Raw genomic sequence first — 57,671 nt, 5'->3', positions numbered from 1 at the left:
GAATTCGCCAATCGTACGCGGCAGCATAGCAGGGTCCAGTTCTTTAATTTCCAGCTTTTTGTTGTTTTCTACGATGTCTTTAACCGTTCCTTTGATGCCCACGCCGTCTTTCAGCTTGATCAACCCGTTTTTCTCCATTAGCGCAAGCGCACGGCCTGCATTGGAGGGATCGTTTGGAATGGCAACGGATGCGCCGTCTTTCAATTCAGCAGCGGATTTCACTTTTTGGGAATAAGCGCCGAATGGCTCGATATGAACGCCTGTCACTTTCACAAGATTTTCGTTCTTATCTGTATTGAATTGATCCAGGTAGGGCTGATGCTGGAAGAAGTTAGCGTCAAGCTGCTTCTCAAATACTTGCACGTTCGGCTGAACGTAGTCGTTAAACTCAACAACCTCAAGGTTAACGCCTTGTGTTTTTAATTGGGATTTAATCGCATTTAAAATTTCAGCGTGCGGCACGGAGGATGCGCCGACTTTCAAGGTTACTTCTTTAGCCGTTGGCGCAGCTGTTGCCGCAGGTGCAGTGCTCGCGGTTGGTGCCGGATTTTCAGCCGGCTTTTGTCCGCAGGCTGCCAAAGCAACCATAAGGAACAACGCAAGCAGGGAAACAGTAAGTTTTTTCATGATGTTTTCTCTCCTAGTTCTCTGTCTATTTTTTATTAAAACGTGTGACGAGCCGATCTCCAATGGTTTGCAGAAATTGGACGAGAACGACTAGAATCACGACGGTTACAATCATAATATCGGTGCGGAATCTCATGTATCCGTAACGCAGCGAGAGATCGCCGAGCCCGCCGCCGCCGACGACGCCAGACATGGCAGAGTAGGACAACAGGGCGACAGCCGTTACGGTGACGGCTGAGATAAGACCCGGGCGCGCTTCCGGCAGCAGGACGCGCCAGACGATTTGCCACGGTGTCGCGCCCATTGATTGCGCAGCTTCAATGACGCCGCTCTCGATCTCGCGGAGCGCGGATTCGACGAGCCGCGCGAGAAATGGGGCGGCGGCGATGACCAATGGCGGGATCGCGCCTTTTACGCCAATTGTAGTATGCACGAGCGCTTTCGTGATCGGGAACACGGAAATCATCAGGATGACGAAAGGCACGGAACGCAGAATATTGACGACCAGCGAGAGCACCCCGTATAACGGGAGATTTTGCAGCAACTGGCCTCTGGACGTCAAGAACAGAATGATACCTAAGGCCACTCCGATAACAACAGTGAACAAGAGCGACCAGCCCAGCATGACAAGCGTGTCTACAGTGGCTTTGCCGATTTCAACCCAATTGATATCCCAAGTCATGCTCATGGGACGAGCACCTCCACGTCGATTCCTTCCTGTTTCAACTTCGAAATAACTGCATCTATTTCTTGCTGTTCACCGCCAGTTAATTCAACAAGAAGTTGTCCGTAAGGGACATGCTTCATGGACGAGATCGTGCCCTGCAAAATGGCAAAGGAAACAGAGGTTGATTTTACCGTCTCGAATAGTATCGGTTCATAGGTTTTCGCGCCAATGTATGTAATGCGAAGCAATGTACCCCTTGTTGATGTTTGCAAAAGTGTATCTTCATTCTCGCCGCCTCCCCGGAAATCAGAGACTTGTCCGACGAAATCCTTTGTCACCGCATGTTGCGGCTTCAAAAACACATCAAGCACCTTTCCGGTCTCGACGATAAGTCCATTCTCCATAACGGCAACCCGATCGCAAATGGCGCGGATGACCTGCATCTCGTGCGTAATTAACAAAATGGTGATGCCAAGCTTCTTATTAATGTCGAGAAGCAGCGCAAGAATCGAATTCGTCGTCTGAGGATCGAGTGCGGAAGTCGCCTCGTCACAGAGCAGGATGTCGGGACGATTGGCGAGCGCTCTCGCGATGCCGACCCGCTGCTTTTGGCCGCCAGAGAGCTGGTTCGGATATTTATGCGCATGATCTTGCAGCCCGACCAATTCGAGCAATTCTTGAATTCGTGCGCTTATGTCGGTTTTAGACATCCCGGCTAGTTTGAGAGGGAAGGCAATATTGTCCGCCACAGTTGCGGAGGCGAGCAGGTTGAAATGCTGAAAAATCATCCCGATTTTGCGACGCTTCGTTTGAAGCTGCCTGGCGTCAAGAAGCGTCATCTCCTCGCCATCGATGAGAATCGTACCGGATGAGGGTCTCTCCAGCATGTTCACACAGCGCAGCAGCGTGCTTTTTCCAGCGCCAGAGTGCCCGATAATGCCGTAAATTTCGCCGCGATCGATATGTAAATGGATTTGTTGAATAGCCGGTATGCGTCCGGGCACGTCTTCATACACTTTTTGTAAATTTTCTATATGAATCAGGATGATCGACTCCAATCCTTGACAGTTCACGACGATTTTATATTTTGACCAACGGTAGATTATTTTATAAGAAAATGCAAATGATTTCAATCGCTAATATATGGAAATTGCGGAGAGGGCTAAACGTTGACGTAAGGGAAGATAGCCTATACACTAAATTTAAACGTTTCAATTCAATGGAGAAGCAGCTGCCTTTATCAAGTCGAAAGCCGCTGTTTTTTTCGCATAGGGAGATGATGAAGCTGTCAAACGCACATCAGAGAAAACTAGAAATCATTAGTAAAATTGCGGCCCAAGCATATGAGCAGCCACTGCTAGGCTCAGGTTTGATGTTCCTGCAAGATATTCGAGACAATTTCTACTACGCTTCTTATTTGTTTGAGGCGTCACAGCATCCTGCCATCCTGTTTCCATATGACAGAGCGGCAGCGAAGGCCAAAGCCGAACATATACTCCAGGAAGTGCTTAACCTGCAGGACCAAGAGCCTGTAAGTCCGACCTACGGACATTGGCCGCTCCAACTTCGCCCCACACCACAGGAAGCGCCAATGAACACCTTACCTGTCGAACTCATGGGCAGCTTAATGGTTTTTTTTTATCAATGCAATAAGGAAAATCTTGGCGAGACTTTAAGCAAATCCTTCGAAAACGCGATATTACATATTTATCGAAGTCATTTTTATCGTAAACCGCTTGAGCATTTCAATCACCATGAAGCCAAATATACAGCTGCCAAGCTTATTTTGGGTCAGTTTTACGAGGATAAGGCATTGTTAAAAGACGGGCTTGAAAGCTTGCAGGGGACACTTGATCGGGTCACGGCCATAGGAATGTCGGAATACGGCGCTTTGCCTTGGTTTTGGCACTGGGTTCAGGCTTTTACTTGCGCTTGGGAGCTGATGGAAAATTCCGAAATTAAGGCAGTTTTGGGACAAATGCTTGATTATTTGTGGGGGGTTCGCTCCACGTACTACCTCAAGGGGACTTGGGTAGGTCCGCATTCCCGGGGGTGGCCGCATGACATTCCGCAGGACAAAAATGTGTTGCTCGATTATGTGCAATACGGTGACTTCACGCTGCCTGACGAGATGCCGCGAACAGAATATGCGGGGCTTTTATTTTATGAGGCGCCCTCATCCTTCAAAGCGATTGCGCTTGAGCGGTCGATTCCAGCAGAGGTGAAGCGAATTGTCTCAAGACCGGCTGCGTTGGCCAAGTATGGGGGAGAACTTCTTCACAGTTATGTGCATATCACGGAAAATTACGCGATTGGCGGCATGTGGGAGCGCCAACTGGAGTTCGACAATGAACAGCACCGGTGGGATGTAACCCTTCCTCTTGATGCCGTCGAAGGCGTTAATCGGGCTTTCTTTTTCCATCCCGGAGAGCGGTACGCAGATGGCGATTCGCGCCATCAGAGCGAATATGAACACGTGCTCCTTCATCAAAATGTGGTCGCTGCGCTGTATCAGATTCCGGCCGAACAGCCGGATGAAATCGTTGGCTGCTTGCCCCCGGGCGAATGGATTGAAGATCAGGGGGCACTCTTCGGCCATTGCGGGAAGGCATTTATCGCCGTGTACGTTAATCGGCCCTATCAGCGGGAGGTGTTAAGCGATCGCTCGGTCGTTAAGAGCCGAGGGCGAACGAATGCAGTCGTCGTGGAATGTATCGATGCGGCTAGCGCCTTAGTGAAAGGAATTACTGATTTAAGGCAATTTGCTGCCAGGATGACTAGGAAGCGTCCTGCATTTGACCAGTCCAGCGCGGGAAATTATGAGCTTACCTATTTCACTTTGCAAGATGAAGTGTTGGCGTTAGCGATAGATGAAAAGTTAAACATAGATAGATTTGTGAACGGCAAAGCTGTGGATTTTCATGACTATACAGTGAATGAATCACAGTGAAGGGGTTATGTGTGTGACGAGCTCGTTGAGCGGGGAGATTCCGCACGCATCGTGTGGTACGAGTATTTGTCAGGAGAGATCCGGAAGTGCCACCGCGGTTCGGAGTATTGAAGTGCCGCCTCGATCTGCGAGAGATCGTCTTTTTGTAGGGGAGAGCGGAACGTGGGTACGTTATGAGGCGGTATTTTCGGTTGTAGGGACGTTTCGCGGAACTACCGTGCCTTATGAGCAGTAAATGCTGGGTTTTCGGTAGAGTTTCGCTCATTTAACGCAGCCTAGTTCCGCTTCAGGGGGAGAAAAGGGACGTTACCGTGGAATAAGGCATCGTAGTTCCGTGGATATCTCTGTGCATGAGGAAATAGCGGCCCGGCAGTACTTCCTCGGGCGCGCGTTGTACGCCGCCGCATGGCGGCTGTCAGCGAAGCTTGCTGAGACGAAATCGGCGAAATGTAGCCGGAATCTTGCTCTTACAGGGGTGATCATGTCATGGATAGGAATAACGGATGAAAGACCGGTTAGGGAAAAGAGAAGTGGAAGGCAGCACAAAAGTAGAACAGAGGGTGTGGGGTGGAGAAGCGTTAACGCCCGTATTTGAAATCGTCTTATTACCGCTAAGTAAATTCAATAAAAAGACGATTTCAAGAAACGGTCGGAACCCCATTCTTAAGTCCACTCCCTATGCGCAAAAGGAAGTGGGTTTCTCATTGATTTCGTGCAGACAAGTCAAGATCTTCACGCTGAATTGTCCGCTATTGAATGTCCTGCACTGATCCAGCGCAGCAGCAATGATGCCGCTGTCCCAGCAGCGCATGCGCATTACGCTCATCAGCATATTCCTAACGCGAAGCTTGCGATGCTGGACGCATGGGGGCATTTGATTTGGTTAGGTAAGGGTTCAACAGCCCTGCATCATCAATTGCTTGGATTTCTCAAGCAATCGCGTTAACTGGTGCTTTTTTTTCGATAAACGCGCTCCGGCCGCCCGACGACACCGTATGATAAATCGGCGTAAACGTCGCCGGAGCTAACAAGATGCTCCAAATAACGGCGGCCTGTCGAGCGGCTGACGCCGATCAGCTTGGCGATTTGGTCGGCAGTCAAGCCCTCCGCAGCGCCAGAAATGGCTTGGACGATTTTCACAAGCGTCAGCTTGTCGATGCCTTTAGGCAGGAAAGAGGTGTCGGACGCCGATTCTTTCTTGGAATGGCCTGACATAAGGCGATCCACATCGCTCTGATTGATCGTCCCGCTCTCATTCAGGCGGTGCAGCTCACGATGGAAATCGAGATAGCGGAGCAGCGTTTCCTGCAGCCGATTAAAGATGAGCGGCTTCATGATGTAATCAAAGGCGCCGCTGCGAACAGCTTCGCGTATGGCGTCGACCTCTTTGGCCGCGGTAATCATAATCACGTCGGTATCCCGGTAATGTTGGCGAATGTAGGACAGCAGGTCTAATCCGTTCCCATTCGGCAAATAGACATCAAGCAGCACAAGGCCGGGCATCAAAATTTCCAGCTGTTCTTTCGCTTGCATGTCATCTGTCGCGATGCCGACAACGTGGAAGCCTTCGACCTTCTCGATGAAGCGCCGATTGATTTCAGCGATTTTCACGTCATCCTCGACGATGAGTACTTCAATGGCCGGTTGTTGTAGCTTGTCGCTCATGAGATGATCTCCTTTCCGCCGGTTTCTTCGGGATTGCGACCGTAAAAATCGTGCCGCCGCCCGGATTTTTGTGGAATGTCACGTATCCGCTCAATTTGAGGGCGGCGTGTTCGACAAGCGCGAGTCCAATGCCGCGGTGCTCGCCCTCTTTGGTGGAAAACCCTTTAACAAAAACGGTGTTTGCCGTTTCCTCCGGTATGCCAATGCCGCGATCCTCGCACTCGATAATCAAATCCTCGCCGAGATCGGTCAGGAACAAGGTGACTTGAGGCGTTCGGTTGTCCCCGCTGGCAAGCACGGCTTCCATCGCATTGTCAACCAGATTGCCGATGATGGTGACGAGCAGATTACGATCGATGTCCGCCGGAATATCGCTGAACGAGCTTTCGTGATCAATCTCGAACGACAGCTTTAATTCTTGCGCGCGATTGAACTTGCCGATGAGCAGCCCGCCGATCATCGGGTCGGGAATCTCCTTCATAATGAACTGAACCCAGTTCTGGTGAACATTCGCTTCTTTCGTAATGAGCTCGACGGCTTCCTGGTACGATTCCAACTGAATAAGACCCGAAATCACATACAATTTATTGGAAAATTCATGCGTTTGGGCGCGCAGCGCTTCAGCGAATCGCTTCACTTGCGATAGTTCCTCGGCCAGCCGATACAGGTCCGATTTACTGCGAAAGCTGGACACGGCCCCAGTCACACCTGTTTTCCGATTGACGATGGGAACACGGCTTACGATGACCTCGTGATCGCCAATGAGCATTTCATGATCGAATTCAGCTATTCCCGTGCGCACAACCTCATACAAGCGTGTATTCGGAACGACATCTTCGATTTGCCTGCCCGTAATTTTCGCTGAGACGGGCAGCTGCAGCAGCTGCAGGGCATAGCGGTTGGCCATCGTGATGATGCCATCCCGATTGACCGCAATGATGCCTTCGCGAATGGATTCAAGGATAGCTTTCTTTTCTGTATACAGTTCGCCGATTTCCTTGGGCTCCAGCCCATGTATGGAACGCCGAACATTTTGGGCGATAAGAACGGAGCCAAGCAGGCCAACAGCGAGAACGATTAGCGATATCACTTCGATTCTGGATTGGTACGGAGAGGTGATGGTTTTGATGTCATCTGTAAGAAAGCCGATTGACACAATGCCGATGACACCGCCGTCGTCCCCGAAAACCGGCGCTTTGCCGCGCAGGGAAGGTCCCAACGATCCGGTGGCTTTGGAAATAATGGAATTGCCCTCCAGAACAGGGCCGTTGTCGCCGCCAACCATCTCTTTACCGATTCGTTCAAGCAGCGGGTGAGAGTAGCGAATTCCTTCCCGATTGCCAACAACGATATATTCGGCATCTATTTTCTCCCGAATGCTTTCAGCGATAGGCTGGATAATAGCTGATGGATCCGGTGTAAGGAAAGCATGGCGAATTTCAGGCATACTGGCGATGGTTTCGGCGACTTTAAGGGCTCTTGTTCCAATCTGATCCTCCAGCGTTGAGGTCACAATGTAGTAGAAAGTGCCGCCTAAACTGACAATAACGAAAATAAGCAAGGAGCAAATAATCAGGATGAGTTTCGTTTGCAGCCGCATGATCCGAGCGTTCCCCCCGTTTTTTCTAGTATTGTATCATAAAGCGTTATCATTTTGACTGAAACCGGCTGCCTGGCGCCGTGAACAATATGAACAAAATGCCCAAAACGAAGTTATTACAATTAATTTTGTTAAACTTCCCTAAACTTTATGCAGGTGATATTCTGAAAGCGCTTCAAAGAAAGCGCGTTCAAGCGATGATCAAACCAAACACATGGAGGGGTTTCATTTGATAAAACAATTATTATCAGCATCTTGGAAAGTAACTTCGATCTCGATTTTGGCCGTCAGTTTAGCGGCTTGCGGCAACAATACAGCTAAGCCGGCAGCAACAAGCGCAAGCACCGATAAAGGCAAAGAAACGGCGGCGTCGGCGTCCAAATATCCGGAGAAAGCCCTCTCCATCATCGCTCCATCCGGCGCAGGAGGAGGTTGGGATATGACAGCACGTACCATTGCCAAAGTACTCACGGAGTCAAAGGCAATCGACAAGCCTGTTACCGTTGAAAACAAACCAGGCGGAGGCGGCGCGGTGTTCCTTGCGGAATATGCCACCAAAGATGTGAAGGACAATTACAAACTGTTTGTCAGCTCGCCGCCGATTTTGATTAACCATTTGAAAAAAGAAGGAAACACGCCATATGGCTACAACGACACAACGCCGCTTGCTCAATTGACCAAAGATTATGGCGCTGTCGCAGTCGCTGCGAATTCGAAGTATAAAGATCTGAAATCCCTTCTTGAGGATATGAAAGCTGACCCTACCAAACTGACAGTTGCGGGCGGATCGGCACCAGGCTCGATGGATCACCTTGTTTCCATTCTTCCCGCCTTCAAATACGGCATTGATCCGAAAAAAGTGAAGTATGTGTCCTACGATGGCGGCGGTGAAGCTGTTACAGCGCTGCTCGGCGGAAATGCGGACGTACTGGGTACGGACGCGTCCTCTTTGGACCAATATGTGAAGGCAGGAAAAATTCGCATACTGGCGGTAGCAGCTCCGGCACGTCTCGGCGGAAGCCTGAAAGACGTTCCGACAATGAAAGAGCAGGGCGTTGATGCAGAATTCCTGATCTGGCGCGGTTTCTTCGGACCTAAGAACATGAGCCCTGATGCGAAGAAATATTGGGAAGACACGATCAAGAAAATGGTTGATTCCGATACTTGGAAAAAAGAAATGCAAGCCAACAATTGGGAAACGGATTATAAGAAAGCGGATGATTTCAACGCTTTCCTGGGCCAACAAGAAACACAATTAAAAGATATGCTGACAGCACTCGGCATGCAGAAATAAACACCAAATAGGGCAAGGGAGAGGGCACATCTTCTCCCTAACGCTTTTCGGGTAGGAGGCAGAGAGATGAATACTACGTTTGACCGCTATGCAGGCATCGCCTTTTTTGCCATTGGAATTGCGTTTGTTGTCGGCTCCAGAAGCATATCGACAAGCGCATACGGCAGTAATGTCGGTGCGAATATTTTTCCGATGATCCTGGGATCGTTCTTGGCTTTGATGAGCATTCGCCTGATCTATGATTCTTTCCGCAAAAAGCAAACAGAAAAAAGCAAAGAAAAATTGGATTATAAAAGATTTGGCATCATTTTCATATCGGCTGTTCTGTATGCGTATTTCCTTGAAGATATCGGATTCGTCATCTCCACGTTTCTCTTCTTGATGATCGGGTTCCAAACGATGGAAAGAGGCAGGGTATGGGTTTCCTTGCTCATTGCGGCAGGATTTTCTTATGGGGTTTATTATCTGTATGTCAACTTGCTGGATGGTTCGCTTCCCGGGTTCCCAGCTTGGCTAGGGGGGGCATGAAATGAGTACACTTGAATATGTTTTTCACGGTTTAGGCACGGCTATGCAGTGGCACAATGTTGTGTTTGTTTTCTTGGGTGTGTTAATCGGTACCGTTGTCGGCGTACTGCCGGGGATCGGTCCAATGAGCGGCGTGGCATTGCTGATCCCTATCACAGCAACGATGACGGCGGGCTTAGGTCCTGAGGAAGCAGCTACGAGCTCCATCATTTTGCTTGCCGGGGTTTATTACGGTGCTATGTATGGCGGTTCCACGACTTCGATTCTGCTGAACACGCCGGGTGAATCGTCATCCGTTGTCACGACGCTGGATGGTTATCAGATGGCGAAGCAAGGCAGAGCAGGCGCGGCGCTTGCGATCTCAGCAATTGGTTCCTTTGCGGCTGGCATTATTTCATTAATAGGCCTTATTTTCTTGGCACGCCCATTATCGGCTGTTGCTATCAAATTCGGCCCTGCTGAATATTTCTCCCTCATGGTGCTCGGTCTGCTCGCCATTAGCGGTCTTGCCGGCAAATCTATGGTGAAAGCGTTAATTATGACCGCTTTCGGTCTATTGCTAGCAACAATCGGTATCGATAACGTATCCGGCGTGGAACGCTTTACGTTTAACATTCCCGAATTGTATCAAGGATTGGAGTTCTTGACGGTAGCCGTCGGTACATTTGCCGTCGGAGAAGTATTCAAGACGATTCTTCAGCGCGAAGGCAATGACGGCGAATTGGCCAAAATCAATCGCATCTTGCCCACCAAGCAAGATTTGAAAGACAGCGCGGCTCCGATTGCCCGCGGTTCTGTGCTTGGATTTTTCATCGGACTCCTGCCGGGTGCAGGCGCGATTCTGGCATCCTTTTTTGCCTATATCGTAGAGAAAAAAATTAGCAAAAATCCCGAAAAATTCGGGAAAGGAGCCATCGAGGGTGTAGCTTCCCCTGAATCCGCCAACAATGCTGCCTCTGGCGGTGCGATGATTCCGCTTTTGACGCTTGGCATTCCGTCATCCGGTACGACCGCGATCTTGATGGGCGCTTTTATCATGTACAATGTGCAGCCGGGTCCCCTTCTTTTCCAAGATCACCCTCAGCTCGCTTGGGGCGTTATCGCCAGTATGTTTGTGGGCAACTTAATGCTGCTCATTCTGAATATGCCGCTCGTTAAAGTGTTCGCAAAAGTGATTGAAACACCAACAAAATATTTGATCCCACTCATTATCGTGTTTTCAGTATTCGGTGTATACGCTGTGCAGTACTCGACCTTCGACCTCCTGCTCATTATGGGATGCGGCCTAGTCGGCTACTTCTTGTCGAAGAATGATTATCCGCTTGCACCGCTCGTGCTTGGTCTTATTCTCGGTCCGATGATGGAAAATAACATGCGCAGAGCGCTTACGATTTCGAATGGCGATTTCATGATCTTCTTGCAAAAACCAGTCTCTCTTGCTTTCCTCATAATCGGCTTCCTCTGGCTAACGATTCCGCTTATTTTGAAAATGAGAGGCAAAAACGTCCTCGTGAACGAAGAAGGCTAAGTTTTCTGCCTAACCAAACCCCTGTTAGCATGGGCCTGGCTTGATCACGATCAGCCGATGTCCGTCTTAATCAGGGGTTTCCTTTACTGGAGTTGACTCGTGATGAACGTTTTGTTGTTAATCCTGTTGAATGTGATTGTCCCTGTCTTTCTATTAATAGGCGCAGGGGTGCTCATGCACCGCGTCTTTCAATTGGATATGAATACGCTATCGAAGCTGAATGCGTTTTTCTTGCTTCCAGCGGTCAGCTTTACGAATATTTACGAGAGCAACATAGATGCGGGCATGCTGCTGAACATTTTAGGTTTTCTAGTTCTACAAAGCGTCACGCTCATTGTTCTTAGCAAATTAACAGCGAAACTGGCCAGGTTCGATAAAGGATTATCATCTAGTTTCTCCAATAGTGTCGTGCTGAGCAATTCGGGCAATTTCGGGCTTCCTGTTTCTCAGCTCGTCTTTCAGAACAACCCGGTCGGATTGTCGGTAGGCGTGGTTGTGACCATTTACCATAATCTCCTTACGAATACATTTGGATTAATTAACGCGGTTTCCGCTCAAAGCCATGGTCAGAAGCTGTTCAAAGAGTTGGCGAAGAATCCAATGATTTACGCATTTCTTCTCGGGCTGCTTATGCATACGCTGGCTATCCCCATCCCAGCTTTTGTATGGAATCCTCTACAACATGTAGCAAGTGCATTCTTGGCCATTGCGCTCGTTACGTTGGGCGCACAAAGCGCTCATCTGCAATTCAAGCGAATCAGTGCGGCGCTTGTATGCAGCTTGCTGGGAAGGCTTGTTATTTCCCCGGCAATTGCCCTGGCTCTCATCTTTATCCTTAAGCTGGAGGGCACAACGGCACAGGCTTTGCTTATCGCGAGTGCGTTTCCTACTTCAAGAAACAGCGCCGTCTTCGCTTTGGAATACGGCAATCATCCCGAGTATGCGGCACAAGTGGTGCTGCTCTCCACACTGCTCAGCAGTGTTACGGTCGCTATGGTTGTGTATGCGGCGAAACTACTATTTTAATTGCGCGGAGGTTACCTGACAATGAAACATTCAATTGGTGGAAAAAGTATTATTTTGCGTTTGGAACTGCAAACGGAGCTCATTCATTTCGGGCAGTTGATTACCGTCATTACGGAAAATGGCGGTGATGTGATCGCGATCGATGTGATTCAAACGGCAGCGGATTGGACCGTACGCGACATTACCGTAGCAGCGTCGGAGCAGGTTCAATTGGAAGCCGTCATTCAGTCGATCAAGGAGTTGCAGGGTGTTCGTCTTGTCCATGTATCAGACCGGACGTTCCTGCTTCATCTCGGCGGCAAGATTGAAATGAAGCCGAAATCGCCGATTCAAAACAGGGATGATTTATCTCGCGTATATACGCCTGATGTGGCCAGGGTCTGCATGGCCATTCATGAGAAGCCGGATAATGCGTATAAACTAACGATTAAGCGTAATACAGTCGCCGTTGTATCTGATGGAACCGCTGTTCTCGGGCTGGGGAACATCGGTCCGTATGCAGCGATGCCTGTCATGGAAGGCAAAGCCATGCTGTTTAAACAGTTTGCGGATGTGGATGCATTCCCGATTTGCCTGGATACCCAAAGCACGGATGAAATTGTCGCCACCATTAAGCATTTGGCTCCCGGTTTCGGCGGGATCAACTTAGAGGATATTTCCTCGCCGCGCTGCTTCGAAATAGAGGAGCGCCTGCGCGCCGAGCTCGATATCCCTGTGTTCCACGATGACCAGCACGGTACAGCCGTCGTCCTTTACGCGGGATTGATCAATGCGCTGAAAGTAGTCGGCAAGCGGATCGATGAAGCCAAAGTCGTTGTATGCGGAATCGGCGCAGCGGGTATTGCTTGCTCGAATATTTTGCTCGCGGCAGGCGTCAAGGAGCTGATTGGCGTAGATCGTGATGGAGCACTGGTTGACAGCGTCGTTTACAGCAACCCGATATGGAATGGCTACGCGCAGCGAACGAATCCGAACCGTCGTAAGGGCTCCCTTCACGACGTTATCGAAGGAGCGGATGTGTTCATCGGTTTGTCCGCTGGCGGCGTACTGAAGCGAGCCGATGTGGAGCGAATGGCTGCAAAGCCGATCGTGTTCGTCATGGCGAATCCGACGCCGGAAATTCACCCGGATGAAATCGAAGATATCGCGGGTGTCATCGCGACGGGCAGGTCGGATTTTCCTAATCAGATCAATAATGTGTTATGCTTTCCTGGTATATTCCGGGCAGCCCTCGATTGCCAAGCCGCCACCGTCAATGAGGAAATGAAGCTTGCTGCTTCCAAGGCTATCGCTTCCGTGGTTGCTCCGCAAGAGTTGAACAAGCTGTACATTATTCCAAGCGTATTTAATCAGGAAGTTGTTAGACGCATCAGGGAAGCCGTTATTCATGCTGCTATTGAAACCGGCGTAGCCAGACGAATTCCGCGAGAATTCAGATCGTCAGAGGGAGCGAGCCTGCGTGTGCGCGAGGAGAGCAATTAGAAAGGGAGATCATGAATTCACATGAGCGTTGAATGGCTTTTATTAGGTTTATTAAAAATTATTATCATTAATATTGTGTTGAGTGGAGACAATGCCGTCGTTATTGCCTTAGCTTGCCGCAATTTGCCTGCCCAGCAACAGAAAAAAGCGATCTTTTTCGGCAGCTTTGGAGCCATTGCACTGCGCGTTGTGTTGACCTTTGCAGCGGTATGGATGCTTCAAATTCCTTTCGTACAAGTCATTGGCGGCATCCTGTTGATTTGGATCGCCTTGAAGCTGATGAAAAACGAGGAAGCGGAAGAGAACCTGCCTTCCAGCCAGCATCTCGGTGCAGCAATTAAAACCATCCTTATCGCCGATTTGGTGATGAGCTTGGACAACGTGCTCGCGGTTGCGGGAGCGGCAAATGGCAATTTCCTGCTGATTGCATTAGGACTAGCGATCAGTATTCCTTTGATTATCTGGGGCAGCCAACTGCTGATGGTGTTGATGAACCGTTTCCCGATCATCGTTGTGCTCGGCGTGGCTTTGCTCGGTTACACGTCTGGAGAAATGATCATGAGCGATGGCGCGATTGCTTCCCGCATGGAGTCGCTTCACCCTGCGCTGCATGTTGTACTGCCCATTCTGCTTGCGGTGGCTGTAATTGTCACAGGCAAGCTCCTGCAAAAGAAACAGAAAGTAGAGCCTGTACAAACGGATTTAGCGGGACGATAATATACCAATTGGAGGGATTGGAATGGGCGGATTGGAAACGAAAGCAATTGTGGAAATTAATCAGGCAGCCAATCAATTCAAATCTAGTATCGTTATCAAAGTTGGTGCTCGATTTATCGATGTGAAGAGCATACTTGGTCTTAGCATTACACTATTCAGCAATCAAGAATATCAGCTCGAAATTCACGGCCCAGACGAAGCTGAAGCGAGATCAGCGTTGATTGCCTTGTTCGAGAAGCATGGATTGCCGCTCAGCTAACTAAAAAACAGGTGGACCACCCTTAGCACTTAGTAGGGTGGTCCATTTTTTTTCACAGAATGTATAAATCTTTTACAGAACTAAAGCGTTAGGGATATCCATTCTAATACGCCAGAAAGCATATGTCGTCAGTTTTTTTTGTGTGTGACGAGCTCGCAGAGCCGAGAGATTCCGCACGCATCGTTTGTAGTTCGAGCATTGACAGGATGGGCGTAGAAGATCCGGAAGTGACATAGCTGTTTTGCCCCAGCGGATTGGATCACCCCATACCGCCTCGATTTGCGCTAGATTGTCTTTCTGCAAGGGTGAGCGGAACGTATGTTCGTTAAGAGGCGGCATTTTCGGTTGTAGGGACATTTCGCGGAACTACTGTGCGTTATGAGCAGGAAATGCTGGGTTTTAGGCACAGTTTCGATCATTTAGCGCACCCTAGTTCCGCTTCAGGGGGAGAAAGGGGACGTTTCCGCGGAATAAGGCATCGTAGTTCCGTCGATATCGCTGTGAATGGGGAATTGGCGATCCGTCGTATCTCCTCGGTTTTCTTGCGAAGCCTGCGGAGGCGAAATGTCCCCAGAATCTTACTCTTTCAGGGGTGTTCGTGGACAGGAATACCGGATGGAAGACAGGCTAGTCAAGAGAAAGTGGAAGGCAGCACAAAGTAGAATAGAAGAGGGAATGGGTATGGGGTGGAGAAGCGTTAGCGCCCGTATTTGAAATCGTCTTATTACCACTAAGTAAATTCAATGAAAAGACGATTTCAAGAAACGGTCGGAACCCCATTCCCAATTCCCTCCCATTGCTCAACCGTATGGGTTTAGACAAGCACCTGAGGCACAGCCTCAGGTTTTTCATACTCTGCCGTTATTTAACTTTAAAATGAACGACCGCGCTGTACAGCATTTTTCCCGCGTTCGGGTCGAAAACAACATGATGTTGAATGGCGAACACACTCAGCAAGAGCGCTTTGTTATTATCTATTTGTTCGTCGATTTTTTTCTCTAGCGACTTCAGGTCGTATGCTTGAAAAAACTCGATTTTATCTTCCATTCGATCCAATTTGAATTCCATGCTTCCGTTCTCCTATGTTTAAGATTAGAGTGACTTTACTATTACAGTATAACGCAATAACCAACAATAGGCATATATGCGGTGTGAGGGGCTGTATATCCCTTCAATTTTTCGTATAATGAGGTGGAAGGAGTTTTCGGAAGCTATGAGCAGTGCAGTTGCTGTGATTGCAGACACCAAGCATAGGAAGTGATGAAGCTTTGAAGTCTACACGGTTATTGATTGATTTTTTCAAAGAAAAATGGCCGATGTACGTACTTGCCGCACTGACCATCTCAACAGGGAATATTATCCAGTCGTATTACCCCAAGCTTCTCGGATTGTTTACGGATCAGTTGCAAAAAGGGGGATTAAGCGAAGCCTTAATTATCGATTATAGTTTGAAGCTTCTCATGATTGGCGTTTCGTTTGGCGTACTGGTCGCCATCGGACAATATATCATTATGCGGTGCGGCAGGCGGTTTGAGTACATATCGCGAAATCGGTTGTTTGACCATTTTACACATTTAAGCGCTGCCTTTTACGGGAAACATGGGGTAGGTAAGCTACTCAGTTACGTCATGAATGATGTAACGGCCATTCGAGAGTCCATTTCTATGGGAATTAACCAGATATTGAACTCTACGATTCTGATTGGCGCCGTCGTTGTCACAATGCTGTTCAGCTCTATTCCGCTTTACTTAATCGTTATATGTATTACGCCGCTCTTGTTTATTCCCGTTCTTGCCGTGAAGTTTCGGCCGGTTATTCGCAATCATTCCTTAAATGTTCAGGAGGCGCTTGGCAAGATGACGGAGTCTGCCGAAGAACAATTCGGCGGTATTCGTGTTGCTAAAAAATTCGCGGTCGAAGACATTATGATTCGCAGGTTTGGAGAAACGGTGGATCGCATACGCGACAATCAACTGCGACTAGTTCGGCTGTCTTCCTTGTTCGAGGCGTTGATCCCCTTTCTGGGTGCGCTTTCGCTGATTATTGCACTTGCATTCGGCGGTTACTTAACGATTCATCATCGAATCACGATTGGCAATTTCGTTGAGTTGACCCTCTATATCCGGATGATGGTAAATCCGCTGCAACAGATTGGGCGCGTCATCAATGCGATGCAGCGATCTCGTGCATCGCTTGAACGAATTAACGATTTGCTCGACTTGAAATCGGATGTCTTTCGAAGCGAGCTGGCCGCTATGACGGATCTGGATCACGCGGGGATCCGAATCGAGCACTTATCTTTCGCGTATCCTGGCGACGAAGATGAAGTGCTTCATGACATTTCGCTGACCATAGAACCGGGTAAATCGCTAGGTATTATCGGAAAAACGGGCAGTGGCAAGTCTACGCTGATTAAACTGATGCTTCGCATTTACGAGCCTCCGGCCGGAACGGTTTGGATTGGTGAGACGGATATTCGGGATGTAACCCTGGAAAGCCTGCGCACTCAAATCGCGTACGTTCCACAGGAAGGCTTCCTGTTCAGCACAACAATTCGTGACAATATCGCTTTTTACAAAAGAGGGACTCCTTTAGAGGAAGTTGAGCATGCGGCTAAAAAGGCGCAAATATTCGCTAGCATTTCGTCCTTTCCCGAGCAATTCGAAACGAAGCTGGGAGAGCGGGGCGTTACGCTGTCCGGCGGTCAAAGGCAGCGCACGAGCCTAGCGCGCGGCATCATCAAGGACTCGCCTTTGATGATTCTTGACGATAGTGTGAGCGCTGTCGATTCGGTGACAGAAAAGCACATCATTGATTCGATACGGCAGGAGCGATCGGATAAGACGACGATTTGGATTGCGCACCGGATCAGTGCGCTCAAGCATACGGACGAAATTATTGTGCTCGATGAAGGTAGAATTGTGCAGCGCGGCACTCATGAGGAGTTGCTCGAGCAAGACGGTCTATACGCTGAGCTTCATGCGATTCAAAAAGGGGGCAGTGACGATGCCAATACGTGAGCGTAAAAGCAAAGAGGAGAAGCAAGCGACGAAGTCGGCTTTTCGCATGCTATCCGATTATGCCAAGCCGCATGGCCTCACTTTTATGGCGGTTCTGTTTTGTGCATTGCTCGGTATCGCGGCGGATTTGTTCCAGCCATATCTGGTCAAAATCGCGATCGATGATAATTTAATGATCGGCAAGAACGACTTTCGCTCACTTCTTCTCATCTGCTTGGTGTATGTAGGGCTATCTGTAAGCAGCCTGTTTTTCAGCTATCTGCAAAACAATTTGCTGCAATTTGCGGGACAAAACATCGTTGCGCGCATACGTAAAGATTTGTTCAAGCACATTTTCAGACAATCCATGTCGTACTATGACCGCACCCCTAGCGGGAGCTTGATTACCCATGTTTCGAGCGATACGGAAACGTTGAATCAGTTTTTTACACAGGTGCTGCTTAGTCTTGTTCGCGATAGCATGACACTTGTGTTCATTATTGTGATGATGTTTCATCTCGACACGCAGCTCACACTGTACAGCATGCTCGTTATCCCGATTATCGTCATCATTGCGGCCGGATTCCGGACTTATATCCGCAAAACGTATCAGCTGTCCAGATCTAGGCTTTCTCAACTGGTTGCATTTACTGCCGAAAATTTATCTGGCATGCATCTGATTCAGGCTTTTCATCAAGAGAAAGAGCAAATGAACCGCTTCTCTGACCGCAATCGCGGCTATTTTCATGCCAGTTTAAGGGAAATCCGTACGAGTGTGCTGTTTAACCGATCTTTTGATATTCTCGGAAACCTCTCGGTGGCATTTATTACATGGCTCGGGGGGATAGCTGTTTTTGATAAAGCGATTGAATTTGGTGTACTTTATGCTTTTATCACTTACATTCGGCAGTTCTTCCAACCGATTAACAACATCACCCAGCAGTGGAATACGCTGCAGTCTACGACCGTTTCTCTGAACCGGATCTGGAACGTGTTTTCCATTCAACCGGAGATTGCGGACAAAGCGGAGACGAAGCATGTTAACTTAGCAGATGTAAAAGGCGACATTCATTTCAACCATGTGCATTTTTGCTATCAAAAAGATGTGCCCGTTATTGACGATCTGGAGCTGTGTATTGGAGCTGGTGAGATGATCGGAATTGTAGGGACGACCGGGGCGGGCAAAAGTTCTTTAATTAGCTTGCTTTGTCGGTTCTACGACGTACAGGAGGGGAGTATCCGGATTGACGGCATAGATATCCGGGAGTTGCCGCAGGCCAATCTTCACCGCATGGTAGGGCTTGTGCAGCAAGAGCCGTATCTCTATGCCGGCAGTATTTTGGACAATGTCCGTATGTTTGACGAGACCATTTCGCGGGAAGCTGTGATTCACGCTTGCGGGCTTGTCGGGGCAGACGCGTTGATCGCCCGCATGAAGGATGGCTACGAAACGCGCATCTCCGAAAGAGGCAGTGGTCTCTCCGCCGGAGAGCGCCAGCTGATTTCGTTCGCGCGTATCATCGTTTTCCAGCCGAAGGTGCTGATCCTCGATGAGGCAACAGCGAACCTGGATTCGCAGACGGAGCAGATGATCCAGTCGGCGCTGCAAATTGTTGCTGATGGCCGAACGACACTCGTCATCGCGCACCGCATCTCGACCATTATCCATGCCGACCGCATCATCGTGATGAGTGAGGGGCGGATCGTCGAGGAGGGCAATCATGCACAGTTGCTGGAGCTCCATGGCTATTATGAGCAGTTGATCCTGCACGCGCAGGGGAATATGGACCCAGCAGCGACATACTCATAGCGGCGCAACCAAGTCCGAGCGGCAGGCGGTCAATGCCGAGCGTAACGCCCATTTGGGGCGTTACGAGAGCCGAAGCGCGCGGGAGCCCGTCCGAAAGGCCCGAAACGGGCCTTACAGTGGCCAAGCCCGCGCGGCAAGCGGGCAAAGCCCAGCGTAACGCCCATATGGGGCGTTACGAGAGCGGAAGCGCGCGGGAGCCCGCCCGAAAGGCCCGAAATGGGCCTTACAGCGGTCAAGCCTGCGCGGCAGGCGGGCAAAGCCCAGCGTAACGCCCATTTGGGGCGTTACGAGAGCCGAAGCGCGCGGGAGCCCGCCCGAAAGGCCCGAAAAGGGCCTTACAGCGACCAAGCCCGCGCGGCAGGCGGGCAAAGTCCAGCGTAACGCCCATATGGGGCGTTACGAGAGCCGAAGCGCGCAGGGAGCCCGCCCGAAAGGCCCGAACCGGGCCTTACAGCGGCGAAGCCTGCGCGGCAGGCGGGTAAAGCCCAGCGTAACGCCCATTTGGGGCGTTACGAAAGCGGAAGCGCGCGGGAGCCCGCCCGAAAGGCCCGAAATGGGCCTTACAGCGGCCAAGCCCGCGCGGCAAGCGGGTAAAACCCAGCGAAACGCCCATTTGGGGCGTTACGAGAGCGGAAGCGCGCGGGAGCCCGCCCGAAAGGCCCGAAATGGGCCTTACAGCGGCGAAGCCTGCGCGGCAAGCGGGCAAAGCCCAGTGTAACGCCCATTTGGGGCGTTACGAAAGCCGAAGCGCGCGGGAGCCCGCCCGAAAGGCCCGAACCGGGCCTTACAGCGACCAAGCCCGCGCGCAAGCGGTCAAGCCCGCATCCCGCTCAACCGCTCCAGAATGCGCCGTTTCCGATACAGCATGCGAGCCGCCTCGCTTACATCCTGCAGCGTTCCGCGATTTATCCACGCGCCAAAAACGATCCCCACAATCGGGACAAGCTGAAACAGCTTCTTCCAGCCCCAATTATCGCGGTAGGTGGCGAAAACCTCGCGCCAGCCCTGCAGCTGGGAAATCATTTGTGTCTGTTCCTTCCCGGAAGAATAATCACCGAGTTCTTCCAGGATGGCTTTCTTCCCGACGATGTCGGACGAAGAAAATTGTAAACATTTGATGGTGAAAATGCGTTCCTTCCTGTCATTGGGATCATAGCCATAACAAATGGCAAGCTCCTGGATCACCTTCAAAGACAGACCAAGAATAGCAGGAATGTCGACTGCGAGCGTAAGTATCCCGCCAACTCCCGTTGTCGCGCCTTGAAGTGTTGCGATCTTCGTGCTGTTTTTAGCAATTTCATCTGCAGTTTGGTCCATTATGATTAATGGCAAGAAACCTACAGTATCTATGGTTAGATTCTGCCCGCTTCGTCCATGATCCTCTGCCGCCTGAAGCTGACTCTCCATTTTTTTCAATGTGCTTTTCTCGGAAATCAAATAACGTCCGCCAGCCTGCATATAGTTTCCAAGTTCATTCAGAGCTTCACCGATTTTATTGTGGAGAAATTTCGGTGTCAGCCGATCCAAAAGCTGAAAAGGAAGACGCCCGATTTTTTCCCAAAACCAAAGATCTCGTTGTTCTTTTTCCCAAATTTCAATCTGCTTTAGAGCTAAAAGCAGCTCTTCTCGTGTTTCCATCGTATGTTTGTGTAGCGGTTCGTCCATTCGATTCTCAACTCCTTCTATGTTGTACACTACGTTGTAAAAGAGGGTTTGGATTCAATAGACCCATGACCTGGTACTAGGAATAGATAGTACTTCTCAAATTGCTTGCGCTCCGTACAATAAGAAGTAAGTAATGGAGGGGGGGCGACCATCAATGAATGCAAAATATGTGACGATTAGTCTGGGTTATGTGCTTGGTGTGAGCGCACTTTTAACGGCTATTGTCTATTTCTTTGCTACGAACTGGGAGGCTCTAAGCCGTGCAGAGAAATTAACGCCCGTCTTTATGCTCATTGTGGGCTTTTACTGGACTTCCATTTGGTTATCCCAAAAAAGCGGGCGCGCGCTTCTGAGTAGGTTGGCTTTGTTTGCTTGCTGCATTTCGTTTGGCGTGGGCATTGCGCTCATCGGGCAGACGTATAATTCTCACGCGGACAGCTATAGTTTATTCGCTGTGTGGTCGATACCCGCACTTCTATTTGCCTTATTGACGAGATGGCAGCCATTTTACATCTTAACGTATATCACGGGTCATCTCGCGTATTGCTTCTATTTTTTCCCGAAATGGTGGGGCAGTTCAGAAACTGAGCTCGTAGAAATCACGATTGTGGTCTTTCTGGCAGTTCTGAATGGATGTCTTTATGTTCTCGCAGAGCGCGGGCGTGTACACGCGCCTTTTCTGAAATGGCTCTCTTTTCAAGCGACCATCGCTCTGATGTTGTGGGTATCTAATTCCTTTGTGTTCGAAGCGCATGGAATTTTGTTGAACATCCCGTTCGCTGCTGTCCTTGCGGCTGCGATTTACTACACACACAGGACGAAAAACAAATCCTACCTGCTATTTGCCGGTCTTTGGGTATCAGTGGCGGTCATTATGAAATATATCGAAATTGCGGTGCACGTTCATAACGAATTGTTTTTCATTGGCGGGATCCTGTTCGTTATTGTGTTCATAGGCGCTAATGTGAAATTTGTGCACTACATCCGGACGTGGAACTCATCCGCAGAATTCGATTCGAGTACAAGTGCGGCAGTGAAGAGAGAAGGAGATTTCACAAAATGGCTCGTTCGTGTTCTGACCTTATCGGTCATCGTGATCGGGACCATTCTCGGCAGTTTGTCTCTGATTGGCTTTGTTACTCTTGTCCTAGGAGTTAACAATCCTGAGTATGCATTGATTGGTTTTGGACTTATTGCCGTCATTGCAATGATTTTTTGGAAACAAATAACCAGTTTGGTGAGATTCACATTGATGGGCTGCGGGTTCCTGCTCGGTGCAGGTGCAGCTGCGGTTACGAATGAAACGTTTATGCTGCTGCTGTTTTTCATGTTGGTTGTGCTTTCATTCCTATTGGTGAACGGCAACGTTCAGCGCATCGTGTTCTTCCTTGTCGGCGAAAGCATTGCAGGTATCTTGCTTTATGATTGGCTCGACTCAGAGGTGCTGGTGTTCCTGCTTCTATCTGTTGTTCTGCTCCTTATTTTCGCATCAAACAGGTGGGTTGGACGCGATGCAGTTAGAAAGCCGCTCTTGTACAGTAGTTTCCCATCCTTTCTATTCACGTTTTTCGTTCTGACATTTATCACGGAGTCCACGTGGTATTACGTCAGCAATGCACTCTTCTTTCTTGTTATAGTATTAGCGATGTTCATTAGCCGACAGCAGGAAGTGACGTGGCTTTATCGCTGGGGCCTCGCATATTGGATCGCTTTTCTTGTGTATAAATATTATGATCTGGCTTGGAAGCTGCTTCATAAATCGATCAGTTTCGCCATCATCGGAGCGGTGATTATTGCCATGACCATCTGGTATGAAAAACATAATCGGCAAACTTTCGCCGAACAGCCGCGAGAATTCACGGGAGATGCTAAACTCAATCGCTTGTTAATCGCGGTACTGGTCTTTCTTCAAATCAGCACGATGGGGCTGCAAATCGGGAAAAGCGAGTGGTTGCTGGCAAACGGCCAGCTCATTAAGCTTGAGCTTGTTCCCTTGGATCCGCGATCGATGATGCAGGGTGATTATGTGCGGTTGCGCTATGCGATCTCTGAGCCAGAGCTGCCGGCAGAACTGCAGCAAAGTTCTTTTTTCAATAAAAAAATTTCCCTTGTTCTAGCTCTAAATGTAACGACTGGCGTTTATGAATACCGGCGAATCTACGCCAACGGTGATAAATTGAGCGCAGGCGAAGTTCGGTTGAATGGAACAATAAGCGGATTTCAAACCATTGAGTTTGGTATCGAAACGTATTTTATTCCCGAAGGGACCGGACATGCGTATGAACAGAATGCGAAGTTTGCTGAAGTGAGGGTGTCCGCAAGCGGCGATGCAATTCTCGTTCAATTGTTGCCCCGAACAAGTCTTGTTAGGTAACTAAATATATGTTAAGATGACCGCAAATTTGTTCGGCGAAAGGGGAATTTTAACATCATGTGGCTCATCTATTCGGTGCTCGCAGCGTTCAGCTTCGGGCTCCGGGGGATTTTATACCATTGGACAAGCCAACAATCGCTCAATCGGAATGTATTGCTTTGCGGGACGTTTTTTATGGGAGCCGTCATTAGCTTGGTTTGCAGTCTGGCGTTTCAGCAGCAATGGACGGCTTCCGCATTAATCGGCGTGCAGATGGGACTGTTCTCTTTCGGCGCGAATGCCAGTATGTTCAAAGGCTTTGCAGTAGGTAAAGCCTCTTTGGTTGCCATTTTGACTGGATTGCCATCGGTTATTGTCGTTATCGTTGCTTTTGCGGTTTGGGGCGAGCGATTGAATAGGATGCAATTTCTCGCCTTCGTGGTCATCGTGATCGGGATCCTGCTCGTTCGTTATTCGAACGATATTTCGCTGAAAAATTTACAAGGCGCGCAATGGGGCTTGCTAGCGCTGCTGCTTTTCGCAGGCAATGACCTTTCGGGCAAATGGTCGACGATGATGGAAGCGCCCTTATTTCCTACGCTTTTTTGTATGTTTGCGACAGGAACAGCTTGCTTTGGGCTTTGGTGGTTGAAGGACCGTCAGCGATCAAAGGGTGAAGCCTCAGCGCCCTCCAGGTGGAATGAACGAAGCACGTTTGCGATCGGCATGGGCGTCGGCATCACGAATGTAGCAGGGATGATTCTCATCATAACTGCTTTCGATCATGGCAAGGCCGGGCTCGTTTCGGCTGTTGTTGCGCTCAATGTGCTGATTGTTTTACTGTATACGAGGTTCGTTTTGAAGGATAAATTTTCGCGTTTGGAACAATCTGGTTTGGCGATGGCTTTTGTTGGCATTATGATGATGCGGTTATATGCATCTTGACAATGGGTGGGCGTTCCTGTATAAATGATGTAATATTCAGTTAATTTCAATAATTGCATAATGAACATTGATGAACAGGACAGTAGTTGTTGCCAGCCAGTCACAGCGAGCCGGAGTTGGTGGGAACCGGCACGGATGGCAAGAACGAAGCGGACCTGGGAAATGGTCTTCTGAACAAAGCGATATCTCTTAAGTATGAAGATCCGGCTTAGCCGTTATTTGTGGAGGGGTCAAACGGATACGTTTGGCACTTAGAGTGGTACCGCGGGAATGAATAGCTCTCGTCTCTTTGTTAGAGACGGGGGCTTTTTTGCGTTCCCGCACTTATGTTAAGGAGGAATTGTTGATGATTCATGCCCTATTGAGAGCCGAGATTGAGAAGCAGGTAGCTGTGTTGTTGCAAGAACATGGGCTGGAGAAACCGGAATCGCTGCAAGTGATGACGGAGCGTCCTGCGCATCAGGAACATGGCGATTACAGTACAAATATTGCTATGCTTCTCGCCAAAATACTGCGTAAACCACCCTTGCTTATTGCTCAAAAGCTGCAGCAGCTTATTGAAGAGCAGGGGCACGTACAGGGGCTGTTCGCCAAAGTGACAGCTGCGCAGCCGGGATTCCTGAACTTTTATATCGACTGGCAAGCTTGGGCTTCGAGTGGGCTGCATGTGACGCAAATGCAAGTGAAGCGAAAAAAACCGATCAAAGTATTGGTCGAGCATACGTCAATCAATCCCAATAAAGCGGCTCATGTCGGCCATTTGAGAAACTCGGTCATCGGCGATTCATTGTCGCGGATGCTGCGTCAGGACGGCTGTCAAGTCGAAGTGCACAACTATGTTGACGATCTCGGCAATCAATTGGCCGATACGGTTGTAGGCATGCTCCATACGCATACGGAACAGCCTTTTGTAAGATTCGGTGATTTCTGCTGGGAAACCTATGCGAAGATCAATCAAGCATACAAGCAGCATCCGTCTCTTCTAGATCAGCGTTCTACTGTATTGCACGCCTTAGAGACAGGAGATTCTAACCTTGCATGGATCGGATCGCTGGTTGCGGAGCGAATTGTACGCGAACAGCTTCAGGAGATGAAACAATTCGGAATCGATTACGATGTGCTGGTCTGGGAGAGCCATATTGTACGTGAAGGCTTCTGGGACACGGCGTTCAAGCTTCTTCAGCAAACCAATCTGTTTCATAAAGTTATGGAAGGCAAGCCTGCCGGCTGTTGGGTGCTTAGACAGAACGACGAGAAAGTCGAGTCCACAGCGGACACAGCGGATGGAGCTGATTTTCAAGCGGATAAGGTCTTAGTGCGCTCCAATGGCATTTTAACGTATACGGCGAAGGATATCGCCTATCATTTGTGGAAATTCGGGATCCTTCCGAATGACTTCGTATATACAAAGTGGGAGGAGGGGCTGTGGTCTACTGCCCCGACCGGAAGCAAGAAATCGATAGGCCGCGCCGATATCGTCATTAATGTGATCGATCACCGCCAACACTACCCGCAGTCGATGGTCAAGTTGGCGCTGGAAGCGCTGGGGTATGAAGAGCAGGCGAATCAGCTCAAGCATGTGAGCTATGGGGTTGTATCTTTAAGTCCAGAAACGGCTGCAGGACTAGGGATGGACATATCTGATGGCAAAAGCTCCTATGCGATGTCCGGGCGTCAAGGGATCGGCATCAAAGTCGCCGATTTGCTCCAACATATGGAGCGTGTGATTGACGCTAAGCGCTCACGGAAAGCCGGCATTTCCAGCAAATCGATCGCCGCGGCGGCAATTCGCTACTATTTGCTCAAATATCAGCTGCAAACCGAAGTTGTTTTTGATATGCAGCAGGCTACAGAGGTAACGGGCAATTCCGGTGTATATTTGCTGTATGCCTATACGAGAGCGAATTCCATTTTGGATAAAGCGAATAAAGATCCGCAGTTGCTGGGAATCGCTCCTCAATTGGATGCAGATCAGCTTAAGGAGCCAGAGTATAGCCTCATCCGGCATATGGCTTATTGGCCTGAAACACTGGATAACGCGATCAAGCAATTGTCGCCAAGTCATATTTGCCATTATGCATTTGAACTAGCTTCACTCTTTAATCATTTCTATGGATCGTGTCCGGTGCTAAAAGGGGAGCAGGCGGTGATCTCTCATCGCTTATGGATTACCCAAACATATAGGGAGATTTTACGTCAGGCGCTACAACTACTTGGACTTCCGACTCCGAAGCGGATGTAAGTTCGCCGGGACGGGCCAGTCATTCACTTGCATACGATAAGGCGTGGAACATTTCCGCTCCGAAGGAGGATGACAAGATGGTTCGTTCTGATGTGAAAACGTTCCGTTACCGTCTAGGTAAGGATCATGTTATTGTCATTAATATTTATCAAACCGCAACTGCAAAGGCAAAGCTAGGGAATGTCTTGGCAAGCAATGCCGCCAATGTGCAAATTTTGAAAAAGAATAAGCGGTAAACCTCTATTCTCTTCAAACGAATGCCTGATCCTGCATAAGGATTTCGGCTTTTGAGAGGAGGTGAACCTTCATGGGGCGCAAACATAGCAAAGAGCAAAAAGCAACCAATTTCAACAACAGCAAAACGAAAGTCAAAGTAAGACAATCGGCACAAGCTTCTATCGGTCAAGGTGGCAACGCGATTGTGATTAATGCTTCTGAAATTGGCGTTGTTCGAATTCGTCCGTAAGCAGCAAGAAGAGCTTTCTGAACTTGGACAAATGCGGTACAATAGAAATATTCGTGCTAATTTGACTGATTCAGGAGGCTTTAAACACAATGACAGAAAAAGATATCGACGCGCAAGCTGAGCTTGACGAACAACAACAACAACAAGAGCAAGAGCAGGCGAAAGTGATTTTAACGTGGTTTCAGAATGTTCAGCAAGTGTTGAAAGCGCAATATGAAGACTATGAAATAGACGGACAAATCGGAAACAATCCTACGTATGGACCAATGTTCGCTTACACAGTCAGCAAGGATGGAAAGTCTTGCGCCTGTGGATTTTTCCTCAATGAAATTATGCGTAATTTCCAGAACAATCCGAACGCCGGACTCTGGCTCTCTTCCTTCTTCGTGGACTTGCTGCGCAGCCCGGATAATCACCCGCTGCCTAATCCGCCGCAATCGGAAGATGATGCGAAGGAGTTGCTGGATAAGCATATCGTTCCTTATTGTGCGAGCGCAGTTCGGGAAGAATTTCCTGACCAGAAAATCTACGTGGATCTGGAGCTTCATCCCGAGCACGGTCCTGTCCTCGAGGCAGGTTTCGTAGCTGTTGAAGATGGCAATAATACTTGCGCGTTGCCTCTGCAATATTTAATGACGCTCTACTTGCTGAATCGTGATCCGGCCGAGCCGATGATTCAAGCCATGTACAGATTATATGAAGAGAACCAACTAGGTTCCAGTGAGACCGAGTCGAATTAAGATCAGATCAGCCAGGGGACATGTTCCTCTGGCTGTTTCTTCATTCTCTCACATCTAGAGGAAAGAGGGGCTTCAACTGAGGACTATTCTGGCTATTGAACAGTTACATAAATCTCATCCGAACAAGGGGCCAGTTCCTTTATTTCATCAGCTGCACGCAACCATCAATACGGGTGATCGCATCGCTGTGCTTGGACCTTCAGGTCAAGGCAAGAGTACACTGCTTCGCACAATGGCGAGGCTGGAGCTCATCGAAGCCGGTAGCTTAACCCTGCATGGCCGGCAAATGGCGAACTGGCTGCCGAATGAGTGGCGGAAAAAAGTTTGCTATGTGCCGCAGCTTCCAGCGATGCTGCCCGTCACAGTTGCCGATAATTTAGCAATGGCGAGCAAACTGCATCAATCGGGTTTTGATCAAAAGCTGGCGACCGCACTAATGGAGCAAGTTGGTCTTGCTGAATTGGATTGGCGGCATAAAGCTGCCGAGCTGTCCGGCGGACAGAAGCAGCGTGTCCAGCTTGTCAGGTCGTTGCTGCTGCGTCCGGACATCCTTTTGCTGGATGAGGTGACGTCTGCCTTAGATGTGCAGAGCAAGCAGGCGGTAGAAACGCTGCTTGCAGGCTGGAGCGAACAGGAAGGGACCTCGTTCGTTTGGGTGACGCATGACCAAGAGCAAGCAAGGCATGTGTGTCGGCGCTTATGGCATTTGGAAAACGGTGAATTATCAGAAGTTACGGCAGATGTGGAAGCTGAAACGATCGGCAGTTCCTTGGTCCGTGCGGGAGGAGAAGATCCATGTCTACACTAGCATTAGGCTTCACATTAACATTCGTTGTTATCACCATGGCGTTGTCCAAATGGCAAAAGCTAGGTTTGGAGAAGGACATTGCAATAGGAACGATCCGCGGCGCGCTGCAACTGCTTGTTATCGGGTATGTGCTGCACTTCGTCTTTCAAACGGCGAACATCGGCCTCATTTTAGTTATCATCGCAATCATGATCGGTGTGGCATCCCATAATGCAGGGAAACGAGGCAAAGGCTTACGAGGCGTCCACTGGCGAATTGCTATTGCGATAGCCGCTACGGAAATCCTTACCATGTCGCTTATGCTGGGCATGCACATTATTGAGCCGACAACACAATATATCATTCCGATTAGCGGCATGACGATTGGCAGCTCGATGATTGTGTGCGGATTATTTCTGAATCATATGAACCGGGAAGTAGCGTCCTCGCGTGGTGAAATTGAAGCGCTGCTAGCGCTTGGTTCAACCGTGAGGCAGGCGATTCAGCAATCGCTTCAGCGCTCAGTTAAGGCGAGCATGATTCCAACCATCGACGGCATGAAGACGGTAGGGCTTGTGCAGCTGCCGGGCATGATGACGGGGATGATCATCGCGGGGGCTAACCCGGTTGATGCGGTGCGTTATCAAATTTTGATTCTATTTGCTTTTACAGCGGCAGGCGCGATTACGAGCATTATCTTAAGTGTGCTAAGTTATAAGCTATGGTTTACGGGGGAAATGACACTGCGATAAGCAAGACAATTTCCCGGGAAAGCGCAGGAAACGACAAAAAGTGGTTGAGCAGAGGGATTCCCTTTCTCAACCACTTTTGTCATATAAAACGACATCATATTAACTTTAATCCGCTAATTAAGACGAGGCTGGCGATGATGGTTCGCAGCACATTCGTGGGCGCTTTTGTTGACAGCATACTTCCGATTAGCACACCGGGAATTGAGCCAAGCAACAAATTCAACACGAGTGTGTAGTTGACGTTCCCCATGCTGGCGTGCAAAATGCCTGCCGTCGAAGCCAGGAAGAAGGCGTGCGCGATATCCGTGCCTACGAGTTGGGAGGCGCTCATTCGGAAGAAATACAGCATCGCAATGGCGTATAAGGATCCGGATCCGATCGACGTCAATCCGACAATGAAGCCTAGAACAGCACCAATCGTGATGGTTAAGCCGCGTTTCTCTTGCAAGCTTTTGAGCTGCCAACGGTTTTCTTTGATTTTGTGGCCGAAGAAAACTTTAAACAACGTAGCAATCGCAACGAGAATTAACACATAACCAAGCGCATGCTTTATGATCAGTTCTTGATTATGGAAATAAGATTCAAAAATTTTCAAAAAAAGAACCGCGAGAATGACGCCCGGTATACTGCCCATGGCTAATTGTTTGACGAGCCGCCAATCGATTGTTTTTTGCCGCCAATGCTGGATCGTGCCAAAAAGTTTGGTGATGGAATTGTAAAGAAGGTCTGTGCCTACCGCGATAGAAGGATGAACGTTCATCATAATTAAAATTGGTGTGAGGAGCGAAGCTCCGCCAACACCTGTTAATCCAACCAAAAATCCGACCAATACACCCATCAGTAAGATACTCAAAGTCATGTAGTCATGTCCCCATTCAAAATCCCACTAATTCAATTGGATTAATTTTATGTCATTTCGATCCCTTTTGTAAAGAAAAAATTAATTAACCGATGTTCATTATATGGAGCCTTAGTGGGCAGGGTGAATGTCCGGGGGGCTGTAACATTATTAGCTGTGTTATATACATCCGGCTTTGCAATCAGTTACAATGTGTGGATATGACGAATTTGACATCGTACAGGAGGAACATGAGGTGAGCAATCGATCTTCAGTTATGGTCAGCATTGTGCTTGCGATGCTTGTTGCATCTATGGATGCCACAATTGCGAATACGACCATGCCTATTATCGTGAAGGAAATTGGCGGAAACGATTTATACGCGTGGGCATTTACTTCTTACATGGTGTTATCGACCGTTTTGGCGCCGGTGGCAGGCCGGTTATCGGATCTTTTTGGCCGTAAAAAAATCTTTGCATCAGGGATGATTCTGTTCCTCTGCGGTTCCGTACTTTGCGGTTTATCGCAGACGATGGTGCAGCTTATCTTGTTTAGAGCGATTCAAGGCATTGGCGCAGGCGTGATGATGCCATTCCCATCAATTATTGCCGGCGATCTGTTCTCGGTGGAGCAGCGGGGAAAAGTGCAGGCTTTTTTCACAGGGATGTGGGGACTTTCGGCGATTCTGGCGCCTTTACTGGGCACATTCTTCGTCACGTACTTGAGCTGGCGCTGGATTTTCTTCGTGAACATTCCAATTTGCCTGATCGCTCTCCTGGCTCTGCTGCCATATAAGGAAGCGTATGAACCTAAACGATCTTCGATCGATTACGGAGGAGCTTTATTGTTCGCAGGCGGAATCTCGCTGCTCTTATTGACAACGGCTGTAGAGCACTATAACTACATATACGGTGTAGCAGGGCTCATGCTGATGATTGCTTTTTACTATTATGAGCGCAAGCATAGAGCGCCGATTGTTCCTCTAAACTTGTTTCGCAATCGACCGGTTGCGATCATGATTGCCGGCTCTTTCGTCAGTTGCGCCGCGTTATTCGGAACTTCCAGCTTTATGCCTTTGTTTTTACAAACCCAAGGGTATTCGTTATTTATTAGCGGAGTCGCTTTGCTGTCGACCTCAATCGGGTGGATGGCAGTAGCTGTGCCAAGCGGAAAATGGGTACTGCGGTTCGGCTATACCAAGCTGCTGGTCGCGGGTAATTTTTTCCTGATCATCACGGCGATCATGCTGTTCTTTCTTCGGGAAAACTCATCATTTTGGTATTCTTTCACAGCACTAACTGTGCTTGGCGTCGCCTTCGGTTTAATTTTTACCATTTCGACGATTGGCTCTCAGCAACTGGTGGAGGCCCATCAGAAAGGGATTTCGACGTCCTTGCAATTATTTTCGCGTAACATCGGAACAGCGGTCAGTGTCACGATCATGGGCGCCATTTTGACCCATTCTCCTCATTTTTACGCAGGCATTCATAGTATGTTTGTCTTCGGACTTATTGGAAGCTTGATTGCGATTGTCATACCGTTCGCGATTCGAACGACGGCCAGTCAGGCGGGATAACCATTGTATCGCGTAAAAGGGCTTTCCTCCGTCATCGGTTGATGACTTCCGAGGAGGGCTTTTTTGACGCGCGAGAAAGCATATGTCGTCAGGTATATGGGTGTGACGAGCTCGCATCGTGTGGTACGTGTATTTGACAGGATGGACGTAGAAGATCCGGTAGGTGCCACAGCGGTTTGGAGTGCCCGATACCGCTTCGATCTGCGATATATCGCCTTTTTGCACGGGTGAGTGGAACGTAGGTGCGTTAAGAGGCGGTATGTTCGGTTGTAGGGACATTTCGCGGAACTACCGTGCCTTATGAGCAGGAAATGTTGGGTTGTAGACATGTTTTCGCTCATTTAACGCACCCTAGTTCCGCTTCAAGGGGAGAAAAGGGACGTTACCGTGAAATAAGGCCTCGTAGTTCCGCCGATCTCGCTGTGGATGGGGAATTGGCGGTCCGGCAGTACCTCCTCCGTTTTCTTGCGAAGGTTGCGGGGGCGAAATGTCCCCGGAATCTTACTCTTACAGAGGTGCTCATGGATAGGAATACCGAATCGAAGATCGATTAGGCCGAGCGCACTGGCAACAAGGGCAATATCGTGGAGCTGAAGGCACCGTAGGCGCGGCACTAGGCGCTATTCAAGCGATAGAAGAAGCGGGTAAAAACCGGGATCCAGATTGTTACGGAGGAAGGAAATTTTCCTCAGGAGTCAGCGAAGCGGATTATAACGAAGCGGAAAAATAAAGAGCCATAAGGCGGGACGCACCCGCTTCATGGCTCTTTATTTTGTTCAGGCTGCTGTCTTTCAGTCAGATCCCGAATGGTTGCCGTATACAAATGATTGCCTGCGATTAGATTTCCGGTTATGGTTACTTCCGCAGGAAAACCAGATCGATCTGAGCGGTAAGCCATCATTTTTACTCGCTTGCCAATCAAGGCGTCATCTTTTTGGCTAAATAGTCGAAATAGAGCGGCAGCTCCCTGTCCATCTTGATCGAAAGTAAACAAAAAATCAAATAATGTCCGGCCGAGCGCATCCTTTCGCGTGTATCCGAACGTGGCTTCAGCCGCAGGATTAAACTCGACAATCCATCCCCTGTGATTAAACATCATAATGCTATCAATGGACGAATCGAGAACGGAAGCTTTCAACCATATGCGCTGGGCGATGCGTTGATCCGATAACAGCAGCATGATGAAGCTGGCGGTCAGGATAACAAGGGTTGCGAAAGCAATATACATCGCCAGAATGTAGTTGCTCAAATTGATTGTAATCAGGTTAGTTACAGCGATAGAATTCGATTTTGAAATGATGGCAGCCGCCATTCCGATATGATGCATGCCTGTGAAGGCTGCGCCTATGATCAATCCGTTAAGCAGGATGGATTGGTTGTGATGAAATGAAACATAAAGCGCTTTAATGGAGGCTATGATAGCTATGATGATCGACAAAATAAATAGAAGAGGCGAATAAAGGACCTTGACATCACTCATCGAAGAAATCCCAATGAATTGCATGACGCTAATCGCCATTCCCATAAACGTTCCGGCAATGACAATGTTGGCTACCTGTTTCTTGGAGCGAAACGTAACGAAAAAACCAATGAACGCGCCGATGATGGCGATTACAATAGATGTGAGGACTGCATGTATGCTGAAAGGAATCCCATCAGGCAACGGATAAGCAAGTAAGGCGGTGAAATGCATCGACCAGATGCCGACACCCATAGCGACTGAGCAGCATAGTATCCATAACTTTTGGTGCCAGGCTTTCGATACGGATATTTTTTTGGCTAATTTCAGCGAGGTATAAGATGTCAGCAGAGCGATAATGAAGGATAGTAAAACCAGAAACATCGTATAAGGGCTAGCCAAAGCGTGTTGCATAAGTGCTACCTCTCTTCTAGGTGGTGGCGGAGCCTGTGATAGATTGACAGAAGATCCAGTTCGCTATAATCTGGAAAATAAAGCTGAGTTTTATTATAGTAGGCATAAAAACAAGCGTATATAGCATTTTGTGTAGAAAAAAGTCTAAAAATGTCGAATTCAATAAATTATTATTAATTCATATTAAATGAAGGATAGCTCTTCTAACCGATGAAGCTAGTTGAGAGAGAGTTGGTATTCGAATGGATAAGCCTTATCAAGTAAAAGGGATTATGTTCGATATGGATAACACGCTGCTTAATTCTCATATTGATTTTCATGCGATGAAAAGAGAGATAGCCGATTTCTTGATCGGCAAGGAGCTGCTTCCTCATCATTTCTCTATCGGAGAGCATACAGCTTCAACCATTATGGAGCAAGTAAAGAGCATGGGCATTGCCAAGAATGACGAGGAAGCGATGATGCATATTGCTCTTCGTCACGAAGTTCTGGGCATGGAAGGTGCGGGACTTGAACCTGGCGTAACGGAACTGCTGGAGGCTCTGACAAACCGTTATATTCTTGTTGTTGTGACCAATAATTCGCGAGTAGCAGCTGTTCGAGCGCTTGAGGAAACCGGGATCATAAGTTACTTTGATTTGATTATTGGCCGGGAACAAATGGTCGCCATGAAACCTTCGCCATCCGGCTATTTAACTGCCAAGCAGCATTTTCCGCGGGTGAGGGATGGTGAATGGCTGTCGATTGGAGATTCGTGGATCGATGGCAGAGCTTCATTAGAAGCTCATGTTCCTTTTATAGGGTACGGAAATAAGCACGAATTAATGAAGGAGAAAGGTGTGGTTCCAATCGCGCACCTCACAGATATTAAGAAGCTGCTGGATTATGTGCAGCCGTAGACGGCGAGACTGGAAGAAATGAATTAAACATGGTTTAATATAAGTTTAGTGTTAGACGATTCGAGAAAGAAGTGATGATAGTTGCTGATCAATGTGAAATCCAGATTGCAGGAAAGCCAAATTCAAGAACTGTTAAGCTACAGCATTTTCCCTGACCCGGAAGCGTTGGAATCGATTATTCAGCAGTATGATGCCGATGCTGACATGTGGTTGTTTGCATACGAGTCAGAAGACGTCATGGTGGGGATCATTGGTTTCCGCTTGAATGAAGCGCAGGAGATGACGTTAACCCATCTGGCAGTAGAACCGGAGAGCAGAGGTGTAGGATTCGGCCGTGGGATGATTCTTGAAATCATTGAAGAAATGAGTCCTGCGCGGATCGTTGCTGAAACGGATGAGGAAGCGGTCGATTTTTATAGAAGCATTGGTTTCGTGATCAACAGCCTGGGAGAGAAATACCCGGGGGTCGAGCGATTCCTCTGCACGTATGAAATAGACGAAGAAGCGGCCATTGATTAAAAAAGAGCACCGTTGCGAGTATTGCTGCGCAAGGTGCTCTTTTTCGCCAGAATGGTTAAATCCTTAACAGAACTAAAGTGTTGGGGATACCCATCATAACGATTAGAAAGCACATACCGTCAGGTATGTGTGTGTGACGAGCTCGCAGAGCGGAGAGATTCCGCACGCATCGTGTGGTACGAGCATTTGACAGGAAGGACGTAGAAGATCCGGAAGTGTCACAGCAGTTCGGAGTATTGTAATGTCGTCTCGATCTGCGATTGATCGTCTTTTTGCATGAGTGAGCGGAACGTAGATGCGTTACGAGGCGGTATTTTCGGTTGTAGGGACATTTCGCGGAACTACCGTGCGTTATGAGCAGGAAATGCTGGGTTGTAGGCACGGTTTCGCTCATTTAACGCACCCCAGTTCCGCTTCAGGGGGAGAAAAGGGGCGTTACCGTGGAATAAGGCATCGTAGTTCCGTCGATATCGCTGTGCATGGGGAACTGGCGGTCCGGCAGTACCTCCTCGGGCGCGCGTTGCGTCGCGCTGCATGGCGGCTGTCTCACGTTTTCAAAGGTGAAATGTCTCTGAATCTTCTCATACAGAGGTGTTCATGGATAGGAATACCGGATAGAAGGCAGGTTAGGGGGAAGAGAAGTGGAAGGCAGCACCAAGTAGAACAGAAAGGGAAGGGGTGCGGGGTGGAAAAGCGATAGCGTCCGCCTTTAAAGTCGTGTTCGCACCACCTTGTCCAATCAAGGAACACGACTTTAACAGCGGTTGGAATCCCATACCCATTCCCTCCCATGCTCCAACGTTTGGGTTTAGACAAGGACCTGAGGCATAGCCTCAGGTTTATTTACCGTCTACCCATTGCGATTCGTCAGGCTGTTGCTTTCTCCATGAGGTTAACTGCTCGTAGAAGTGACCAATGGACAATACGGTGCCGTCTTCATGGAGTCGCCCGGTGATTTGCATCCCGATAGGCAGCCCATCTCCGGAAAAACCAGCAAGTACGGAGATAGCGGGCAATCCGCATAGATTGGCTAATGGCGTGAACTCGCCGTTTGAAGCTCTATTCTTGCTTGGCGGTCCCGTTAGGTGGCCGGCAACAACAGGACAAGTCGGCGTAATCAGCGCATCTGTCTGATCTAAGGCCTGGAAAATGCGTTGCCGTGTTTTTTCATATAACTGAAAGATGGTCTTATAAGTTTGAGGATCACTGTATTCACGTCCATTCTCCAAGTTAGCTTGCAGCTTGGCGCTGTAGCCCGCCGACCAATCCTGTAAGACATCCCGATGCGTGCGGTGGGCTTCAGCATGAAGAAGCGACCAGGTTATTTCTTTGATCTCTTCCAAGCTGACACCAAGCTCGATGGGGACGAGCTGTGCCCCGGCTTGTTCCATTTGGCGAAGCGCTTCTATAATGGCGGCTCGTATGTCAGGTTCCGTACCTGATTTCAAGTAGGCGTCAGGAACTCCCAGCGTAATTCCCTCAAGGCTTTCCAGTTTTCGTAACGAAAGCGTTGTTCGGTCAGCCAAATGCGTTGAGGTAGCTCCGTCATACCGATCATATCCAGCTACTGCCTCTACTAGTGAAGAGATATCTTCGCAGGATGCAGCAAGGAGTCCGACATGGTCGAGTGTTGGAGACAACGGTGTTACACCGTATCGGGAGATCCGCCCATAAGTCGGCTTGAAGCCGACTACGCCGCAAAAGCTGGCCGGTACGCGAATGGAGCCGGCCGAATCCGTGCCAATCGCTCCAAGCGCGAAGCCTGCTCTTAGGCCTGCCGCAGACCCCGAGCTGGAGCCGCCGGGAATGCGCGAAGGATCCCACGGATTTCGCGTCCAGCCATAATGAGGATGAGGCGGGCTATAGGCAAATTCATGCAAATGCGATTTGCCGATCAGAACGGCGCCGGCATCAAGCAGTTTTTGAGTAACGGTAGCGTGCTGTTGAGGGACAAAAGCAGGCAGTCTGCGCGAACCGTTCGTTGTTTCCTTCTCTGCATATGCGATCATGTCCTTAAGGGAGATGGGAATTCCGTGGAGCGGCCCTCTGTCCCTGCCGTTTCTTAGTTCTTTCTCCGCCCTGAGAGCCTGCGCTCTCGCTTCATTTTCCCAAACGGAAATAAAGGTATTCAGTTTGGGTTCGAACCGGTGGATGCGATCAATGATGACATTTAGCAATTCTAGCGGCGATTGGATCCCCGTGCGGAAAGCATGGGCGGCTTCCTGTATCGTTGGCATTTGAGTGTGCGGCAAGTGGGTACACCTCTTATTTTCAGAAAAATGAATACCATTAATATACAACGATTACGTTATATTCTTTTGCGGAAAATCATGATTCGGTTGCTGATTGTACAGATCATAGCAGACAATTGTTACGATATATAACTAAATTGCGCTCTCCCTATAGCCTACTTTACAAATGGGATAACTCAGTAATATGATAACACAAACGGATGAGCCCAATTGAAAAAAATCAGGAGGATAATATGGCGAACTGGTCCCCCAATGCTTTCATCGAACGCATATATGAAGAACATTTGCAAAACGCTGCCGCGAATCGGCAAATGACTGCTGAAAAGGAGCGTTCGCAAAAAAAGGCAAGGCTGGCGGAATTGCTGAAAATAGATACGCAGCCTCAAAGCGATTTACATCCGATTCTCTTACAGCAGGAAGATTGCGGCGACTTTATAAGAGAAAGAGTAGAAATTCAGACTTATAAAGGACTCACGATGCCTATCTATGTGCTTCTGCCTAAGCGTGCTTCAGAACGTCCGCGCCCAGCCGTCATAGCCCTTCACGGGCATGGATATGGCAGCAGGGAACTTGTCGGTCTTTCTCCGGACGATCAGGAACGGCAGGAAGGCGAAGGCATCCACAAACATTTTGCCTTGTCGCTTGTGCGACGGGGGTTTGTAGTTATCGTACCGGAACTCCTTGGCTTCGGGGAGAGAAAATTGGATGAGGATGCCCTACAGGACACCTCGATTGAGGATAGGAGGAAATCTTCGTGTTATAAGCTTTCTTCGTATTTGACACATCTGGGGGAGACGCTGGCCGGTATTCGTACCTATGAAGTGCTTCGGGTTGTGGATTATGCGCAGTCGCGTCCTGATGTACAGACGGGTGGGGTGGGCAGCATGGGGTTGTCGGGAGGCGCCTTTGTCGGTTACTTGGCTGCGGCGCTGGATGAGCGCTTTCGTGCCGTGGTGCTCAGCGGGTATACGAATACCTACAAAGACAGTCATTTTTTTACCAGACAGCACTGTCTCTGCGATTATATCCCCGGAATTGTCGAGCTTGGAGACATGCCGGATATTGTGAGTTTAATTGCACCTCGGGCGCTATATTTGGAAACGGGCAAAGAAGATCCCCTTTTCCCGCTGCATGGTGTGTTGGCCGCAGCGGAGATTCTCGAAGCCCGGTATGAAGCACTAGGAGTCAAAGAGAACTTTGAGGTGGAGATTTTTGATGGGAAGCACGAAATTTCGGGCGCTCATGCTTATGATTGGTTGGCGGCCAAACTGGAGCATACGGTTGATTAGAAGGAGGGAACAGCAGAATGAATCGAATGGTGAATCCGATCCCGCAGTTTGCTGAGCGTCACTTTTTATTTTTCCTTCATGAGGCAACGAGAGAGACGTGCTGGGAAAATATCAATGCCCATCAAGGCATCGAAATCGTCTTCATTCTGGAAGGAAGCGGACATGTCATACTAGATCAGAAGATGCACGAGATCGGCCCGGGAACGCTATTGATCTGCCAACCGTACCAGCTCCATCATTTTAAAATGAATCCGCCTTATGTGCGGACACCTCTCATCTTTGATCCGTATTTGTTTGATCGCTTTGTCGCTCCATTCCCTTCATTGCAGACGTTCTTTCGCAAAATTTGGAAGGATAAGCTGAAACAACAAGTTTTCTCTCTGACTGAGGCAGAGCGAAGCCGCTATGATGAACTGTTCTGTGAGTTTCACATCCGGCTGCAGGGGCTATCCGATTTTGCCAAGAAAGAGGAGCTCACTTTGTTTTTATTAAGGCTTTTGACGGAAATGCGTAAATTATACGCGCTAGATTCAAAGAAGGAGATTGGCTCAGCCGGGAAGCGCGAAGGGCGTCATATCGAGCAAATGATGAGCTGGATTGAGGATCATTATCATGAGGATTTTTCTTTGGAGCGCCTTGCTGACAATCTTCACCTGTCTCCCTTTTACGCCTCTCATTTATTCAAGGAGGAAACGGGTTTTACGTTAAGCCAATACATTATGGCGCGCCGCATTCGGGAAGCTTGTTTGCTGCTGCCGATGACTGATTGGCCAATTGTCCAGATTGGTCTCAAAATCGGTTTTAACAGCAGTGCTTATTTCTGTAAATCGTTCAAAAAGAAGATGGGAATTTCGCCGCAAATGTTCCGAAAGCAATCCGGACATCGATAAGACAACCGCATAGGCAAGATCTGGTACCGGTGGAAGCATCATCGCCAACCGGTTATTTGCCATGCGAAAAAATGAGCAAACGAAGGAGGATGACAGATGAAATTTGCGTTCAACTCGGCTTCGACTCCGAAGCTGACGCTGCCGGAAATGCTGGAAACTGCACGAAAGTATGGCTATCAGGGGCTGGAAATTCGCAGCGGGGTAGGCCATTTGCATGGCATAGAGCTGGAAGCCGGCCCCGTGCTGCGGCGGAGCTTTAGGCAGCAAGCGGCTGAAGCGGGAATCGAACTGGTCTGTTTGGGCATTTCGCACCGTTACTCACGGCCGCAGGAAGCCGAAGCGCAGCTCGTTGGGACGATGGCTTATATTCGTTTAGCACACGATCTGGGGATACAGCTCCTAAGGGTGTTTTGCGGCCGAATTCCTGAGAACGACACACGAGAACAAGCAAAGAGGAGCATTGTCGCTGCGCTTCGCAGACTCGGATCCTACGCTGGGGAGCACGGCGTTACCCTGGTCGTCGAAACCCACGACGATTGGTCGGACCCGGCTTATATGGCCGAAATCATGCAAGAAACAGCCCATAGTCACATCGCAGCGACTTGGGACGTGCTGCATACGCAATTGGAAGGGAACGCAGCTCCAGAGGCTGTTCTCTCTTCGCTAGGCCCATGGATCAGGCACGTGCATATCCATGATGGCGTGCGGAAGCAGGGCAGCGACCGACATCATCCTCATTATAGGCCAATCGGAAGCGGGGAGATTGATCATTTGGGTATCATCAGACTGCTTCTCAGCCATGGATACGAAGGATATTTGAGTGGAGAATGGTTCGATTGGGAACCCCATGATATTCACCTTCCGAGAGAAATAAAGTCTCTGAGACAATATGTCGAGTTAGCGAGGAAGGGGAATGGCAATGGCTTTTAAAATATGTGCAATTGGCTGCGGGTCTATCGCCATAAAGGGTCATGGACCGGCTTATCGGCAATATGCATCGAAGCATCCGGATGTCGAATTGGCCGCATGCGTGGATACGAATTCGCTCAGAGCAGCTGAATTTGCTGCGCGCTTCGGTTTTCAGCGCAGCTATACGGATCTCGATGCGGCGCTGGATCTCGAACAGCCCGATGCGGTGTGTCTTCATGTTCCGGCCCCTCTTATCGCGGACCTGGCTGTCCGCATTTTAAGGAAGGGCTATCCGCTTTTGCTTGAGAAGCCTCCGGGGATTTCGAAGGATGAAGTGCTTCAAATTGCCGACGCAACAGAGCGGAATGGCTCAGTAAGATTACCAACGCAAGTTGCTTTTAACCGCAGATACATGCCAATTAGTCTTCGCGTCAAGGAACAGGTGGCTGAATGGAATAGGAATGGAAAGCTTCACCATATCTCCTACGATATGTACCGTGTGGGCCGGACCGATTCCGAGGATGCTTCCGTAACGGCCATTCATGGAATTGATGCCATGAAGTTCTGGGCAGAGTCGGAGTATGAGGAAATCAGATTTCGTTATACAAAGCTGGGCCATCTAGGACCGAATGTGACGAATGTCAGCTTGGAAGGGAGGTTCGTGTCGGGCGTTACATGCCAGCTGAACTATTTTCCAGTGTCGGGCGCGGTCCTGGAGCGTGTTGCCATAATCGGGGAAACGCAGACAATGTTCGTAAACCTGCCATTTTGGTCATCGCATGATTCACCTGGCAGCGTGCAGTGCTATCAGAACAATCAGATGCAGGAGCAGTGGGATGGCCTGGCATTAGCTGGGACTGAAGATGCTTTTGTAACGAATGGGTTTTATGCAGAGAATGAATCGTTTTTTGATGATCTTCGCGCCCGGAAACAACCTGTCGGTGATATACGATCGGCCATTCAATCTGTGGAAATCGCAGCGTGCATTCTTCAGCGCAGAGAAAAGTATCGCCTGTAGTCTGGATGAAAATAGTCAGGAGGATCATCTGATGAGAAAACAAATTGTCAACTATGATGTGGTTGTATGCGGCGGCGGATTGGCAGGGCTTAGCGCTGCTGTTGCAGCTGCCAGACAAGGAGCCAGGACGGTAATTGTTCAAGACCGGCCCGTTTTTGGCGGCAACAGCTCCTCTGAGATCCGTGTAACTCCGCATGGCGCCGCCCGGTTTCACGCGTATGCCCGCGAGACAGGGGTTATCTCTGAGCTGGCCATTGAGGACCGGGCAACGAATCACGAGCAATTTTACAATAACGGTTGGACGAACGCTGTGTGGGATATGACAATGTACGATTTGGCTGTACGAACGCCGAACTTGACGATAAGCCTGAATACGTCCATTACGGACGTTCAGAAGGCAGACGACAGGACGATTTCAGCAGTCGTCGGGCGCATTGCTAATGCCGAAACCGAAATTGTCTTCAAGGGAAAAGTATTCCTGGATTGCACAGGAGACGGCATTGTGGCCGATTTGGCAGGCAATGAATGGCGAATGGGTTCAGAGGGGCGGGGCGAATTTGGAGAACCCCATGCGCCCGAGCATGAGAGCAAGGATACGATGGGGAGCTCTATTCATTTTCGGGCGAAGGATATGGGCAGAGCCGTCCCCTTTCAGGCTCCGGAATGGGCGGTGACTTATGATGACCCTGCCTTTTTTTACGGACACAACCGCAAGCCATACGATATTCGGGCCGGCTATTGGTGGTTTGAATTGGGAACGCCGTGGGATACGATTTACGATAACGAAGTAATTCGGCATGAACTCACCCGACATGTTCTTGGCGTCTGGGATTGGATAAAGAATAAAGATCCAAATACCCGAGAAGCAGCCGCTAACTATGCGCTGGATTGGATCGGTCAAGTGCCAGGCAAACGTGAAAGCCGCAGGATCATGGGGCGATATTTGATGACAGAGCATGATGCGCTGAACCGCACTGTTTTCCCTGACGAAGTTGCCTTCGGAGGCTGGTATCTCGATTTGCATATTCCTGGAGGGTTGCTGGCGCCAACCAGCGATTTGCCTGGAATGGGCGAATACTGCGGCCCTTACGGCATTCCCTTGCGCATCCTAATCGCCAAGGACATTGACAATCTGCTCATGGCAGGCCGTAATGTCAGCGTTACGCATGCCGCGTTAGGCTCGGTCCGGGTCATGGCGACTACGGCCATCATGGGGCAGGCAGCAGGAACAGCTGCGGCTGTAGCGCTTAAACGAAGCATGAATGTGCCGGAGGTGAATGAGAAAGCAATAGGTGATGTTCAGCAAATTTTGCTTCGTGAAGGCTGCTTTTTGCCCAATGTGAGGAACGAAGATCCCCGCGATCTGGCTCTTCAAGCGAGCGTCACGGCTAGCAGTGAGGCGTTGCTTTTCAGCTCCGGCGAGCCATCCTTTGATGGTGATTATCTTGATGTGCGCAGAGGGCAATGGATCGCAGTGGATCAGGAACTGCGCAGCATTTCCGTGTGCTTGACGAATGTATCGAAGCAGACGCAGTATGTGGATGCTTTGCTTGTGCCTGTTGAACATATTTGGGATTATCGATGTTTGGATGGAGAAGCATTTGCTGCAAATTGCTTGGAAGTTCCGCCTGGTCAAGCAACTTGGATCGAATGGCCGGTACAGGGAACCCTGGACAAAACTTCGAAGGCAAGCGGGTATATTCGTTTAGATCTGCAAGCCAATCGGTCGGTGATCTGGCATCGCGCAGCTCGTATTCTGCCTGGACATCCTTGCGCTCTGGAAGGGGAAGAAGGGACCATGAAGGGATGCGATGACGGGCATAGCATGAGCTTTAAAGTAAGCCCAGGGCAGCATGCGTATCCGGCTGCACATGTAACCAGCGGTGTGGCCAGGCCTCATCGCGCCACGAACTTATGGCAGTCCGATCCCGAGCAGTCGATGCCGCAATGGCTTGAGCTCACTTGGGAGACTACGCAGCAAATCGGCCGTATCGAGCTAACCTTCCCAGGACATTTGCTGCAAGACTTTAATAAATACGCTGCGTATTATAGAGATCCTGATTGCCCTAAGGATTACAGGATCGAGGGCTGGATCGACGGCGAGTGGAAAGAACTGTTTCGTGTCGAAGGGAATTATCACCGTCATGTGCGCCATCGCTTGCAAACGGTCATTGTAACCAATCGCATACGGATTCTTATTCGGGCAACGAACGGAAGTCCTTCGGCAGCAGTCTATGAAGTGCGTTGCTATCAGGATCAAGGAGCTTAAGCTTTGCAGAAGGAGGGCTGCTTGCTAGGAGCGGCTCTGTGCCTTCCTTGTGGCGAAAGCGCGGATCAGTGCTACTGCTAGCAGGAGCAGGGGGATGATTAACGAGAAAAATAGGATCACATTGTACAATACGAACTTCCCTTGAGCCAAATGCTGAGGAAAATTGCTGGCAATGAACATGGAGCAGAGAAGAATCACGATGGCAATAGGCAGCAACGCATCTTGGTACTTGGGAAGTCGGAACAAACGGGCGGTCCCGAGCGCCGCGGCAATAAAAAAGAGGGCGACTTTGAAAAAGTCTCCAATGATTAGCGCTAAGACGACAATCATATCCAGCCGTTGTAAAAAATTGGCGATGTTCACCTTGCTGACGGTTGTTAATAAAGGAAAAGTCGTTCGGGCGACAATACTGACGCCGAGTACGGAAACTTCGACCAGGCTGATCAGGCACAAAATGACTCCGCTGAAAACAATCGCAGCCGTTCCCGTCTTGATGCCAGCTGCAAGTTTGTTGACATAAGGAAATATCATTGTGAAACAGATGGTTTCACCGAACGGAAACATGAACATTTGCGGATAAGCGGCATGAAGAATCGAGTCCCAGCCTGATCCGAATACCGGTTGCAGGTTCGTAGTATCCATAATATTGGAAAATAGGATGAGGAGAACGCCTATGACTCCGAGCCCGATCATGATCATAAAAAATATTTCTCCTGTTCGGGCGAACACCTCGATACCGCTGTACAGCACGTAGGTAATCGTGACGATCATGAGGGCATTCAGCGCGAACAGCGGCGTCTGGTCATACATGGCTGTTTGTAGAAATTCGCCACCATCCCTTAGATCTCTTGCCGCCCCGTATATAAAGAAAATAATATAGAGCAGCCCAAGCAAAGTCCCTATCCACTTGCCGAAAATGATTTTCGCATAATCCAAAAGTGCGCTGTCCGGATGCATGCGGAAGAGTAAGCCGTACAGCATAAACAAAGCGATCCCGCCGACTAAGCCGAGCAGAATTGCAAGCCAGGAGTCTTGCTTGGATGAAATGCCCAAGGGAACGACGATGGCTGTGCCCAGTTCGAACAATACAAGCAGAGAGAAAAATTGAAAGGAGCTGATTTTTACTTTTTCCAACTATCACTCATTCCTTTCTGATGCCTACGCCGATCCAGATCAAAATCAGGAGCGCGACGGTCACCCATTCGGAAGTTCCTTTGACTGAAAAAGGGTTGATTAAATTACTCATCGATTGGCGCAGCGACATCCCCATCATGCGATTCAACACAATATCGAATGCGGCGCTCAAGAGAAAAAGAAAGATGAAGATGGCGATTATTTTCATGTTGAATCTGCTCTCCTTTTTCTATTTTTGAGCCAGGTTACAGCCAGCAGCAGAACGGGAATTCCCGCTTGCAAAGGTAAATGGACATATAAGGGCACTACTTTGAGTCCTTCCTCCAAGTGTTCAGTCAAACCACTAGCAATCTGTATGGAGGTGAAAAGGATGATAATGCCGATCGGCACTACCAGATTGGATGGATCCTTGACCTTGAACAGATCAGCAGCTCCCTGTACCGCAGTGATGAAGAAAACGGCGATTTTAAAAAAGCCGCCGATAATTAGCGTTAATATAGCAAGCACATCCAGCCGTTGCAGAAATTCGGCGATATTTACTTTCCCGATCATGGCGAGCAGGGGGAAGGTCGAACGACTGGCAATGTCGACCCCGAGAATGGAGATATTGACGACGGAGGTCCAACTTAAAATCAGTGCGCTGATTGTCATTCCCGCGTAACTAAACTTAACGCCTAGTCGAGGGTTGTTCACAAAGGGAAGGATCATCGTGAAGGTGATCATTTCACCGAACGGAAATGTAAAGGTAAGCGGAAAGGCCGTTTTGAACACAGGCTTCCAGCCCTCTTTCAAAAGGGGGGCCAGCTGATCAAAATGAATTAAGCCCGAAACGAAGATGGCAATATTGCCCAAAACTCCGACTACGATTAACAGTCCGAATAACATTTCGCCTGTCCTGGCGAACACTTCAATGCCTTTGTAAATCACATATGAAATGGTCAGGATCATCAGTGCGTTAATGACAAACAATGGCGTTTGGTCATAGGTGGAGATCGTCAACAATTCACCGAAATCCCGCAATACCCGAGCAGCGATGTAGATAAAGTATAAAACATAGATAAGCCCGATCAGCCATCCCGCATAGCTGCCCATAATAACCCGCAGATATCCTGTCAGAGGAAGATGAGGATAGTACCGAAATAGTTGGGCATATACAAAAAACAAAGCCATCCCGCCGGCCCAACCAATAAGAATAGATAACCAGGCGTCATTTTTGGCGTCCATTCCCAGGCCGACGAGAAGCGCACTACCAAGCTCAAATAGTACGATCATGGCAAACAGTTCGCCGGCGTTTATTTTCGCATTTCCCAAGTTTCTGTCTCCTTCATGCTAGGATCCCTTTTTCTCAACCTCGGCGATATAAGGCTTCAACCGCATTCCAGGTCTGCGGATGAAAGACTCCACCTCTACCTCTACTTGGAGGTCGGCAAAAGTGTCTGCCCACGATTTTTTCAAACGCTTCCAATCGTTCGGAGCTTTGCGGCTGATGACGGTCCCAAAGCCAAAGACATCGCTTCTTGCCTGTTTCGCAGCTTTCACTGATGCCAATACTTCTCTCTTGGTTTCTTCGCTCCACGCGCGTTCCGATTTGGCGACTTCTTCCGTCTTGCCGTAGTCTGTCGCGCATTTGACTTCGTTGATATTTCCTTCCTCGCGGATGCGAACATGCATGGTGGGTTCCCCGTCGCGTATCTCCGTATCAATTTTTGTTTTGGACCCGGTCACTTCAATGCCCAGACCGCCTTTTTTATTTTTGCAGTCCAATTTTACGACAGTGCTCTTCATTTTATTTTTTGCCCACATGAAACCACGGGCATTATCCCCGTCCAGCCATGCGGCTAATTTCCCCTCCCTGAATAAGGCGATGCCGCTGATTTGTATCATAGCTTTCGGTTGAGTGCTAGAAAGATTGGAGGTTTCCGTCCCTTTTTGCGGATCGCCGTTGATGCGAATTCCGCTGATGACGGGTTCTACACCTTCTCCAGTTAACGCTCTGATGACATCGTCGATGCCAACCTTAATATTCTCGGACCAGATCGCAGACGTGAATTTTAATTTCCCGACAGCAGCATTGGCAGGTATCTTTTCAAAGATGGTCAACATGCTAATAACAGATTCAGCCGATGTTCCCCTGGCGATCATAACGTCGGAAGTCATGCGGGCTTCGTGGGCTCTTTCGAATAGATCGAATAAGTCGGCGATTCCTTCTTTGGCCAAGCTTTCTCCGATAACGACTAACTGGATATGGGCGAAAAACATTTGCCGCGGCACAATTTGCGATGTTTTGCGAATCGCTTCGAAAAGGGTGGCTCCGGTTCCGCTTACGATAGAGACTGGAGAATTTCGTCCTCCGCCGCCGCCCGAAGGACCTGACGCGATTTCTCGCGGATTAATGATCTGAAAAGAGAATCGGTATTCATTCTCCTCCGCTGCTTTATCGATGCCGATCGCTGTCACTATAGACAAATCGGAGAGTTCCCTGCGATTCCAGCAACCGGTCATAAGCATCACGCATGACAAGAGAAGAACCATCGCCAGCCAGCTGGTTTTCATGTTGAATCCTCCTGCGATTCGTTATCGTCCTTGTAAGGCGAGGGTTGCAAATTTCCTTGTTGCTTGCTCCGGTTTTTCTGGCTGACGAGCCGCGGCCTTGAACGCTGCGACCACAAGGGAAAACGAAATATAGCATCCTTCTGGTCTTTTAGGATAAAGGGCGAAAACGGGGCTAAGTAAGGAATGCCGAAAGATCGTATACCGTTCATATGAGCTACCAAAATAATCAAGCCTAGTGTAATGCCGTAAAAACCGAACGACGCAGCCAATATCATAAGCGCGAAACGGATCAGCCGCGCCGAAATCGCGACATCGTAGGAAGGCGTCGAAAAGCTGGCGATACCTGTAATGGCGACGATAATCACCATCGCTGGAGACACGATACCTGCTTGCACAGCCGCTTGCCCTAGTACTAGCGCGCCTACGATCGATACGGCCTGACCGACGGCTCTCGGCATACGGATACCCGCCTCACGCAGCACTTCGAAGCTGATCTCCATCGATATAGCCTCGATAAGAGCCGGCAGCGGTACTCCTTCCCTGGAGGCCGCCAAGTTGATCAAGAGCGTCGTGGGAATCATTTCCTGGTGGAACGTAATGGCGGCAATATAAATGGAAGGGGCTGTTAAGGATATAAAAAACGAAGCATAACGCAAAAGTCTTATAAAGCTGGCGATATCGTAACGATGAAAGTAATCTTCAGGCGATTGAAAAAATTGCGCAAACACGGTGGGAGCGATCAGGACAAAAGGGGAGCCGTCAACGAGAATGGCGATCCTGCCTTCGAGTAAATTACCGGCAACGCTATCTGGTCTTTCCGTATTGAAAAGGGTAGGAAAAGGTGTAAACGTTTGATCTTGTATGTATTCTTCGACATTACCGGTGTCCAAGATGCCGTCAATGTCGATTTTACTTAACCGTTGTTTGACTTCCTGCACAAGCTCGTCCGTTATGATCCCATTGATATAGACAATGGCTGTATTCGTTTGTGTAACACGGCCTATTCTCATCGTTTCGATCCACAAGTTCGGGCTTTGTATCCGCCTTCGGATCAGTGATAAATTGGTCGTCAGCGATTCCGTAAAACTGTCTTTAGGACCGCGGATCACAACCTGCGTGCTCGGCTCGGAAATAGCCCTCATTTCTCCGCCTCTGGTGCAGCCGCTGATCGCTTCCTCGCATCCGTCAATGAGAATGACGGTCTCTCCGCTAATAATCGCCAACATCAATTCGTTCCAATTCCGAAATGTTCGAATCTCCGTTAGTGTTACTGCTTTGCGTTTAATAAAATCGAAGAGCAACGATGGAGGATTAATTCCTTCTAATAAGGCTTCGTGTCCATCGATCATCAAACAATTTTTGATAAAATCGCCGACTGCAGTTTCATTAGCCAAGCCTTCCGTATAAATGGCTGCCACTCGCAAAACAGCTTGACCGACGGACATTTCCCTTATAATGACATCGGAGCTATTCCCGACTTGTTGTCTAATCATTTGTAAGTTTTCAGTCAAGTCCGTGTGCAGGCACATGGCTTGCTGAGGTCGATTTCCGGCGGTGTTCGTCGTTTCCCGATGGCTTTTCCTGGATCGGAAAAGTAACTTGCGCAGATTCATTGGATCGCCTCATAGGTGTTGTGTTATATCAATTGTTGGTATTTGAGGTTTTTTTTATACGAAATTGCATAATGAATAAACCTCTGCACCCGTTTGGAAGCGATGAGAGGCTGGAGTATAACGAATCATGTATAGTGTGTTATCCCTTTATGGCACCAATCATAACGCCTTTAACAAAGTGCTTTTGCAAGAAGGGATATATCAATAAAACGGGAAACGTGGCGATCATGATCGTCGCATATTTGATGGTTTCCCCAATTTTCCTCACTTGGCCTGATCCTGCGCCTGCAGCCAAGCTATCGGTCACATTATTAATTAAAATTTCTCGAAGCACCAGCTGAATGGGATACAACGTCCGATCTTTAATAAACAAAGAAGGATAGAACCACATATTCCATTTATCAATGCAGGTATATAGCGTGACAACGGCGATTACAGGCATGGATAAGGGGACTATGATACGAAACAGCATCGTCAAATGGCCCGCTCCATCGATGTGCGCCGATTCTTCAAGACTTGGAGGCAATGACTGAAAGGCGGTACGCATAATAATGAAGTAAAAAGTTTTCATGGCAAAAGGGATGATAAGCGACCATAACGAGTTAATGAGTCCAAGCCCCTTCACGACCAGGTAAAAGGGGATGATCCCGCCGTTCATAAACATGGGAAGCAGGATAAAGGCCATCAGGTATGGCCCCCAAAGCATCTGTTTTCTCGACATGACATAAGCGGCAAGAATCGTCATCATGACATTCACGGCGGTTCCGACTACGACGATAAACAGTGTATTGGCAAAACCGGTAAACAAGGCGCGGTTGGCCAGCACTCTTTCATAAGCAAGCAAATTAAATCCCAGCGGTTTCCAGATGGCTCCCGTATGGGCGAGCAGCAAATCACCGTCGCTGACAGAGGCAAATAAGACGTAAATAAGAGGGTAAATCGTGACCAGCAGGATGGCCGACAGACTTGTATAGACGAAGACGGTTAGCGCTCTATCTGAAATCATCATGGAGCACCTCCCCTACCATAAGCTGCTTCGGCTTAGTCTGCGGCTGATGTGGTTGGCTGCAAATAGAAGCAGCAAGTTGAAAATAGAATTGAATAGTCCGACAGCTGTACTAAAGCTCCAATCCGCTTCAAGCAGTCCTTTCCGGTACACATAAGTAGAAATGACATCGGCGGTTTCATAAGTGACGGGGTTGTATAATAAAATGATTTTCTCATATCCAACTTCCAATAGATGGCCGATTCGTAAAATGAGCATGATGATGATCGTTGGAGCAAGGCCGGGCAGCGTAATGTGCCACATTTGCCTCAGCCGGCTGGCTCCGTCGATTCGGGCGGATTCGTACTGCTCCATGTCTATCGTGGATAAAGCGGCAATATAAATAATCGATTCCCAACCAACTCGCTGCCAAATCTCCGACAGGACATAGATCATTCTGAATAATTCCGGCTGCTGCAGCATATCTTGGCCCTCTGTGCGGGAGACGAAGCTGTACACCATATTGATCAAACCGCCGCTTTTTGTAAAATCCTTGACGATGCCGCAAACGACGATTAACGAGATGAAATACGGCATGTAAGCGATCGTTTGCACCGCTGTTTTAAAATAACGGTTGCGCACCTCATTAATAAGCAGCGCGAGCAGGATCGGAACTGTAAACTCAAAAAGCAGAGAGTTCAAGCTTAAGAGCAGGGTATTCTTCAATAACCTCCAAAAATAAAAGCCGGTGACAAAGGCATGGAAATGCTCGAAACCGGCCCATTCACTTCCCCACACCCCCTTCATGGGGGTGTAATGTTTAAAGGCAATAATAGCTCCATACATCGGGAAATAATGAAAAATGAGATAATAAACAATAACAGGGGCTGCGAGAAGATAGAGAAATTTATTGCGCTTAAAATCTTTATGCATCCGTGATAGCGAAAGTGTCCTCATCAAGGTTGCACCATCAACGCTTGTTATAACGATCGTAAGCAGCCTGTTGAATCTCTATAGCTCGCTTGATATTCAACGCATTCAATTTGGATGCATAGGTATCGAAGGCGTCCAAAGGCTGCGTGCCCAAAATAAGTTTTAGCGACGTTTCATCAACTAGCGTATTCACCTCGGAAATAATCTTGGCGAACTCCCCGGACTCGGATCCCGTCAGTGTCACAGGAGGGAGGACATGCTTTAAATTATCCGTTTTCCATTTGCCATAATCATGTTCTGGACTGTTAAGGGAAACTTGGTTAAATAAATCTCTGGATTGCAGATACGGCCCCTGGTTGACCGAGTGGGTATAGAGCGAGAGCGCTTCGACGTAAGAGAGCTTGTCTGGATTTTTCAAAATTAAGTCGGTGAGCTTGGGCGAACCATTGTTTAAGGTATAGCTGCTACCTTCAGTCCCATAATTGAATAATTTGTAGCCGTCACTCCCATAGGCATAGTCTAGCAATTGGACAGCAAGTTCCGGATGCTTGGATTTGGCTGAAATCGCCGCTGATTTCGGGCCTGGATAAGCGAAATCTTCCTGACCAAATTTAGGTGTATCCCCTTTTTGGAGCACAGGGTAAGGGACATAAACAAACTTCGCTTTCGGATCTTTCGCTTGGAGAGCAAGTTCCCATTTATCTACATTTGCGCCGGAAATAACCGTTGCGCCGGAAGCTCCAGAAGTCAGATTGGCATCGAGTGCCTTCCGGTCGGTTTGCGTGAAGTTTTTGTCCAGCAGCCCTTCTTCATACCACTGATGGAGCGTGGCAAGGAATGCCTTATAAGCGGGTTCTTGCGGACCATAATGAACCTTGCCGTTGTCATCGAGGTAGAAGTTTTTGATAATGCCATGGGCACCGACAAAAGCTCCCCCTAGAATGCCTTGAAGCGCGTTCGGCTGACCCTCCAGCGATAAGGGGGCTGTGGAGCCTTTCTTCTCTTTGAAAGTTTTTAATACGGTATGCCACTCATCAATCGTCGTTGGCACGCTCAATCCCAGTTCATCCAGCCAGTCTTTGCGAATAACCGGTCCTGCATATTGGGTCGTTCTGCCGCCGACTTCTTTCAGGAAAGGGAATGCGTAGTAATCCCCATCGTCTGTCTTGATCAGTTTGTCGATTTGCGGATTGTTTTTTAACAGCTCTTTTAAATGGGGCGCATATTTATCAATCAGGTCGTTCAATCGTAAAATATTGCCATCATTAATCATCTTCGCGGGACCGCCCGGGGAATCATGCAGCCAATCATATTCAATGATATCCGGCAGATCACCCGAAGCGAGCATCACATTGAAGGCTTCTTTGGCTTGTCCAGTGGCGATTTCCGAATATTTCAGCTTGATCCCGGTACGTTTCTGCCATTCTTGATAGAAGGGAACATCTGTGATGCTCGCTTTTAAAGTGGTTGGCGTCTGCAGCCAATAACCTAGCGTGGTGTTGGTTTGGATGGGATAAGCAGTAGCGGCAGCAGAAGGCTCCTTACCCTTTGGCGTTGCAGCAGGTTGCGGTTGAGCGGTGCATGCGGTAGCCATAGAGACAAGAATTGCGGCCGTGAGGGGCAAATGATACTTTTTTAACACATTCATCATGATTGGTATGTCTCCTTCGCTAGTGATCTTATAGGTGTCATCATCCACCTGTTGCCCTCAGAATAGTCATATTTAACCCATGTGTAAAGTGGGATATGGTGAAGCGGCAATGTAGTTATACGATTCAACAAGATACTCATACGGAGGGATCAAAAGATTGCCGAAAAATCGCCGTAAGAGAGTCCATTTGGATTCCGTAAAAAGTATCAATCGCCGATGAAAAGATGTACTATTTATACATAATAAGGAAAATATCGTGCTGGTGGGAACGAGATCTACATGCAACGATCATTGGATCACATCAATCGGAAATTAAGAGATATGAACAAGGACCGTGTAAACGATCAAGAGAGGAGATGAGAGAAATCTATGTTGGCATCGACGAATAAGTCGCTTAGGCTTCTTTTATTTTTTGCCCTCTAAGGAATTTGAAGACACGATAAATGAACTCGAAGTGAATGACAAAATTGAATTGCACTGTTATCGAAGGACAAAAGCAGTAAAATGGACGAATGCACCGCGGATAAATAGAACGTTGGTTGGAGCAATCTGCTGGAGATTGATGGCGTCAGTACAGCCACATATCCGGATAAGGCAAGAAAAGAAACGGTTATCGAAATTGGAAATGAAGGTCTTATGGAAATAACCATGAAGTTAAATCTGCTTGGATTTACAGTGCATAAAAATATGGATTAGTGTGATGGAATTTTAAATCCTGTATGGAACTAAAGCGTTAGGGTATCCATTCTAACACGCCAGAAAGCAGATGTCGTCAGGCAAGAGTGTGTGACGAGCTTGCAGAGCGGAGAGACTCCGCACGAATCGTGTGGTACGGGCATTTGACAGGATGGACGTAGAAGATCCGGAAGTGCCGCAGCGGTTTGGAGTATTGAAATACCGCCTCGATCTGCGAGAGATCGCCTTTTTGCACGGGTGAGCGGAACGTAGGTACGTTATGAGTGGGTATTTTCGGTTGTAGGGATGTTTCGCGGAACTACCGTACCTTATGAGCAGGAAATGCTGGGTTTCAGGCACGTTTTCGCTCATTTAACGCACCAGAGTTCCGCTTCAGCGGGAGAAAAGGGACGTTACCATGGAATAAGGCATCGTAGTTCCGTCAGTATCCCTGTGCATGGGGAATTGGCGATCCGGCAGCATCTCCTCGGTTTTCTTGCGAAGCTAGCGGAGGCGAAATGTACTCGGAATTGTACTCTTACAGGGGTGTTCATGGATGGGAATACCGGATGGAAGACAGGTTAGGGAAAAAAGAAGAAGGCAGCACAAAAGTAGAAGAGAAAGGCCAACCAGATATTTCTGGCTAACCTGATAATACGAAGAGGGGATAGGTGTGGGGTGGAGAAGCGATAGCGGTCAGAACCCCATTCCCAATCCACTCCCCATGCGCCAACGTATGGGCTTAGAGAATAACCTGAGGCACAGCCTCAGGTTATTCATTTTTTGGACCAAATAAATCGTCATGGGCTCAAGGCAATCTGCATATATTGTTGTAGATTCTTCCGCTTGGCAAAGTGAAGGATTCCTTGCGAATATTTACGTGACAAATTTCACAAGAAGCTTGTCGCTTGGTAGATATACGCCAGGTGATAGGGAAGGTATCGTAATTGAACTGGAGGCTACAAAGATGTTGCATATCGTTGTGTGTATCAAGCAGGTTCCCGACAGCAGAGAAATACGGATTGATCCTAAAAATAATACGTTGATTCGCCAAGGTGTGCCCAGCATTGTCAATTTTTACGACATGCATGGACTGGAAGAAGCCTTGCGGATTAAGGATGAACAGGGTGCGAGAGTAACCGTCGTCACGATGGGGCCGCCTCCTGCGGAGAAGGGTTTGAAGGAATGCATTTCACTTGGCGCAGATGAGGCTGTTTTGGTGACAGACCGCGGCTTTGCAGGTGCGGATACGCTTGCAACCTCCTATGTTGTGGCACGAACGATACGCAAAATTGCGGAGACGTGGGGTGCTGTAGATATGGTGTTTTGCGGCAAGCAGACGCTGGACGGCGATACGGGACAAGTTGGTCCGGGAGTGGCTTGCAGGTTGGATTTGGAACAGCTTACGTATGTAAATCAAGTCGTTCAAGTGGATGAAGAAAGGCGAAAGGTGCGGGTGCATCGATTATTGGAGGACGGCATCGAAGTTGTTGAGACAAGCATGCCGGTGCTGATTACAGCGCTCAAGGAGCTGAACAAGGTGCGAAGAGCTTCGATGCCCGGGATGATTCGGGCGGCTCGCTATAAGCCAGTCGTATGGACGACTGCGGATTTCCCTGATTTGGATCGGGCTAAAATCGGGCTGAAAGGGTCGCCGACGATAGTAGCGAAAACGTGGGTGCCTGAAGTGAGAGCGGTTAAAACACAAATGATTGCGGGCGAATCCCCAGAAACAACTGCTTCTCAGTTAGCGGATCGTCTTTGGGAGAAGCAAATACCAACTCTGCTGGGTTGGACTTCGTAAGGAAAGGTGGGGAATCTATTGGCAAATGAACAATCAACGGAGCAATCGGATCTGACCATGCCGGATTGGTCGGCTTATCGCGGAGTACTCATTGTCGTGGAGCAGCGAGACGGCGAAGCGAAGAAAGTGTCCTGGCAGCTTCTAGGCGAAGGCAAGAAGCTGGCGGCCAAGCTGGAAGTGCCGCTTATGGCGCTCGTCATCGGAGATGCGGTCGCCCACCTTGCCGATGAAGCTGTGCATTACGGCGCGGATCGGGTATACCTCTGCGAAGCGCCAGAGCTTCGCACCTATCGAACCCGGCCGTACAGCCGGGTGATCTTGAAGTTGATCGAGGATGCAAAGCCCGAGATCGTGCTGTTCGGCGCGACTGCGACGGGACGTGATCTGGCAGGCGCCATCGCGACACACCTGCCGACAGGCCTCACAGCCGACACGACGCAGCTCGACGTGGAGCCGCCGCCGTCGAGGCTGCTGCTGGCGAGCCGGCCGGCCTTCTCGGAGAAGATGATGGCGACCATCCTCTGCAAGCAATACCGGCCGCAGATGGCGACGGCTCGCGCCGGGGTGTTTCAGGCGCTGCCGAAGGACGCGACGCGCGTGGGCGAGATCGTGCGCATCGAAGGGGCGATGCGCGAAGAAGAGATCGCAGCGCAGGTTATCGACTTCCTGCGCGAGACGGGCAAGCTGAATCTCGAGGAAGCCGAGATTATCGTGGCTGGGGGCCGCGGATTAGGCGGCCCTGATGCTTTTGGGCCGCTGGCCGAGCTGGCGGAGGCGCTCGGCGGTGTCGTTGGCGCATCCCGGGCTGCTGTGGATGCGGGCTGGATCGGGCATGAGCATCAGGTCGGACAGACCGGCGCCACGGTGCGCCCGAAGCTGTACTTCGCGATCGGCATCTCAGGCGCTGTACAGCATACCGTAGGAATGAGCAACGCCGACGTGGTCGTGGCGATTAATAAAGATGAGAAAGCGCCGATTTTCCAGTTCGCGCACTATGGAATCGTCGGCGATCTGTTCAAGATCGTACCCGCCATTACAGAAGAGATTAAGAAACGACGATCACTATTCGGATTCACGTTTGTCCCTCCCGAGGCGGTTTCAGCTCCAGAGTCGCCTAAACCATCAACGGATGGTGCGAGCGCAGCTAGAGAAAGGAGTGAAGCGCGATGAATGAGAAATTTAATGCGATCGTTGTCGGCGGGGGCCCCGCTGGCGCGGCAGCTGCTTTAACGATGGCTAGAGCGGGGTTATCAGTAGTGCTGCTTGAGCGCGGGGAGTTCCCAGGGGCTAAAAATATTTTCGGCGGCGTTCTCTACCGCAAGCAAATTGAAGAACTCGTACCGGAGTTCTGGAAAGAAAAGAACTTCCCCATGGAGCGCTATATCGTGGAACAGCGAATTTGGATGATGGGGAAAGAGTCTATGGTTACTTTTGGGCATCGAAATGAAGCTTACAAAGAACCGTACAACTGCTTCACCGGTTTGCGTGTCAAATTCGACCAGTGGTTTGCGGATAAAGCCGTCGCCGCCGGGGCTTTGCCCGTTTATGAAACGGTTGCACTCGATGTCATTCGGGAAGGCAATCGCGTTGTCGGCGTCCGCACGGATCGTGATGACGGTGATATTTATGCGGATGTCGTCATCATCGCCGACGGTGTTAACTCTTTGTTGGGTAAAGCAATGGGCATTCACAAAGAATGGCAGCCGGATGAAGTGTCCTTGGCGGTGAAAGAAGTGATAGCCCTGCCGAAGGAAAAAATCGAAGATCGTTTCGGCCTTGAAGGCGATGAAGGCGTGACGATCGAATTCATGGGCGAGACAACGCTAGGCATGGCTGGTATGGGCTTCCTCTATACGAATAAGGAAACGATTTCACTTGGCGTAGGCGTCATGGTCAATCATCTTCGCGATAAAAAAGTGAAGCCATATGCTGTGCTCGATGCTGTCAAGCAGCATCCGATGATTCGCAAGCTCATTCAAGGGGGCGAGACGAAGGAGTACTCCGGGCACCTCATTCCCGAGGGCGGGTTTCACTCCATTCCGAAGCTATCCGGCGACGGATGGTGTGTTTGCGGCGATGCGGCGCAGCTAATCAACTTCGTGCATCGCGAAGGCACGAACCTGGCGATGACGTCCGGCCGCCTAGCGGGCGAAGCGATTGTTGAGGCGAAGGAGCGGGGCGATTTCTCCGCAGCTTCCTTAGGGGCCTACGACCAGAAAATTCGCGAATCGTTCGTGCATAAAGATTTGAAGAAATACAAAGGGATGCACCAATTCCTCAAGGAGCAGGATCCGGAACTGCTCTTCGATAAACTCCCAAGAGCGCTAAACGAAGCGGCGTACAATATGTTTCTCGTGGATGGCGTTACGAAGGCAGATAAGCAAAAAAAGGCCGTACAGCTCATTAAGCATGCGGCCGGCGGCTCCATGAATCTGATGAAGCTTGGGCTTAAAGGATGGAGGGCGATGAATGGATGAGCCAGACGGACGTCTCAGATAAACTGTTTACCATTCGTTACAAATGCGATGATAAGTCGCATCTCATCATCAAAGATGCACAGACATGCTTGAGTTGCGCGACGAAAGACTGTAACTATTTTTGCCCATCGGATGTGTATGAGTGGGAGAAGAAGCTGAAGATTACGACCGTTGCCTTCGAGAACTGTATTGAATGCGGCACCTGCCGAATTGCGTGCCCGTCGCACAATATTGACTGGGTTTACCCGAAGGGTGGCCATGGCATCACGTATAAGTTTGGCTAGCAGTTAAATAGAAAAGGAGCTGCGGTTAAAAAGGGAGGCCACTGAAGAACTTATGTTTTTTTACGGGCGTCTCGCATAAGTTGCAAAAAAGACATCTACCTCCATTTTTTAGGGGGCGGATGTCTTTT

Annotated in this window: 50 protein-coding genes and 1 other annotated feature (1 of these 51 running past the window's edge); of the genes, 32 read left to right on the top strand and 18 right to left on the bottom strand. The window is 49.1% G+C overall.

Annotation, left to right across the window (positions count from 1 at the left end; all coding sequences use genetic code 11):
* The 3 genes in view from ABRS97_RS14475 to ABRS97_RS14465 are tightly spaced (at most 25 nt apart) and all read right to left on the bottom strand, a layout consistent with a single transcriptional unit that may run on beyond the window.
* On the bottom strand, window positions 1-627 hold the 5' portion of the coding sequence (locus ABRS97_RS14475) for a MetQ/NlpA family ABC transporter substrate-binding protein (protein ID WP_367815162.1). It extends 228 nt beyond the left edge of the window; only the first 627 of its 855 coding nucleotides appear in the window; its start codon is at window positions 625-627; its stop codon lies off the left edge, out of view.
* 25 nt (window positions 628-652) lie between these two features.
* Window positions 653-1,315, bottom strand: a complete 663-nt coding sequence (locus ABRS97_RS14470; protein ID WP_483312462.1) for a methionine ABC transporter permease — start codon at window positions 1,313-1,315, stop codon at window positions 653-655.
* Window positions 1,312-2,337, bottom strand: coding sequence for a methionine ABC transporter ATP-binding protein (locus ABRS97_RS14465; RefSeq protein WP_367815257.1), 1,026 nt, complete (start codon window positions 2,335-2,337; stop codon window positions 1,312-1,314). Before ABRS97_RS14465 ends, ABRS97_RS14470 begins: the two co-directional genes overlap by 4 nt.
* 233 nt (window positions 2,338-2,570) lie before the next feature.
* On the opposite strand from ABRS97_RS14465, the gene ABRS97_RS14460 reads away from it, so the two are divergent.
* Together ABRS97_RS14460 and ABRS97_RS14455 are read left to right on the top strand one after the other, a co-directional pair.
* Window positions 2,571-4,244 (top strand): hypothetical protein, encoded by a 1,674-nt coding sequence (locus ABRS97_RS14460; protein WP_367815164.1) that lies wholly within the window; start codon window positions 2,571-2,573, stop codon window positions 4,242-4,244.
* 712 nt (window positions 4,245-4,956) lie between these two features.
* Window positions 4,957-5,190 carry an alpha/beta hydrolase gene (locus ABRS97_RS14455; RefSeq protein WP_367815166.1) on the top strand — a complete coding sequence of 78 codons (234 nt, stop codon included), beginning with the start codon at window positions 4,957-4,959 and terminating at the stop codon, window positions 5,188-5,190.
* Here ABRS97_RS14455 and ABRS97_RS14450 read toward each other — a convergent pair.
* Window positions 5,187-5,909, bottom strand: coding sequence for a response regulator (locus ABRS97_RS14450; protein ID WP_367815167.1), 723 nt, complete (start codon window positions 5,907-5,909; stop codon window positions 5,187-5,189). The two genes, ABRS97_RS14455 and ABRS97_RS14450, sit on opposite strands and share 4 nt — an antisense overlap.
* Complete coding sequence (locus ABRS97_RS14445) at window positions 5,878-7,509, bottom strand: ATP-binding protein (RefSeq protein WP_367815169.1); 1,632 nt, start codon at window positions 7,507-7,509, stop codon at window positions 5,878-5,880. Before ABRS97_RS14445 ends, ABRS97_RS14450 begins: the two co-directional genes overlap by 32 nt.
* Before the next feature lie 229 nt (window positions 7,510-7,738).
* On the opposite strand from ABRS97_RS14445, the gene ABRS97_RS14440 reads away from it, so the two are divergent.
* The 7 genes from ABRS97_RS14440 to ABRS97_RS14410 all read left to right on the top strand — a co-directional run bounded on the left by ABRS97_RS14440 (window position 7,739) and on the right by ABRS97_RS14410 (window position 14,343).
* Window positions 7,739-8,803, top strand: a complete 1,065-nt coding sequence (locus ABRS97_RS14440; protein ID WP_367815171.1) for a Bug family tripartite tricarboxylate transporter substrate binding protein — start codon at window positions 7,739-7,741, stop codon at window positions 8,801-8,803.
* Window positions 8,804-8,869: 66 nt separating this feature from the next.
* Entirely contained in the window at window positions 8,870-9,331 is a 462-nt protein-coding gene (locus tag ABRS97_RS14435; RefSeq protein WP_367815173.1) for a tripartite tricarboxylate transporter TctB family protein, read from the top strand.
* Between the two features lies 1 nt (window position 9,332).
* Window positions 9,333-10,859 (top strand): tripartite tricarboxylate transporter permease, encoded by a 1,527-nt coding sequence (locus ABRS97_RS14430; protein ID WP_367815175.1) that lies wholly within the window; start codon window positions 9,333-9,335, stop codon window positions 10,857-10,859.
* A 102-nt stretch (window positions 10,860-10,961) separates the two neighbouring features.
* Window positions 10,962-11,885, top strand: a complete 924-nt coding sequence (locus tag ABRS97_RS14425) for an AEC family transporter (RefSeq protein WP_367815177.1) — start codon at window positions 10,962-10,964, stop codon at window positions 11,883-11,885.
* A gap of 21 nt (window positions 11,886-11,906) precedes the next feature.
* Window positions 11,907-13,367 (top strand): NAD-dependent malic enzyme, encoded by a 1,461-nt coding sequence (locus ABRS97_RS14420; protein WP_367815179.1) that lies wholly within the window; start codon window positions 11,907-11,909, stop codon window positions 13,365-13,367.
* Between the two features lie 21 nt (window positions 13,368-13,388).
* On the top strand, window positions 13,389-14,084 hold the full coding sequence (locus ABRS97_RS14415; RefSeq protein WP_367815181.1) for a TerC family protein: 696 nt from the start codon (window positions 13,389-13,391) through the stop codon (window positions 14,082-14,084).
* 22 nt (window positions 14,085-14,106) lie between these two features.
* A complete protein-coding gene (locus ABRS97_RS14410; RefSeq protein ID WP_367815183.1) occupies window positions 14,107-14,343 on the top strand; it encodes an HPr family phosphocarrier protein in 237 nt (78 codons plus the stop codon).
* 861 nt (window positions 14,344-15,204) lie between these two features.
* On the opposite strand, the gene ABRS97_RS14405 is transcribed toward ABRS97_RS14410, so the two are convergent.
* Window positions 15,205-15,411 (bottom strand): YrzA family protein, encoded by a 207-nt coding sequence (locus ABRS97_RS14405; RefSeq protein ID WP_367815185.1) that lies wholly within the window; start codon window positions 15,409-15,411, stop codon window positions 15,205-15,207.
* A 200-nt stretch (window positions 15,412-15,611) separates the two neighbouring features.
* Here ABRS97_RS14405 and ABRS97_RS14400 point away from each other — a divergent pair, with 200 nt between their 5' ends.
* Together ABRS97_RS14400 and ABRS97_RS14395 are read left to right on the top strand one after the other, a co-directional pair.
* Window positions 15,612-17,363, top strand: coding sequence for an ABC transporter ATP-binding protein (locus tag ABRS97_RS14400; RefSeq protein ID WP_367815187.1), 1,752 nt, complete (start codon window positions 15,612-15,614; stop codon window positions 17,361-17,363).
* On the top strand, window positions 17,350-19,152 hold the full coding sequence (locus ABRS97_RS14395) for an ABC transporter ATP-binding protein (RefSeq protein ID WP_367815189.1): 1,803 nt from the start codon (window positions 17,350-17,352) through the stop codon (window positions 19,150-19,152). Before ABRS97_RS14400 ends, ABRS97_RS14395 begins: the two co-directional genes overlap by 14 nt.
* Window positions 19,153-19,965: 813 nt before the next feature.
* Here ABRS97_RS14395 and ABRS97_RS14390 read toward each other — a convergent pair.
* Window positions 19,966-20,817: an EcsC family protein gene (locus tag ABRS97_RS14390; protein ID WP_367815190.1), complete on the bottom strand. Its 852-nt coding sequence runs from the start codon at window positions 20,815-20,817 to the stop codon at window positions 19,966-19,968.
* A 154-nt stretch (window positions 20,818-20,971) separates the two neighbouring features.
* Between ABRS97_RS14390 and ABRS97_RS14385 the strand changes: the two genes are divergently transcribed.
* The 8 genes from ABRS97_RS14385 to ABRS97_RS14350 all read left to right on the top strand — a co-directional run bounded on the left by ABRS97_RS14385 (window position 20,972) and on the right by ABRS97_RS14350 (window position 29,102).
* Window positions 20,972-23,191 (top strand): GDYXXLXY domain-containing protein, encoded by a 2,220-nt coding sequence (locus tag ABRS97_RS14385; protein ID WP_367815192.1) that lies wholly within the window; start codon window positions 20,972-20,974, stop codon window positions 23,189-23,191.
* Window positions 23,192-23,248: 57 nt separating this feature from the next.
* Window positions 23,249-24,115 (top strand): EamA family transporter, encoded by an 867-nt coding sequence (locus ABRS97_RS14380; RefSeq protein WP_367815194.1) that lies wholly within the window; start codon window positions 23,249-23,251, stop codon window positions 24,113-24,115.
* Window positions 24,116-24,176: 61 nt separating this feature from the next.
* Window positions 24,177-24,407 (top strand) — a binding site (T-box leader).
* A gap of 54 nt (window positions 24,408-24,461) precedes the next feature.
* Window positions 24,462-26,357: an arginine--tRNA ligase gene (locus tag ABRS97_RS14375; RefSeq protein WP_367815196.1), complete on the top strand. Its 1,896-nt coding sequence runs from the start codon at window positions 24,462-24,464 to the stop codon at window positions 26,355-26,357.
* 77 nt (window positions 26,358-26,434) lie between these two features.
* On the top strand, window positions 26,435-26,593 hold the full coding sequence (locus ABRS97_RS14370; protein WP_367815198.1) for a hypothetical protein: 159 nt from the start codon (window positions 26,435-26,437) through the stop codon (window positions 26,591-26,593).
* Between the two features lie 71 nt (window positions 26,594-26,664).
* A complete protein-coding gene (locus ABRS97_RS14365; protein ID WP_367815200.1) occupies window positions 26,665-26,823 on the top strand; it encodes a hypothetical protein in 159 nt (52 codons plus the stop codon).
* Between the two features lie 89 nt (window positions 26,824-26,912).
* Window positions 26,913-27,563 carry a hypothetical protein gene (locus tag ABRS97_RS14360; RefSeq protein ID WP_367815201.1) on the top strand — a complete coding sequence of 217 codons (651 nt, stop codon included), beginning with the start codon at window positions 26,913-26,915 and terminating at the stop codon, window positions 27,561-27,563.
* A gap of 76 nt (window positions 27,564-27,639) precedes the next feature.
* Window positions 27,640-28,371: an ABC transporter ATP-binding protein gene (locus ABRS97_RS14355; protein WP_367859117.1), complete on the top strand. Its 732-nt coding sequence runs from the start codon at window positions 27,640-27,642 to the stop codon at window positions 28,369-28,371.
* Window positions 28,359-29,102: an ABC transporter permease gene (locus ABRS97_RS14350; protein WP_367815203.1), complete on the top strand. Its 744-nt coding sequence runs from the start codon at window positions 28,359-28,361 to the stop codon at window positions 29,100-29,102. The genes ABRS97_RS14355 and ABRS97_RS14350 overlap by 13 nt, the downstream gene beginning before the upstream one ends.
* A 94-nt stretch (window positions 29,103-29,196) precedes the next feature.
* Here ABRS97_RS14350 and ABRS97_RS14345 read toward each other — a convergent pair whose 3' ends face one another.
* Window positions 29,197-29,961 (bottom strand): sulfite exporter TauE/SafE family protein, encoded by a 765-nt coding sequence (locus tag ABRS97_RS14345; RefSeq protein WP_367815204.1) that lies wholly within the window; start codon window positions 29,959-29,961, stop codon window positions 29,197-29,199.
* A gap of 235 nt (window positions 29,962-30,196) precedes the next feature.
* On the opposite strand from ABRS97_RS14345, the gene ABRS97_RS14340 reads away from it, so the two are divergent.
* Window positions 30,197-31,516 (top strand): MFS transporter, encoded by a 1,320-nt coding sequence (locus tag ABRS97_RS14340; protein ID WP_367815205.1) that lies wholly within the window; start codon window positions 30,197-30,199, stop codon window positions 31,514-31,516.
* Window positions 31,517-31,579: 63 nt separating this feature from the next.
* Entirely contained in the window at window positions 31,580-31,747 is a 168-nt protein-coding gene (locus ABRS97_RS14335) for a hypothetical protein (RefSeq protein WP_367815206.1), read from the top strand.
* Between the two features lie 526 nt (window positions 31,748-32,273).
* Here the strand turns inward: ABRS97_RS14335 and ABRS97_RS14330 are convergent.
* Window positions 32,274-33,389 (bottom strand): MHYT domain-containing protein, encoded by a 1,116-nt coding sequence (locus tag ABRS97_RS14330; RefSeq protein WP_367815207.1) that lies wholly within the window; start codon window positions 33,387-33,389, stop codon window positions 32,274-32,276.
* A gap of 242 nt (window positions 33,390-33,631) precedes the next feature.
* Between ABRS97_RS14330 and ABRS97_RS14325 the strand changes: the two genes are divergently transcribed.
* Complete coding sequence (locus tag ABRS97_RS14325; protein WP_367815209.1) at window positions 33,632-34,288, top strand: HAD family hydrolase; 657 nt, start codon at window positions 33,632-33,634, stop codon at window positions 34,286-34,288.
* An 81-nt stretch (window positions 34,289-34,369) separates the two neighbouring features.
* Window positions 34,370-34,807 (top strand): GNAT family N-acetyltransferase, encoded by a 438-nt coding sequence (locus ABRS97_RS14320; protein ID WP_367815211.1) that lies wholly within the window; start codon window positions 34,370-34,372, stop codon window positions 34,805-34,807.
* An 839-nt stretch (window positions 34,808-35,646) separates the two neighbouring features.
* On the opposite strand, the gene ABRS97_RS14315 is transcribed toward ABRS97_RS14320, so the two are convergent.
* Window positions 35,647-37,059, bottom strand: a complete 1,413-nt coding sequence (locus ABRS97_RS14315; RefSeq protein WP_367815213.1) for an amidase — start codon at window positions 37,057-37,059, stop codon at window positions 35,647-35,649.
* 233 nt (window positions 37,060-37,292) lie between these two features.
* Here ABRS97_RS14315 and ABRS97_RS14310 point away from each other — a divergent pair, with 233 nt between their 5' ends.
* The 5 genes from ABRS97_RS14310 (at window position 37,293) to ABRS97_RS14290 (ending at window position 43,434) form a co-directional block, all read left to right on the top strand.
* Window positions 37,293-38,348, top strand: a complete 1,056-nt coding sequence (locus ABRS97_RS14310) for a dienelactone hydrolase family protein (protein ID WP_367815215.1) — start codon at window positions 37,293-37,295, stop codon at window positions 38,346-38,348.
* A gap of 17 nt (window positions 38,349-38,365) precedes the next feature.
* Complete coding sequence (locus tag ABRS97_RS14305) at window positions 38,366-39,238, top strand: helix-turn-helix transcriptional regulator (protein WP_367815217.1); 873 nt, start codon at window positions 38,366-38,368, stop codon at window positions 39,236-39,238.
* A 96-nt stretch (window positions 39,239-39,334) separates the two neighbouring features.
* Window positions 39,335-40,168, top strand: coding sequence for a sugar phosphate isomerase/epimerase family protein (locus ABRS97_RS14300; protein WP_367815219.1), 834 nt, complete (start codon window positions 39,335-39,337; stop codon window positions 40,166-40,168).
* Window positions 40,158-41,165: a Gfo/Idh/MocA family protein gene (locus tag ABRS97_RS14295; protein ID WP_367859113.1), complete on the top strand. Its 1,008-nt coding sequence runs from the start codon at window positions 40,158-40,160 to the stop codon at window positions 41,163-41,165. The genes ABRS97_RS14300 and ABRS97_RS14295 overlap by 11 nt, the downstream gene beginning before the upstream one ends.
* Window positions 41,166-41,196: 31 nt before the next feature.
* Window positions 41,197-43,434 carry an FAD-dependent oxidoreductase gene (locus tag ABRS97_RS14290; protein WP_367815223.1) on the top strand — a complete coding sequence of 746 codons (2,238 nt, stop codon included), beginning with the start codon at window positions 41,197-41,199 and terminating at the stop codon, window positions 43,432-43,434.
* 24 nt (window positions 43,435-43,458) lie between these two features.
* On the opposite strand, the gene ABRS97_RS14285 is transcribed toward ABRS97_RS14290, so the two are convergent.
* The 8 genes from ABRS97_RS14285 to ABRS97_RS14250 form a co-directional block, all read right to left on the bottom strand.
* Window positions 43,459-44,568 carry a GerAB/ArcD/ProY family transporter gene (locus tag ABRS97_RS14285; RefSeq protein WP_367815225.1) on the bottom strand — a complete coding sequence of 370 codons (1,110 nt, stop codon included), beginning with the start codon at window positions 44,566-44,568 and terminating at the stop codon, window positions 43,459-43,461.
* Between the two features lie 7 nt (window positions 44,569-44,575).
* On the bottom strand, window positions 44,576-44,776 hold the full coding sequence (locus ABRS97_RS14280) for a YczF family membrane protein (RefSeq protein ID WP_367815227.1): 201 nt from the start codon (window positions 44,774-44,776) through the stop codon (window positions 44,576-44,578).
* A complete protein-coding gene (locus ABRS97_RS14275; protein WP_367815229.1) occupies window positions 44,773-45,879 on the bottom strand; it encodes a GerAB/ArcD/ProY family transporter in 1,107 nt (368 codons plus the stop codon). The genes ABRS97_RS14280 and ABRS97_RS14275 overlap by 4 nt, the downstream gene beginning before the upstream one ends.
* A gap of 18 nt (window positions 45,880-45,897) precedes the next feature.
* Window positions 45,898-47,121 (bottom strand): Ger(x)C family spore germination protein, encoded by a 1,224-nt coding sequence (locus ABRS97_RS14270; protein WP_367815231.1) that lies wholly within the window; start codon window positions 47,119-47,121, stop codon window positions 45,898-45,900.
* Entirely contained in the window at window positions 47,118-48,734 is a 1,617-nt protein-coding gene (locus tag ABRS97_RS14265) for a spore germination protein (protein ID WP_367815232.1), read from the bottom strand. The genes ABRS97_RS14270 and ABRS97_RS14265 overlap by 4 nt, the downstream gene beginning before the upstream one ends.
* A gap of 139 nt (window positions 48,735-48,873) precedes the next feature.
* Window positions 48,874-49,743, bottom strand: a complete 870-nt coding sequence (locus ABRS97_RS14260; RefSeq protein WP_367815234.1) for a carbohydrate ABC transporter permease — start codon at window positions 49,741-49,743, stop codon at window positions 48,874-48,876.
* Window positions 49,744-49,755: 12 nt separating this feature from the next.
* The gene (locus tag ABRS97_RS14255) at window positions 49,756-50,676 is read right to left on the bottom strand and encodes an ABC transporter permease (RefSeq protein WP_367815235.1); all 921 of its coding nucleotides are present in this window, start codon (window positions 50,674-50,676) and stop codon (window positions 49,756-49,758) included.
* A gap of 13 nt (window positions 50,677-50,689) precedes the next feature.
* Window positions 50,690-52,303 carry an extracellular solute-binding protein gene (locus tag ABRS97_RS14250; RefSeq protein WP_367815237.1) on the bottom strand — a complete coding sequence of 538 codons (1,614 nt, stop codon included), beginning with the start codon at window positions 52,301-52,303 and terminating at the stop codon, window positions 50,690-50,692.
* Window positions 52,304-53,945: 1,642 nt separating this feature from the next.
* On the opposite strand from ABRS97_RS14250, the gene ABRS97_RS14245 reads away from it, so the two are divergent.
* From ABRS97_RS14245 to ABRS97_RS14230, 4 genes are read left to right on the top strand one after another with little or no spacing between them, the layout of a single operon-like run.
* Window positions 53,946-54,782, top strand: a complete 837-nt coding sequence (locus tag ABRS97_RS14245) for an electron transfer flavoprotein subunit beta/FixA family protein (protein WP_367815239.1) — start codon at window positions 53,946-53,948, stop codon at window positions 54,780-54,782.
* A 57-nt stretch (window positions 54,783-54,839) separates the two neighbouring features.
* The gene (locus ABRS97_RS14240; protein ID WP_367815261.1) at window positions 54,840-55,952 is read left to right on the top strand and encodes an electron transfer flavoprotein subunit alpha/FixB family protein; all 1,113 of its coding nucleotides are present in this window, start codon (window positions 54,840-54,842) and stop codon (window positions 55,950-55,952) included.
* A complete protein-coding gene (locus ABRS97_RS14235; RefSeq protein WP_367815241.1) occupies window positions 55,949-57,259 on the top strand; it encodes an FAD-dependent oxidoreductase in 1,311 nt (436 codons plus the stop codon). The genes ABRS97_RS14240 and ABRS97_RS14235 overlap by 4 nt, the downstream gene beginning before the upstream one ends.
* Window positions 57,256-57,543: a ferredoxin family protein gene (locus tag ABRS97_RS14230; RefSeq protein ID WP_367815242.1), complete on the top strand. Its 288-nt coding sequence runs from the start codon at window positions 57,256-57,258 to the stop codon at window positions 57,541-57,543. The genes ABRS97_RS14235 and ABRS97_RS14230 overlap by 4 nt, the downstream gene beginning before the upstream one ends.
* Window positions 57,544-57,671: the final 128 nt, after the last annotated feature.

The sequence above is a fragment of the Paenibacillus tabacirhizosphaerae genome (assembly GCF_040812395.1).
Lineage (GTDB): Bacteria > Bacillota > Bacilli > Paenibacillales > NBRC-103111 > Paenibacillus_E.
Note: the sequence above shows the minus strand (reverse complement) of the source record. Positions and strands in the feature narration are given on the sequence as shown.

Bases quoted from the DNA above. Each gene is read 5' to 3' on its own strand.
- ABRS97_RS14470 (WP_483312462.1), bottom strand. From the start codon at position 1,315: ATGAGCATGACTTGGGATATCAATTGGGTTGAAATCGGCAAAGCCACT.
- ABRS97_RS14460 (WP_367815164.1), top strand. From the start codon at position 2,571: ATGATGAAGCTGTCAAACGCACATCAGAGAAAACTAGAAATCATTAGT.
- ABRS97_RS14450 (WP_367815167.1), bottom strand. From the start codon at position 5,909: ATGAGCGACAAGCTACAACAACCGGCCATTGAAGTACTCATCGTCGAG.
- ABRS97_RS14445 (WP_367815169.1), bottom strand. From the start codon at position 7,509: ATGCGGCTGCAAACGAAACTCATCCTGATTATTTGCTCCTTGCTTATT.
- ABRS97_RS14435 (WP_367815173.1), top strand. From the start codon at position 8,870: ATGAATACTACGTTTGACCGCTATGCAGGCATCGCCTTTTTTGCCATT.
- ABRS97_RS14430 (WP_367815175.1), top strand. From the start codon at position 9,333: ATGAGTACACTTGAATATGTTTTTCACGGTTTAGGCACGGCTATGCAG.
- ABRS97_RS14425 (WP_367815177.1), top strand. From the start codon at position 10,962: ATGAACGTTTTGTTGTTAATCCTGTTGAATGTGATTGTCCCTGTCTTT.
- ABRS97_RS14420 (WP_367815179.1), top strand. From the start codon at position 11,907: ATGAAACATTCAATTGGTGGAAAAAGTATTATTTTGCGTTTGGAACTG.
- ABRS97_RS14415 (WP_367815181.1), top strand. From the start codon at position 13,389: ATGAGCGTTGAATGGCTTTTATTAGGTTTATTAAAAATTATTATCATT.
- ABRS97_RS14410 (WP_367815183.1), top strand. From the start codon at position 14,107: ATGGGCGGATTGGAAACGAAAGCAATTGTGGAAATTAATCAGGCAGCC.
- ABRS97_RS14405 (WP_367815185.1), bottom strand. From the start codon at position 15,411: ATGGAATTCAAATTGGATCGAATGGAAGATAAAATCGAGTTTTTTCAA.
- ABRS97_RS14395 (WP_367815189.1), top strand. From the start codon at position 17,350: ATGCCAATACGTGAGCGTAAAAGCAAAGAGGAGAAGCAAGCGACGAAG.
- ABRS97_RS14390 (WP_367815190.1), bottom strand. From the start codon at position 20,817: ATGGACGAACCGCTACACAAACATACGATGGAAACACGAGAAGAGCTG.
- ABRS97_RS14385 (WP_367815192.1), top strand. From the start codon at position 20,972: ATGAATGCAAAATATGTGACGATTAGTCTGGGTTATGTGCTTGGTGTG.
- ABRS97_RS14380 (WP_367815194.1), top strand. From the start codon at position 23,249: ATGTGGCTCATCTATTCGGTGCTCGCAGCGTTCAGCTTCGGGCTCCGG.
- ABRS97_RS14375 (WP_367815196.1), top strand. From the start codon at position 24,462: ATGATTCATGCCCTATTGAGAGCCGAGATTGAGAAGCAGGTAGCTGTG.
- ABRS97_RS14370 (WP_367815198.1), top strand. From the start codon at position 26,435: ATGGTTCGTTCTGATGTGAAAACGTTCCGTTACCGTCTAGGTAAGGAT.
- ABRS97_RS14365 (WP_367815200.1), top strand. From the start codon at position 26,665: ATGGGGCGCAAACATAGCAAAGAGCAAAAAGCAACCAATTTCAACAAC.
- ABRS97_RS14360 (WP_367815201.1), top strand. From the start codon at position 26,913: ATGACAGAAAAAGATATCGACGCGCAAGCTGAGCTTGACGAACAACAA.
- ABRS97_RS14350 (WP_367815203.1), top strand. From the start codon at position 28,359: ATGTCTACACTAGCATTAGGCTTCACATTAACATTCGTTGTTATCACC.
- ABRS97_RS14345 (WP_367815204.1), bottom strand. From the start codon at position 29,961: ATGACTTTGAGTATCTTACTGATGGGTGTATTGGTCGGATTTTTGGTT.
- ABRS97_RS14330 (WP_367815207.1), bottom strand. From the start codon at position 33,389: ATGCAACACGCTTTGGCTAGCCCTTATACGATGTTTCTGGTTTTACTA.
- ABRS97_RS14325 (WP_367815209.1), top strand. From the start codon at position 33,632: ATGGATAAGCCTTATCAAGTAAAAGGGATTATGTTCGATATGGATAAC.
- ABRS97_RS14310 (WP_367815215.1), top strand. From the start codon at position 37,293: ATGGCGAACTGGTCCCCCAATGCTTTCATCGAACGCATATATGAAGAA.
- ABRS97_RS14305 (WP_367815217.1), top strand. From the start codon at position 38,366: ATGAATCGAATGGTGAATCCGATCCCGCAGTTTGCTGAGCGTCACTTT.
- ABRS97_RS14300 (WP_367815219.1), top strand. From the start codon at position 39,335: ATGAAATTTGCGTTCAACTCGGCTTCGACTCCGAAGCTGACGCTGCCG.
- ABRS97_RS14295 (WP_367859113.1), top strand. From the start codon at position 40,158: ATGGCTTTTAAAATATGTGCAATTGGCTGCGGGTCTATCGCCATAAAG.
- ABRS97_RS14290 (WP_367815223.1), top strand. From the start codon at position 41,197: ATGAGAAAACAAATTGTCAACTATGATGTGGTTGTATGCGGCGGCGGA.
- ABRS97_RS14280 (WP_367815227.1), bottom strand. From the start codon at position 44,776: ATGAAAATAATCGCCATCTTCATCTTTCTTTTTCTCTTGAGCGCCGCA.
- ABRS97_RS14270 (WP_367815231.1), bottom strand. From the start codon at position 47,121: ATGAAAACCAGCTGGCTGGCGATGGTTCTTCTCTTGTCATGCGTGATG.
- ABRS97_RS14265 (WP_367815232.1), bottom strand. From the start codon at position 48,734: ATGAATCTGCGCAAGTTACTTTTCCGATCCAGGAAAAGCCATCGGGAA.
- ABRS97_RS14260 (WP_367815234.1), bottom strand. From the start codon at position 49,743: ATGATGATTTCAGATAGAGCGCTAACCGTCTTCGTCTATACAAGTCTG.
- ABRS97_RS14255 (WP_367815235.1), bottom strand. From the start codon at position 50,676: ATGAGGACACTTTCGCTATCACGGATGCATAAAGATTTTAAGCGCAAT.
- ABRS97_RS14250 (WP_367815237.1), bottom strand. From the start codon at position 52,303: ATGATGAATGTGTTAAAAAAGTATCATTTGCCCCTCACGGCCGCAATT.
- ABRS97_RS14245 (WP_367815239.1), top strand. From the start codon at position 53,946: ATGTTGCATATCGTTGTGTGTATCAAGCAGGTTCCCGACAGCAGAGAA.
- ABRS97_RS14240 (WP_367815261.1), top strand. From the start codon at position 54,840: ATGCCGGATTGGTCGGCTTATCGCGGAGTACTCATTGTCGTGGAGCAG.
- ABRS97_RS14235 (WP_367815241.1), top strand. From the start codon at position 55,949: ATGAATGAGAAATTTAATGCGATCGTTGTCGGCGGGGGCCCCGCTGGC.
- ABRS97_RS14230 (WP_367815242.1), top strand. From the start codon at position 57,256: ATGAGCCAGACGGACGTCTCAGATAAACTGTTTACCATTCGTTACAAA.